This is a genomic window from Achromobacter sp. NPDC058515, from assembly GCF_042721735.1.
GTDB lineage: Bacteria > Pseudomonadota > Gammaproteobacteria > Burkholderiales > Burkholderiaceae_B > Achromobacter.
Window position 1 is genome coordinate 5,751 of record NZ_JBHXNI010000017.1, and the last position, 55,822, is coordinate 61,572.

Here is a 55,822-nt window from a genome sequence, read left to right on the forward strand (position 1 = left end):
GTACCACCAGCCTTCGGAAGGAATCAGCTCGCCCACGACGACGTGCGTGGGCGTGGGCTCCACGGGAACCGGGCCTGGCGCCAGGCCGCGGCTCTCGGGCGTGGGCCAGTCGCTGTCGTCGTCGAAGCGGGCCAGCCAGCGCTGGGTGTCGCGGCGGTTGAAACGCTCATTCGGATCGCCGTCCCATTCGCCGAAACCGATCAGGTCCAGCTGCGGGTGGCGTATGCGCCTGAGCAAGCGGTTGAGCAGGACGGGCAGTTCAGGCAAGCCGTTTTCGACGGGATAGAGCTCGGGTTGCGGGCCGAGTTCGATCCATTGCCCGCAGCTGAGCGTATCGATGCGGATTCGCGGGTCGTTGAGGCGAGTGGCGACGTCCTCGCGGGTGATGGAGAGCTTTTCGCGCCAGGTGTCGGAGAGGAAGAATCCCCAGGTGGGCGGCCGGATGCCGGAAGGAAGGTCGGGCGTATAGGTCATGCCGAACGGATAGTCGGTGTCCAGGCCATAGAAATGCGGCGTCAGCGCGCGGTCCCAGACTGCAACTTCCGAACGCATGCCAAATGCCAAAGGGTTTGCCATGGCGAAGCCACTGTATACCTGCGCGGGCTTCAGGCGGCCGATGGTGTCGAGAACCAATCGCCGCCAGGCGTCCTTGTTGTCCAGCCACCATTGCCATCGAAAGTAGAGCTGTATGGACGAATACCCCGCCCCATCGTTGCCCCGATACGACTGTCGCCACAAATAGGCGGCAGTCGCGGGAGAACTGTTGTGGTTCTTCTCGTCGGTGAACTTTACGTAGAAGGCCTTGTCCAGGGGCGTTTTTTTTGCCCATTCGCGCAGGTCCCCCAGTCGTTTTGAGCCATAGGGATGAGGTCGCTCGGAGTCGGGATGTGTCGCAATAGTGTAAGGATTTCCGAGAAACCTTTCGAAAGCTTCATGGACGTCGACCATGGAGAGTGTGGTGTGAAGGTAATGGGCGGGATCATAGGTGAAATAGAACGTGATGAACGGCGTCACCGACATTTCAAAATCGCCATGATTGACCACGTAGTTCGGCCATTCCTTCAATTCCGAGATCATCATGGCGACCATATCTTGATCGAGCAGCGGATTGACAGTGCTCATCGGCGCCTCCCAGGCTGACCTTTGTTTTGACCGTCGGCGCCAGATTTGTAACCTGTACAGTCCTCCGGTATTCGGATAAGAGCCACTTTATTCTTGTCTCCGTTCATGAGAAAAACGTAGTCGTTCATTTGCATGTCCCTCACCCAATCATTCGGAAACTTGATCTCCACCGCCGCAAAGACATTCCCCACTTCGAACGGCTGCTGGCGATACTCCACGATCACCAGATCCGGCGCCAGGCTTCCTCGCGGGCGCGGCCAGAAGGGGAAGTATTCGCTGACCCGCCTCGGACGAGTCGGCGGATCTCCCAGCATCGCAGCGTATGTTGTTCCGCTGTAATTCGGCTCAGCCTTAAGCGGGCTTTGCCATCCCAGCAGGTCGTCCACCGCTTCAAACACCAATGATGCCGTCGTCTGCTTCAGTGCGATGTCAATCGTGGTTTCGATGACCTCGCCGGGAATCTTCTTGCGTATCCGCCGCGGCACGGTGATCGGCGACTTCAGCGCCCATTGGCACACCGTGCTGATGACGGGCCGGAACGGTATCTTGCGCTCGATGTAGTGGTGGTAAGTCATGTTTTCGTTGCGGCCTCGCGATACCGTGGAGTTGCCGCCCGTCCGCACGAACGTCGAACTCTTTTTTTCGATCTCTTCCTTCATGCCCTTGACCACTTCTTTCAGGACAATCTCAGCCTCCTTCTTGCGCTGATTGATCTGAGCCAGCGTTTCCGCCGCCTCGACCGCCGTTTGCGCGGTTTCGTAGGCGGCGTAAGCGCGATAGGCGCGATATCCCCAGATCAGGGCCGCGGCAGCAGGCGCTACCATGGCGCGTCCCCTTCCCCATGTTGATCGAGGAACTCCTCGTCCCGCAGGCCCGGTTCCGGAAAGTGGGGATTGGCGACGTCCAGCTCGCCAACCAGCGCGTCGGGATCATCGGGGATTCTCTGGTCATCGCGCATGATGGTCTTGTAGGTTTGCACGCTGCGTGCTCGCGGCGTGTCGATGAACTCCGTTTCGCCGTTCTGGTCGGTCAGGCCCTCCAGCAGCAGCGTGCCGCCCGCCATGATGCGATAGCGGTAGCGTTGAAAATCTCGTTCGTCCGTCTTGCGCAGCCGGAACCGGCCGGCGTAATCGCCGGCGGCAGCCTCGGGAGACTTGAAGGCGGGCAAGGCCGCGCTGCGGCCGGTCGGGCCCGAGAAGTTATGCGAAGCCGCCTTGACCGTGAAGGTTCCGGGCATGCCCAGTTCGATGTTGCCGCCGGCCATCCTGATGTACGCCCCCGCGCAAAGCAGCGTGATGTGCTTGTCCGCGCCGATCAGCACATGCTGTTTGCTGGCGGTGATCTCGACGCTTTGATCCGCCTGGACCCGGATGTGGTTGCGCTGCGCCTGCAGCAGCATCTCCCCTTGATGCGCAATGTGGCGCATGTCGCCGCCTTGGGTGAACAGGCCCAGATCGCCGCCGGCGTTGACGACCACCCTTTCTCCGGCGCTGATCTGCTGGTTCTGTTGGGCGATGCTGTCGATGTGTGCGCCTGCGGTCAGCGTGATGCCGGCGGGGGTTCCCGCGGCAATGCCCGCGGGCGCGCTGAGTGCAATCGCGGATTGGCCGCCATCGCCCGGACCGTCCGCCTCGTCGTTCGCCCCGCCCCCCAGGTCGCGGACAGCTTCCGCCAACGACTGCTGCGGCGCGGCGTCGTGCGCCACCCCTTCATGCTCGCCCGCGTATTCACCCAGGTTCCGCGCCAGTTCCAACGCTGCTTCCAGCACGCCGACGATCTCCGAACGGTCCAACTGGCCGCCCCGGGCCCGAATCCGCGCCTCGGTGGTCAGCAGCAGGCCTTTGGCCGCGCGCAATGCCCCGCGCTCATCCGTGCGCAGCTCAAACCCCTCTCCCCTGGGCTCGCCGCCCGAGGGGCGCGGGTGTGTCAGATACCCCAGGTGCAGCGCCGTCGCGCCGTGATCGCTCATCAGCGCCGCGCTGATCTGCTCGGAGGTGTCGTCCAGGCGAAGTTCGTTGGCGCGGTTGCCCTTGTGTTCCTTGCTTTTGATGGTGTTCAGGATGTTGTGGCGCGGCAATTCATAGGGCGGCAGGTTGGTTGCGCAATAGGTCCGGCCCACGATCAAAGGCTGGTCGCAATCGCCGTCCACGAACTGGACGATGACTTCCTGGCCGATGCGCGGGACGGCCATGTGCCCCCACAGCGCGCCGGCCCAGTTCTGCGACACGCGGATCCAGCACGAGCTGTGTTCATCGTGGCGGCCCAGGCGGTCCCAAGGGAACTGCACCTTGACTCTTCCCCAGGAGTCGCAAAACAGCTCCTCGTTCGGCGGGCCGACGACGGTGGCCATCTGCGGGCCGTCGATGCGAGGCTTGGGGCAGGGTTCGGGCTTCCAGTCGACCTTGTCGGGGACGAGTTCGGCCGTGTAGTGGTACTGCGTGCCTTGCTCGGAACCCGCGCCCTCTTCTTCCTGGCTGGCGTGCTGCACGCCGTGATGCCGCATGCGCACCGGTCGCCAGCCCTGGTTCCATTCTTCACGCGGATGGCCGGTCAGGTCGAAGGCGAGGCCCGGGGCCAGGCGCGCGTCGTCGCCTTCCGCGAACGCCACGCGCGCATCGCGGCGCCGGCCCAGCAGCCGGGTGTGCGTATAGGGTTCTCCGGCCTCGTCGCGCTTGTATCGGCCGGGATAGTCGTAGCGTTCGTAGCTCGGGGCCTGATGGTCCAGGTCGGCGGCGACAGGAGAGTGTTCCTGGTTGTACCGGGGATTCGTGTAGGTATAGTCGCGCTGGGTCTGCACCGCGGTGCGCACGCGCTCGGCGTAGGCGAACCGGCGCAGCGCGGGCTCGGGCTGGTCGCCGCCGGCGGCGGAGTTGTAGACGACCGGGCCGCCTTCGATTTCACCCTGGGAGTAGATGCTGTCTGCGTGGATCAGGCGATGGCTCTTCTCGGCGTGTTCGTAGCGGTAGAAATAGCCTTCCTCGGCGGCCAGGCGGTGAAGGAACTGCAGGTCCGTGTCGCCGGCCTGCACGCAATATTCTCGGGGCAGGTGTTCAGCGGCGGTGATTTGCTCGTAGTCGGAGATGCCCTGGCGCTTGATGACATCCGCCATGATCTCGGGCGCCGGCAGGTGCTGGTAAATGCGCCAGTCGGAACAGAGCGCCGCGCGGGCCAGGGAGGGCTCGACAACGGCCCGGTAGCGCGTGCGCTGAAAGCCGGTGTCGGCCTGCTCGAACTCGGAGACGATGCCGTGGATATGGCGTGTGGCCTGCGCGCCGCGCCAAATGGTGAACAGCGCGGGCTGGTCCAGAATCGCGCCGAAGTCCACTGCCGCGTCAAAACTGGAGAGCTGCACGCACAACCGGTAGGGCTCTGACAGGGCCTCGTCCAGCGTGAACTCGATAACGTCGAATGGCGCGCCGCACACGGGCGCGAAGGTGAAACGCAGGTCTCTTGCATGCGATGGCACGGTCCCTCCCGGAGCCTCAGACGGATGCCGGGATCTTGCTCAACGCAGACCAGGCTTGTCTATAAGACAAATCCGATAATGAGGCGAGCTGGGCGGCCAGGAAAAGCGGCGCCTGCGGCCTCAGATCTCAATCGCCACTCCAACCGCGATGATGGCCAGCACCAGGCCCGCGATAGCCGTGTAGACGTAGTCGCGCTCGCGCAGAAAAATCGCCAGCATCAGCGCCACCCGGGCGACCGGCAAGAGAATGAACATCGCCACGCCGGCTTTCACCACGTCGTATCCGCTCCATGGAAGTGCAAGCGCCGCCGCAAACGGCGCGGCGGCCGTCAACAGCACGCCCGCTGCGACCAGGGCGCAGGCGAACCACGTTCCGTGCCAGAGCAGTCCGGCAATGACCTGCTCCGTCCGGTCGACATTGTCCGATCCAGGCTTCATCCCGCCCTCCCCAGCAGATGTATTCCGAAGGCGCTCAGCAGCATTTGCGCCGCCAGCAACGCCAGGACGATAACAAAGAAGATGCGCAACTTGTCGGCCGGCAGCCCCATCAGCAGACGCGCGCCGACGAGGGCGCCGACGACCGAGCCCAGTGCGATCGGGCCGGCGATGCCGATGTCGATGTCGCCGCGCACGAAGTAGGCGCCGGCGCTGGCGGCGGCGGTCACGCCGATCATGAAGTTCGAGGTGGCGGACGAAACCTTGATGGGGAGCCGCAGCGCGGTGTCCATCGCGGGAATCTTCAGCACGCCCGAGCCGATTCCCAGCAGAGCGGAGATCAGGCCCGCCCCGTACATCAGCGCCATGCCGAGCGGAACGCGGCCGACCTGGTAGCGCACCTCCCGTCCCGACGCGTGGTCGGGAAAGCTGGAATGCAGGCGGAGCATCGTGGCCCAGGCTTTGGCGTCCGGGGCGCTTGCGTCGATCGCCTCGCGCCGCCGTGCAAGCATCTGCCTGGCCGACAGCGCCAGAATCGCGGCGAACAGGCCATACAGGAGCGATGTTGACGCGATGCCGACCAGGAACACGCCCGTCAGCGCGCCGAGCGTCGTGGCGGTCTCCAGCACGATGGCCAGCCGGATATTGGTCAAGCGGCCCTTCAGAAAGGGCGCTGCGCTGCCGCAGGAACAAGCGATCACCGACACGAGACTCGCGCCGATCGCGACATGGATGTCCACGCCGAACAGCAGCGTGAGGATGGGCACGATAAAGATGCCGCTGGCCATGCCCAGCACGCCGCCCAGGGCGCTTGCCCCGAAAGCGGCCGCGAATAACCACAGGATTTCCATTGCGTGGCCCTTCGTCAGGTACGTTCGCGGGGACGCCGCGCCAGGCGCGTGACGAAGCTGATAAGGTCGCCGCGATAGTGCAGCTTTTCGTAGTCGATGGGCCGCTGGCCGGTCGTGTAAGACGTGCGCTCGATCAGGAAGACCGCGCTGCCTGGCCCGACGGCGAGCGCGCGCGCGACCTCGGGCGCAGCCGTAATGGCTTCAAGCCGGTACTCCGCCTCGGTAAGCGGCAGATCGTATTTGTCTTCAAGCAGCGAGAAGATCGGCTCGGCGTCCAGGTCGTGGGTGACGACCTGCTCGCCAATGTCGCGCGGCAGATAGGTTTCGTCGAAGGAGATGGCGACGCCGTCGGCCAGCCGGACACGCTGAATCCGCATCACCAGAGTCCCGGCAGGCACGGCCAGCTGCCGGGCAACGTCCGCGTCCGCCGGCACAATCTGCTTGTCCAGCAGCCTGGCGGTCGGGGTGCGTCCGAGCGCGAGCATGTCCTCGACGAAGCCGGTCAGCTCGGTCAGCTCCTGGGTGATCCTCGGTTGCGCGACGAAGGTGCCCTTGCCGCGCCGGATCTCCACCAGGCCGCGGGCCACCAGGTTCTCGATCGCTTTGCGCACCGTCGTGCGGCTGACATTGAAGCGCGCTATCAAGCGGGCTTCCGTCGGAAGCTGGCTGCCCGGGGCGAGGATGCCGCCGGAAATTTCAGCGGCCAGGGCTGCTTCCACCATGGCGTATTGAGGGCCGTATTCTGGGTTCGGATTCATGCCGTGATCATGACATCATGATGTCATGATGTCAAAGCCAAAAGCATGCCCGCCATTACCGCCCCGCTTGATCCTGCGCAAGGCGGGGGCTTCCCCCTTGCCCTAGCCTCTGTTCTCTTGACCAGAGGAAAGACTCATATCATGACGTGGTTCAAATCACTCACCCTCGCCGGACGCGAGTTGCTGCCCATCGTCCAGGGCGGCATGGGCGTCGGCGTATCCGCTCATCGCCTGGCCGGCGCGGTTGCCAGCCAGAACGCCGTGGGCACCATTGCCAGCGTCGATTTGCGCCATCACCACGCCGACCTCGTGGAACAAACCGAAAAATGCAATGACCGCGACATGATCGACAGCGCCAACCGCGAGGCGCTGCACCGCGAAGTGCGCGCCGCGCTGCAAACGGCGCAAGGCCGCGGCCTGGTGGCGGTCAATGTCATGAAGGCCGTGCGCGACCATCCTGCCCTGGTGCGCCAGGCCTGCGAAAGCGGCGCGGAAGCGATCGTGATGGGCGCGGGCCTGCCGCTGGACCTGCCGGAGATGACGGCCGACTTCCCCAAGGTGGCGCTGGTGCCGATCCTGTCCGAAGCGCGCGGCGTGGCCGCGGTGCTGAAGAAGTGGATGAAAAAAGGCCGTCTGGCGGACGCCGTGGTCATCGAACACCCGGGCTATGCCGGCGGCCATCTGGGCGCGGCGCGGCTGACCGACCTGCACGACGAGCGCTTCGACTTCAAGCGCGTGCTGGCGGATTGCCATGCCCTCTTCGGCGAGCTGCAGCTGGGCCGCGACGCCCCGCGCCTGATCGTCGCGGGCGGCGTCGGCAGCCATGAGCAGGTGCGCCACTGGCTGGCCAACGGCGCCGACGGCGTGCAAGTGGGCACCGCCTTCGCCGTGACCCACGAGGGCGACGCGCACGAGAACTTCAAGCGCGTGCTGATCGATGCGGACCCGGACCAGTTGGCGGAATTCACCAGCGTGGCGGGCCTGCCGGCGCGCGCCGTGCCCACGCCGTGGCTGACGCGCTACCTGCGCCAGGAAGGCGCCCTGCAGGCCAACACCCGCTCGGACCCGCGCCGCTGCAGCCAGCGCATGGACTGCCTGAGCCAGTGCGGCCTGCGCGACGGCATCGCGAAGTTCGGGCAGTTCTGCATCGACCTGAAGCTGGCGGCCGCCATGCGCGGCGAAGTCGGCCGCGGCCTGTTCTTCCGCGGCGCGTCCAAGCTGCCCTTCGGCAGCGCCATGCGCTCGGTGCGCGAACTGATGGACTACCTGCTGCACGGACAGATGCCCACCGCCGCATAAGCAAGTCGCCGAGGAGGCGGATTTCCCTAAAATAATTGAACGACGTACAATATTATTCGTCGTTCAATTATTTTATCCGCCATGTCCTCTATCGACCCCTTTCTGTCCGACGCCAACGAGCCGGACACCGGCCGCCGCGAACGCAAGCGCCAGCAGACGCTGGACCATCTGGCCCAGACCGCCTACCGCCTGTTCGAGACGCTGGGCTACGACGCGGTCACCATGGAACAGATCGCCGCCCAGGCGGATGTCTCCAAGGGCACGCTGTACAACCACTTTCCCGTCAAAGAGGCTTTGCTGGCCCATCGCTTCCACGGCGAACTGGCCGCCACGCTCGCCGAGCTGTGGCCGGCGCTGCAAGCCTTGCCCACCCTCGCCTTGCGGCTGACACGGATGCTGCATGCCTCGGCGCATTGGTCCGAATCGCATCGCGCCTATCTCGGCCCCTACCTGCGCTATCGGCTGGCTACCCTGCAGCCCGGCGGACGCGACAGCGAGCGCTACCCGCGCAGCGGCCTGCAAACCGTCTTCGCCACGCTGATCCAGGACGCGCAGGCGGCGGGCCAGGTGCGCGCCGACCTGGCCGCCGACCTGCTGGCCCATCACATGCAGTTTCTCTACCTGGGCGCCATGCTCCGCTGGCTGGACCTGCCCGGCGCCAGCCTCAAGTCGGAATTCGACGCCGCGGTCAGCCTTTTCGTGCAGGGCGCCGCCTCGGGGAGCTCGGCATGACTGCCCTGGTGCTGGACTGGGCGGCCGCGGCCCAGGCCGGTCCCCTGGCGGCCGGCGGCAAGGGCTGGCAACTGGGACGCATGGCGCAATTCGGCGTGCCCGTGCCCGACGGCTTTGTGCTTGCGGCGCAGGCCAGTTGGGAATACCGGCCCGGCCAGGATGTGCCGCCGGCCGTGGCCCAAGCCTTGCATGAGGCGCTGCGCGCGCGCGGGTGGCTGGAGCGTCCGCTGGCGCTGCGCTCATCGGCGCCGTTGGAAGACTCCGCCGGCGCCTCGTTCGCCGGCATCCACCTGTCCTGCCTGAACCTGCGCGGTTCAGCCGAAGCCCTGCAGGCCTTGCGGCGCATCTGGGATTCCCTGTGGACGCCCCACGCCCATGCCTACCGGCAGCGGCTGGGCCTGGCGCAGGACCCGTCGGCGTCCGGCATGGCCGTGGTGGTGATGCCCATGGTCGACGCGGCGGCCTCCGGCATCGCCTTCACCCTGGACCCCGCCACCGGACGCCACGACGAGATGCTCATCCACGCCAACTGGGGCCTGGGCGAATCGCTGGTGAACGGGCAGGCAGAGGGCGACGAATACCGCCTGCGCGAAGACTATCTGCGCCAGGCCTGGCCGCTTGCGGCGCGCCGCATCGGCGCCAAGCGCCATGCGACCTGGCCCGCGGCCGGCGGTCCGGGCACGACGCTCGCCGACACTGCCGCCGCGCGCGCCGCGCAGGCCGTGCTGACCGATGCGCAGGCGGAGGCGCTGGGCGATACCGTGCGCGACGCCGCCCGCGCCCTGGACTATGCCGGCGGCGGCTACGACATCGAATGGGTCTGGGACGGACAACGGTTCTGGATCGTGCAGGCCCGCCCCATCACGGCGGCCGCGCGCCACACCTATCCCGCGCTGCGGGAGCAGCCCGCGTACTGGTCGCGCGGCAACACCCGCGAGGTCTTGCCGCAGCCCATGTCGGCGCTGGAATGGGACGCGGGCCGCGTGATGGCCCAGCGCATGCTGACCTGCGGCTTTGAACTCAGCGGCTACGTCGCCCTGCCCGGCGTGAGGCTGGCGGCGCTGTTCCAGGGCCGCGCCTATCTGGACGCCTCGGTCATCCAGTGGGTGGGCTACGACGCGCTGGGCGTCAAGCCTCGCGACATGAATGCCCTGCTGGGCGGCCCCCAGCCCGAGATCGAGGTGCCGCCGCTGACGGTCGCGCAGCGCCTGCGGCATGGCGCGCGCATCCTGCGCTATCTGCGCCGGGCCGCGCCCTTGCGGCGGCAGACCGCCGCCGATCTGCCCGTGCTGCACGCCCGCGCGCAGGACTGGCTGGACGCGCCCCTGCCCGATTCCAAGGCGGGGCTGGGCGCCCGGCTGCGCGAGCAATTCCAGACTGTGCTGGCCGCGGACGAACTGTTCTTTCTGCAGGGATCAGGCGGCGGCGCGCTCTCCAAGCTGCTGGAACTGGTGGAAAAGGCCGTCCCCGGCGAGGGCCACGCGCTGACCGCCGCGCTGATGGCGGGCGGCGAACCCAGCGTGACCGCCGCGCAAGGCTATGCGCTGATGGAGCTGGCGGGGCTGGCCGCGCAGGATGCGCAGGCCCTGGCCTGGCTGCGCGCGCCGGACCGCGACAGCGCCGCCTGGGCCGCCGCGCTGCCCGACGGCAGCGCCTTCAAACAGGCCTTCGCCGCCTTCCTGCATCGCTACGGCCACCGCGCCGTCTACGAAACCTATCTGCGCAACCCGCGCTGGCGCGAAGCGCCCGGCTACCTGCTGGACAGCGTGCTGAACCTGATCGGCGCCGATCCCGCCGCGCTGCGCGCCCGCCAGGACGCGGCGGCCCGCCAGGCATGGCAGCGCGTGCGCAAGGCTTTGCCCTTCTGGCAGCGGACGCTTGCCGCCAAGCTGCTGGCCGCGTCCCGTATCGAAGGCAATCAGCGCGAAGCCGCCCGCAGCGTGCTGGTGGCCTACCTGGCCGTCGCGCGCAAGAGCGCGCTGGAACTGGGCAGGCGCATGGCCGGCCCGGACGGACTGGCGGCCGCCGGCGACATCTTCCATCTGAACGCCGCCGAGATCTTCGCGCTTGCCGAAGGCCGGACGGCGGCGGCGGCCCTGGGCCGCCGCGCCGCCGCAAGACGGGCGCAGCTGGAGGCCTGGGCCGCCTTGCCGGACCTGGACGTCATCACCGAGTACGCGAAGGAAGGCGCCACGGTCCCCGAATCTGGCGCGCGGGCAGCCAGCGATTCCCCCGACACATGGCGCGGCACGCCGGTGGCGGGCGGCCATGCGCGGGGACGCGCGTTTGTCGCCCGCACGCCGGACGAGGGCCTGGCCATGCCGGCCGGCGGCATCCTCGTCGCTGCCTCCTCCGACCCCGCCTGGACGCCGCTGTTCCTGCGCGCGCAAGCCCTGGTGATGGAGGCCGGCGGCTACCTGTCGCATGCCGCCATCGTGGCGCGGGAATTCGGCATACCCGCCGTGGTCAACGTGCAAGGCATCCTGCAAGGCGTCGCCACCGGCGACATGCTGGATGTGGACGCCACGCGGGGCACGGTGCGCCGCGTGCCGGACGCCGGCTAGGGCCCCGTCGCCAGGTCGAACTGGAACACCGCGCCGGGGCCGGCGCGCTCCACCAGCCGGATCTCGCTCTGGTGCAGCTGCAAGATGCGCTGCACGATCACCAGCCCCAGGCCCCCGCCGTCGCCGGGGCCGCGATTCAGCGCGGAAGCCCGCGTAAACAGCCCCGCGCGCAGCTCCAGAGGAATGCCCGCGCCGGAATCGCTGACCTGCACCCGCACCCGGTTGCGGTCCAAACCCAGCTGAAGCTCGATCCGACCGCCCGGCGGGCTGTGACGAATGGCATTGTCCAGCAGGTTCGTCAGCACCCGTTCGATCAGCCCCAGGTCCGCGCGCACCGGCGGCAGCGCCTGCGGAATGTCCGTGGTCAGCCGCTGCTGGCGCGCCTCGGCGGCCAGCTCGAATTTCTGGATCACGTCCTGCACCAGTTCGGGCAGGGAGAAGGTCTCGGGCTCCAGCCGCACCAGGCCGGACTCCAGCCGCGCCAGCTCGAAGAGCTCCTGCGCCAGCCGGCCCACCTTGCGGCTTTGCGCCAGGGCGATGTCCAGGTAGCGGCGGCGCTCGCCTGCGTCCAGGGTCTCGTCCTTGAGCCGCAGCGTTTCCAGGTAGCCGTGCAGCGAGGTCAGCGGAGTGCGCAGGTCGTGCGAGATATTGGCGACCAGGTCGCGCCGCTGCTGGTCCTGCCGCGTCAGCTCGCGCCACTGGTCCGAAATCCGCCGGCCCATCTGCGCGAACGTGCGCCGCAGCACCACGATTTCATCGCCGCTGCGGTCCGGCACGTCGCCCGGCTGCTCCAGCGCGGCCAGCGCCCGGCCGTCGTCGCCGTCGAAGGCGCGCACCGCCCGCGTCAGCCCGCGCAGCGGACGGGTGATCAGGGCGAAGGCGGCCAGGCCCGCCGCCAGCCCCAGCAGCGCCACCAGCGCGATCGACCACAGTGTGGTCCGCAGCACCGAACTGCGCGACACGGACATGGCCAGCGCATCGTGCGCCTGGCCCTGCAGCACCACGTAGACATAGCCCTTGTCCTGCCCGTCCACGCGCACGGGCGCGGCGCTGAACACTTTCTTCGCCCCCAGGCTGCGCGGATCGTCGCCCGCGATAGGCAGCATCCCGCCCGCCAGCAGGCGCTGCACGGGCGCCAGATCCACGCGGTCGCGCTTGATCTGGCCCGGCGGCGCGGCGTCGCCCACGATGCGGCCATCGTTGGACAACAGGTAGACCTCGACCGCCGGGTTCACCGTCATCAGCATGTCGAACATCGAACGCACCGCGCCGGGCTTCCAGCCGTCGGCGTCCATCAGTTCCGTGGCGCCGGCGATGTGTTGCGCCAGCCCGCTGGACAGGCGCTGCACCACCTCCTGTTCGTAGCGCGAGTTGGCGGCGACCTGCAGCCAGGCCGAGGCCCCGCAGCAGGCCAGCAGCAGCAGCGCGAACACGCCGGACAGTCGCTGGGTCAGGGTAAAGCGTTTCATGTCGGGCCTCCCGCGCCGCCCGGTCCCGCCGCGAACTTGTAGCCCCGGCCCCAGACAGTCAGGATGCGCTGCGGGTTGGACGGGTCGGCCTCGATCTTGGTGCGCAGCCGGTTGATGTGCGTATTGACGGTGTGCTCGTAGCCTTCGTGCTGGTAGCCCCACACGTGGTTCAGCAAGTCCATGCGCGAAAAGACCTTGTCCGGGTGGCGCGCAAAGAAATGCAGCAGGTCGAATTCCCGCGGGGTCAGGTCCAGGCGGCGCGCATCGACATCGACCGTGCGCGCGATCGGGTCGATGGACACGCCGTGCAGGGCCAGGCTGCCGGCGTCGATGCGCGCATTGCGCTCGATGGCGTCGCTGCGGCGCAGGAGCGCGCGCACCCGCGCCACCAGCTCCAGCATGGAAAACGGCTTGGCCAGGTAATCGTCCGCGCCCAGCTCCAGGCCCAGGATGCGATGCACCTCGCTGGAACGGGCGCTGGTGATGATGATGGGGGTGTAGCGCGCCATGGCGCGGGCCCGCTTGCAGATTTCCAGGCCGTCGATGCCGGGCAGCATCAGATCCAGCACCAGGGCGTCCCAGCCGCCCTCTTCCAGGCGGCGCATGCCCTCGTTGCCGTCGGCCGCGTGCTCGACCGCATAGCCCTCGTCCCGCAGATGCAGGCGCAGCAGCTCGGCGATGTGGGCGTCGTCTTCAACTATCAGTACGCGTCGGGGCGTATCCATGGGGCGCTCTGGAGGAATCGATGGGGCTATTGTCGCCAATCCGGGCAGGCGAAAGATCACATTTAATTTAACTTTGCGTGAGGACTTCGGTATCGGCCCCGGGGAAGAATGGCTCCAACGACAGCAAGCCCCGGAGACGCCCATGTTGGCCCGCCCCCTCATGCACGATACGCCATCCGCCCTGCCCGAAGGCGCCATCCACCCCGGCTGGCTGCGGGCGACGCACTGGATCAACGCGCTGGCCGTCGTCGTCATGACGATGAGCGGCTGGCGCATCTACAACGCCTCGCCCTTGTTCGACTTCGCCTTTCCCAACGGCATCACGCTGGGCGGATGGCTGGGCGGCGCCCTGCAATGGCACTTTGCCGGCATGTGGCTGCTGTTTGCGAACGGCATTCTGTACCTGGCGCTGAACATAGCCACCGGCCGCCTCTGGCGCAAGTTCCTGCCCGTCACCCCGCGCGGCGTCGCCCGCGACCTGGCCGCGGCGCTGCGCGGCAAGCTGTCCCATGCCGATCCGCGCCGCTACAACCAGGTGCAGCGGCTGGCCTATCTGTTTGTCATGGCCGACGTCGCCGTGCTGATCCTGTCCGGGCTGGTGCTGTGGAAGCCGGTGCAATTCGACCTGCTGCGTGAGCTGATGGGCGGGTATGAACTGGCGCGCCGGGTCCACTTCTTTGCCATGGCGCTGCTCACGGCCTTCGTGGCCGTGCACCTGGCGATGGTGGCGTTGGCGCCCCGCAGCCTGATCGCCATGATCCGCGGCAAATAAGGAGCATTCCGTGAGCGAAAAACGACGCCTCTCGCTGCTGGGCCTGGACGGGCCGGCCATCCTAAACGAAGCCAGGAAGCTGCTGGACAAGCGCGTGGAGCAACCCTCGCGCCGCGCCTTCCTGCGCCGCACGCTGACCCTGGGCGGCGTGGCCATGCTGTCGGGGTGTTCGCTGTCGGACGACGAGCACGTGGAAAAGGCGCTGTCCGCCGTATCGCGCTTCAACGACCGCGTGCAGGGCTGGATCTTCGACCCCAACCAGCTCGCGCCCACCTACCCGGAATCCATGATCACGCGGCCCTTTCCGTTCAACGCCTATTACGGCATCGACGAAGTTCGCCACGTGGACGAGGAATCCTTCCGGCTGGAGGTGACCGGCCTGGTGGCCGACAAGCGCCGCTGGCGGCTTGAGGAACTGCGCGCCATGGCGCAGACCGACCAGGTGACGCGGCACATCTGCGTCGAAGGCTGGAGCGCCATCGGCAAATGGGGCGGCGTGCCGTTCTCAAGCTTTCTCAAGCGCGTGGGCGCGGACCTGGGCGCCAAGTACGTGGGCTTCAAGTGCGCGGACGACTACTACACCAGCATCGACATGCCCACGGCGCTGCACCCGCAGACCATCCTGGCGCTGACCTACGACGGCCAGACCCTGCCCCCCGAATACGGCTTTCCCATGAAGCTGCGCATGCCCACCAAGCTTGGCTACAAGAACCCCAAGCACATCCAGGCGATTTTCGTCACCAACACCTACCCGGGCGGTTACTGGGAGGACCAGGGCTACAACTGGTTCGGCGGAAGCTAGGTGAAACCCCTCTTGCCCCTCTCCATCCAAGGAAATCATCATGAAAGCACTCACCACCGCCGCATTGTCCCTGTGCCTGGCCTTTGGCGCCACGGCCGTCCACGCCGCCGACAACATGGGCAAGGACGGCATGTCCAAGAGCGGCATGTCGAAGGACGCCCCGGCCCAGGGCGGGATGAAGAAAGACTCCATGTCCAAGGAAGGCATGTCGCATGACGGAATGAAGAAGGACTCGATGTCCAGAGAAGGCATGTCCAAGGGTTCGATGTCGAAGGATTCGATGTCGAAGGATTCGATGTCGAAGGACTCCATGTCCAAGGATTCCATGGGCAAGGACGCCATGGGCAAGGACGCGATGAAAAAGTAGGCCCGGGCGCCAGCCGGCTCCCCGCCGGCCCTCCCCGCCGTCCTTGCTTTCAACGGAGCACGCCATGACACTCAATCGCAGACACTTCCTGGGCCTGGGCGGCGCCGCAGCCATGGCGGCCGGCCTGGTCCCGCTGCTGGCCGCCCGCAGCGGCCCCGCCGCCGCGGCCGCGTCCTTTCCCTTTGCCTTGACCGACGCGCAATGGCGCGCACGGCTGACGCGCGAGCAGTACCAGGTGCTGCGCCGCGAAGGCACGGAACGGCCCTACACCAGCCCGCTCAACGACGAACACCGCAAAGGCGTCTTCGCCTGCGCGGGCTGCGCCCACCCCCTCTTTTCCTCATCCACCAAGTTCGACAGCGGCACCGGCTGGCCCAGCTTCTGGCAACCCCTGCCCGGCGCCGTGGGCGAAACCCGCGACCGCAGCTTCGGCATGACCCGCACGGCAGTGCATTGCGCCAACTGCGGCGGCCATCTGGGCCATGTCTTCGACGACGGCCCCCGCCCCACCGGACTGCGCTATTGCATGAACGGCGTGGCCATGACATTCGCGCCGCAGGCCTGAGCCGCGGACGCCTCACCCAGGATCCGACACCATGTCCAAGCCTCTACCTATCCGCAGGCTCTGCGCCGCGCTTGCCGCTGCCGGCGGCCTGCTGGGCGCGGCCGCGGCGCCCGCCGCCGAGCGCGCCTTCATCATCCCGCCTCCCGCCGCCGACCAGGCCAAGAATGCCGCCGCGCAGGAAAAAGCCGTCATCGCCGGCGGCTGCTTCTGGGGCGTCCAGGCCGTGTTCCAGCACGTCAAGGGCGTGAGCGGCGCGGTTTCCGGCTATGCCGGCGGCCAAGCCGCCACCGCCAACTACGACGCCGTGAGCGGCGGACGCAGCGGCCACGCCGAAGCCGTGGAGATCACCTACGACCCCAGGCAGGTCAGCTATGGCCAGCTGCTGCAGATCTACTTCTCGGTGGCCCATGACCCCACCCAGCTCAATCGCCAGGGCCCCGACCACGGTACGCAATACCGCTCCGCCGTGTTCCCCGCCAACGACAGCCAGCGCAAGGTGGCCGAAGCCTACATCGCCCAGCTGAACCAGGCCGGCGTCTACCCGAAGGCGCTGGCCACCCGGATAGAGCCGCTGCAGGCCTTCTATCCCGCCGAGGACTACCACCAGGACTACCTCGTGCGCCACCCGAACAGCATGTACATCGTGATCAACGACATCCCCAAGATCGAGAATCTGGCGAAGACCTTTCCGGAGCGGTATCGGGACAAGCCGGTGCTGGTCAATGCGTCACGGCCGTGACACCCTGTTTTCCGTTGACGTAAACTCAACCCTGCTTTACGGGGCAAGGTCCATGACCTCGCCCCGCCCTCCGACCGACCTGCTCGGCAAACTCCCCGACCCACATGTTCCAAACGGAATAATCGCCTGGAACTCACCGCGACCGCAGAGAGATTGGCCACGTGTGCTTGTTCCGCAACGGCTGCGCTTTGCAGGCGTGCGTCCCGAAACGCAGCCGGTCACGGCGCTTGCATAACGAGGGAGGCTTGCAATAATCCCCAGGTCGCCGCAGCGCGGCATAAACCAATAAGAATCCAGGCAGTCACCAGGGGAGACACCCACATGCGCTTTAGCCTGCGCCAAATGGAAGTATTCAGGGCAGTCATGCTGACGGGCTCGATCAAGGGGGCATCCCAGCTATTGTTCACGTCGCAGCCCGCGCTCAGCCGCATCGTTGCGCACACCGAGCTGACGCTGGGATTGACGCTGTTTAACCGGGTAAAGGGAAAGCTCATTCCCTCCGTCGAGGCCGAGGCCCTGTTCAGGGAGGTTGACCAGTGCTATCAGCAGGCGCTGCGCGTGGATGACTTTGCGCGCGGCCTGATAAGCGGTCCGTCCGGGGTGCTGAACCTGGCCTGCAGCCCGGCGCTAAGCCGCGGCATGGTGGCCATGGCGATCACCCGTTTTGCCCAGCAGTATCCAAATATCCAGGTCAACTTCCACCTGACACTCCTGAATCACATGGCGCAGGATCTGCTGAGCAACAAGGTCGACCTGGCCATTTCCGTGCTGCCTGTCGAACATGCCAACCTGCGCGCGACGCCGTTCATGGAGGGGCGCATGGTTTGCGTCGTGCCGCAAGGACATGTGCTGGCGCAGCACGAACGCGTGAGCATCGCCGACCTGGCGCGCTATCCGCTGATAGCGCATCACCCCAGCATTCCGTTCGGCCAACTGGTCTCGGCGGCCTTCCACAACGCCGGCATTTCCTTGCAGGCCAGCATCTATATCCACCAGACCGACATGGCCTGCAGCCTGGTCCGGGCTGGGGCCGGCGTGGCCATGGTCGACCAGTTCACGGCGGAGGGCATGGCGTGGCCCGACATTCAGGTCCTGCCGCTTGCCGAGGACATTCCGCTGTACCCCAGCATCGTGCGTTCGGCCTTCGATACCGGAAAGAGTCACGCCGAGAAGTTCGCCGAGATCTTGCTCCGGCGCGATTAACCTGAAGCTATACCCCATTATCGAATCAGCACTCGCCCAGTCCGGCCCGAATCTCTAGGATTTCGCTCATGACGCCGGCTTCAGGCCGGCGCGATAGGTAAATCCTGTGGAGACGGCAACAATGAAGTTGGGACTGATAGGCTTGGGCAACATCGGCCAGCATTTTGCAAATCGCCTCTTGGCCGCGGGCCATGAATTGATCGTGCACGATCGTTCTGCCGCTGCGCAAGCGCGCATCGTCGCGCGCGGTGCTCAAGGCGCGGATAGCGTAGAGGCGCTGGCCGAGCAATCGCCGATCGTGTTGCTGTGCCTGCCCATGCCGGCGGTGGTGGCCGACGTCGGCGCGCAACTGGCCCGGACGAAAGGCGTGCGCATCCTGGTAGACCTGTCCACCACAGGCCCGTCGGTGACCAAGGCGGTCGACGCCTTGATGGCCGCACAGGGCATCGCCATGATCGGCGCGCCGGTCAGCGGCGGCACCGTGGCGGCCGAAAAAGGCACGTTGGCCGTCATGGCAGCCGGCCCCAAAGACGCCTTCGACGAAATCGAGCCCGCCCTGCGCGTGATCGGCAAAAACGTGTTCTACCTGGGCGCCGACCCCAGCCTGGGCCAAACCACGAAGATCATCAACAACACGCTCTACGCCACCAGCATGGTGGCCAGTTGCGAAGCCCTGGTCTATGGCGTGAAAGCCGGCCTGGATCCCAAGACGCTGCTGGACGTAATCAACGTTTCCAGCGGACGCTCGTTCGCCACGCTGGAACGCATTCCGCAATGCGTGCTGGATCGCAGCTTCCCGGTGCGGTTCACTACGGAACTGCTGCATAAGGACGTCAAGATGTGCATCGACGAGGCAGAGAAGCTTGGCGTGCCTATGTCGGTGAACCCGGCCGCGCGCCAGTTCCTGGCCTTTGCCATTTCACAGGGCGACGGCCAGCGCGACAACGTCTACCCGATCCGGCACATCGAGCAATGGGCTGGCGTGGAATTCGGCTCCAAGCCCGAATGAAGCGGAGCCGAACCATGAAGCGACGCCTGCTCTGCGCCTTGCTGGCCGCCTTGCCCGTGCTTGCCTGCGGCGCCTATCCGAACAAGCCGGTGCGATTGATCGTGCCCTTTACGCCCGGCAGCATCACCGACGTGGTGGCGCGCTCTGTGGCCAAGGGACTGGAGAGCGAACTGTCGCAACCGGTGGTCGTGGAGAACCGGGCAGGCGCCAACGGCATCGTCGGCACCGCTTCGGCCATCCGGTCCGAACCGGACGGCTACACCCTGTTCATGGTTGGGGTCAGCACCGGCGCCAGCAACGTCAGCGCATTCAAATCGCTGCCCTATGATCCGAAAAAGGACTTTGCGCCTATCGGGCTGGTCGCCGAGGCGCCTTTCATGCTGGTGTCACGCAGCGACCTGCCCGTCAGGAACGTCAAGGACCTGATCCGCCACGCCCGCGACAATCCCGGCAAGCTGACCTATGGCTATGGCTCCGGCAGCGCGCAGCTGTGCGGGGCGCAGGTCGTTTCGATGGGCGGGTTCTCCGCGACCGCCGTGGCCTATCGCGGCGTTCCCCAAGCCATGACGGACCTGATGGGCGGCGTGATCGACTTCACCATTGCCGACATGGTCAACGGCCTGCAACAGTCGCGGGCCGGACGCGTCACCGCGCTGGGCGTGACCAGCAAGCAGCGCTCGACGTTGGCGCCCGAACTGCCGACCTTGGCCGAGGCCGGGCTGCCGGACTATGACCTGAGCGTATGGTTTGGCATGGCAACGCCCGCTGGCACGCCCGCCGACGTCATCGCGCGCGTCAATACCGCCTTGGGCAAGGCATTGGCGTCGCCGGCGCTGCAGCAGCAATTTGCCACCAACGGCCTGACAGTGCGGACCTCGACACCCGATGAGTTCCGGCAACTGATCGCGTCGGACATCGAAAAGTGGGGCGCCATTTTCGTGGCCGCCGGCCTGGCCCCGCAATAGCGCCTCGCGCCGTCGTCCGTTTTCATTCCGAACACAAGGAGCAAACCAGCATGGCCATTCAAATCCGCAAGAAGTTGTTGAACGTAGAGTCGATCTATCACGAGGGCGGCCCGGTGCGGGACAAGCCGATCAAAATGGCGTCGATAGCGGTGATCATCAAGAATCCCTATGCCGGCCGCTACGTTGAAGACCTGTCCCAACTGGTCGAGGAATCCAAGCTGCTGGCCCGGGACATCGTGCCCGAACTCATGGACGCTGTCGGAGGCCCGCAGAACGTTGAGGCCTATGGCAAGGGCGCAATCGTCGGGCTGAACGGCGAGCTTGAGCATGGCGCCATCTGGCACGAGGCGGGCGGCTGGACGATGCGCGCCGTATTGCCCAAGGCCAAGTCGATCGTGCCCGCCGCCAAGGTCGTCGCCTCGGCGGGCACCCGCCTGCAAATCCCGCTGCATCACATCGAAGCCTGCTACGTCCGCAGCCACTTCAGCACGATGGACGTCGGCGCCATCGACAGCCCGCGCCCCGATGAACTCCTGTATGCGCTGGTTGTGTCCACAGGCACTCGCGTGCATGAACGCCTGGGCGGCCTGCGCGCCGACAATCTGACCGTGGGCGACGGACAACGCTGAGCCATCCCGCGTCCGTCCCATGGCGGGCTCGGGACTTCATGCGCGGCAGTACCCTGGCGGCGCGCCGCCGGGCCATTCATAACGATTAGGCGCTGCGCGGATCCTTGTTGTGCCGGACCGACGCGCGCCAGCAAGGAGACAAATCATGGTGAAGACCATTGCCGCCGCGTTGGCCGGCCTGCTGTGCATGTCGGCCACGGCGTTGGCCCGGGCCGAGAACTGGCCGTCGCGTCCGATCACCCTGGTGGTGCCACTGGCGCCCGGCGGCAGTACCGACGCCACTGCCCGGTTGATCGCCCAGAAACTGCCCAAGGAGCTGGGCCAGCCCGTCGTGGTTGAGAACCGTGCCGGAGCAGGCGGCAACATCGGAGCGGCCTTCGTCGCCAAGGCCGCCCCCGACGGCTATACCTTTCTGATGCACACCACCACCTTGGTCACCAACGTGACGCTGTACAAGAACATGCCGCTGGATGTGCAGAAGGACCTGACGCCGGTGTCGCGGGTGTCGTTGATCCCGAACGTCCTGATGGTGAATACGGACTTTCCCGCCAAGACGCTTGCCGAATTCATCGCTTACGTGAAGGCGCGCAAGGGTGTCGTCAACTACGGCTCCGCCGGCAACGGCACGTCGCAACACCTGTCGGGGTCGCTGCTCGGCCAAATGGCCGGCGCCAACATGACGCACGTGCCGTACAAGGGCGGAGCGCCCGCCAATACGGATCTGCTTGCCGGGCAGATCCAGGCCGTCTTCTCTCCCATGGTGGAGATCCTGCCGTTCATCGACAGCGGCAAGCTGCGCCCGCTGGCGGTGACCACGGCCCAACGCTCGCCGCGCCTGCCCGATGTGCCCGCGGTGGCCGAGGCCTTGCCCGGCTACGAGGTTGTGCTGTGGAATGGCGTGTGGGCGCCCGCCGGCACCCCGCCCGCGATCGTCCAGCGGATGAACCACGCCATCAACGCTGTGCTGAACGACCCCGACGTGCGGAAAATCCTGAACGATCAAGGTTCGGCGCCGGCCGGCGATACGCCCGAAGACTTCCGCAAGCTGGTCAATACGGAAATCAAGAAATGGGGCGACCTGGTGAAATCATCGGGCGCGCGAATCGAATGAATCGACAAACAGAAAAGAGGATGGGAGACATGAAGCCTGTACTGCTGGTCCTGGTGTTCTTGTCCGAGGAACACCGCGCCTTGGTGAGCGAACGATTCGACATGATCTATGCGCCGAACGAACAGCTGGGCAAGGACCGCGCCAATGGCGAAGCGCAGATTGCCGCGCGGGGACGAGACATCAAGGTGGTCCTGACCAACGGCACCAATGGCCTGACCTCCAGCGAAATCGATCGCCTGCCCGCATTGGAGCTGATCTGTACCGTGGGCGTGGGCTACGAGAACGTCGCCGTCGAACACGCCAAGGCCCGCGGAATCGCCGTCGCCAACGCGGCGGGCACGAACGACGACTGCGTGGCCGACCATACGATGATGCTGCTGCTGGCGGCCATCCGGCGCCTGCCCTTCCTGAACGACGGCGTCCGGCATGGCATGTGGCGCGACGACATCCCCCGCCCACCGCACGTATCCTCACGCCGGCTGGGCATTCTTGGCATGGGCGCGATCGGCAAGAAAGTTGCGCGCCGCGCGGCCGGATTCAACATGGAAATCGGCTACCACAACCGTCGCCGGCGCGATGATGTCGACTTTCAATACTTCGACGATCTGAAGCGCCTAGCCCAGTGGTGCGATTTTCTCGTGGTCGCCGCGCCCGGCGGCAAGGAGACTTATCACATTGTGAACGAGACGATCATCGACGCCATCGGCCCGTCGGGCGTGCTGGTCAACATCGCGCGAGGAACCTTGGTGGATACCGATGCGCTTGGCCGCGCACTGCGCGAAGGACGGCTGATGGCTGCCGCCTTGGACGTCTACGAGAACGAACCGACCCCGCCAGCGCCGCTGCTGGATCTATCCAACGCCATCCTGACCCCGCACATCGCTGGCATATCCCCGCACGCAATCGATATGTCGGTGCGGAAATTTCTGGAGAATGCCGAACTGTTCTACGCTGGCCGGCCCTTGGCTACACCAGTGAGTTGAGGGGTTCATCGCTTGAAGGATGGAGACACGCCCCCCTCCGATGGGCAAGTCCGCATCGATCCAGCGCCGGCCCTTCCGGCCGCGCTCCCGGCAACCCACGCCGCCTTGGTCAAGCGATTATCCTGTTGAAGCCCTTAAATGCCCCGCAGGAAATCGATAAGCGCCTTGTTGACCTCCCCGGGCGCCTCCTGCTGCAGCCAATGCCCCGCTCCAGGAATTACCGCGGCGGCGCGCAATCGGGGAACGATGTCCGGCATGGCGTTGATGATTTGGTCCATGCCGGGGATCGCCAGGCCGGTATCCCGCTCTCCGACCAGGTAGAGGGCGGGAACGTCCACATTCTTGCTATCCAAGGCCGCCTGTAGCGCCCAGTTGCGGTCCAGGTTCCTGTAATAGTTAAGCCCGCCGCGAAAGCCGCTGGATCGATAGCTTTGGACGAAAATATCCAGATCCGAAGGGGTGAGCCAGGCCGGCAATGTCTCGGGGATAGGCAGCGAGTCGAGCAGGCCCCGCCCGTTGGCCACCATGCCAAAGGGATTGGGCGTGCTCGGGTCGTTGCGCGGTCCGGCCTCACCCGATGCGGCGAAGTAGATCGCGCGCAGCGTCGCGTTGACGTCGCGCTCGAACTCCCGTTCAGCAACCCCCGGCTCATTGAAGTAGTGCGTGTAAAAGGCCGCGGATTCGGTCTTCGGGAACAAGCGGCTAGGCATGACCGGCGCTCTGCGCATCATTGGAACGCCCAGTGCCGCCACGGCGCGAAAGCGGTCGGGCCGCAACTGCGCCGCCTGCCATGCGATGTTGGCCCCCCAATCCCCTCCCACGATCACCGCGTCGTCAGCCCCCTCGCTCTCGACCAAGGCCACAAGGTCGCCGATCACGTCCATCGTCGTGAAGGCCGCGGCATCCGCCGGACTGTCGCTGGCGCCGTATCCCCGCAAGTCCGGCGCCACGGCGCGGAACCCCGCCTGGGCAAGGGCTGGGAGCTGGTGGCGCCAGGCATGGGAGGTCTCGGGGAAACCGTGGCACAGCAAGACCAAAGGACCTTCGCCCAGTGCGGCGACATGCAGCCTAATGCCGTTGACGTTCACATCGCGTGCTTCGGGACGAATCATGATGGTTGCTCACAGCAAATATCCGGAGCCTTTATAATACCGTAACAGACACAGTTACGATATAAAGTTTCCATGAGCCATGACACTCGCCTTGCCCGGTTGCTGCACGTGCTGGTGCACATGCATTTGCGTGGCGGCACGACCTCCTCTGGAACGCTCGCCCAGATGCTGCATACCAATGAGGTCGTAGTGCGCCGAACCATGGCGGCGCTACGCACCGCCGGCATGGTCACATCCACAGGCGGGCGCAATGGTGGCTGGGCGTTGGCCAGAGGGCTGGACACCATCACCGCGCGGGATGTTTATGAAGCAATCGCCCCGGGAGCAGTGTTCGCTATCGGGCCGGCTCACGACAATCCTGCTTGCCCGGTCGAACGCGCCGCGAATCAAATCGTCGCTGATTCCCTGCGCGAAGGCGAGAAAGCGCTGCTGCAGCGCCTGGGCGCGACACTGCTTTCCGATTTTGCCGCGCAGATTGTTGCGCGCTAGCGGCGCGGCTTGCTGATGACCTTGCGCGCGGGGCCGGCAGCAAACACCGTCTGCTTCCGAGCCGGGCCGGGGTCAGTTGCTGTTGATCCAGTCCTTCGTATCCTGGATGAACCAGGGAAGATTCAACCTTTCCCCTTCGCCGGACTGTATGGTCAAACGCTGACCCGAGGAACCCGTGGCGCTGTTCCCCCCCTGCGCCGCGGGAGATGGCCGGCTCCGGTAGTCCAGATCGGTTTGCCGGGGCGGATTGTCCGCGCAGGCGGCAATCGACGCGCACGCGACCGCGGCAAGGACTGGCCGCAGTGCTAAATAAAGGGTCTTCATGATGTTCTGGTTCCCGCTGGCGGCACAGGCCGAAGTGCCGGGCAATCAAGGCCTCTACGCCGTACCTTACTCGCAATACGAAGCGTCCGCAGCCGCCGCCCGCGGGAAACCGGCGCCTGGTGCGGCGCCCTGCGGGCACGGGCATACTTGCGGGCGTTAAGCTACAGTGCCGATGGTCTAGCGAAGTTTTGTCTGCGCGCAAACGAATCCAGGAGAAGCACAGCAGTGAATGACACCACCCTACCTGATACCGGTATATCCGAAGACCGCAAGGAACAGGAGCCCAGGCTTTGGCGCGATGACGGCTGGACCGCCCGGATCATCAAGAACGAGGACGACGACGGCTGGGCCGTCGAGATGACCATGGACGGCCAAGCCGAGCCGGCCCTGGTGGGCCCCTGGACCATGGGCCGCGACAAGAAGAACCCCAAGCCGCTCGACTCCCCCGCTTTCTTCACCCTGGTCAAGACCGCCAACGAAGTCCTGCGCCGTCACGAACAGCAATTGCATGCGACGCTGCACAAGAGCGTCAAGATCGATGCCGACGCCGGCCGCCTGACCATCAAGTTGGACATCGTTCCCGATGAAGACGAGCCGTATGCCGTGCTGAGCGCCTACGATGAATTTGGCGAGCAACTGGCCCAAGTCCACGTTGCACCGACGTACAAGCTGAGCGTACAGCGTGCATCGGAGTGGGCCTCCCGCGGCTTCGGAAAGCACGGCTGACACGCCCGAAGCGGGCCCAAGGCCCGCGCCGGGGAGCTAGAGGAGATCAAGCTTCAGCCGTGTCGCCAGATAATCGACGAAAGCGCGCACCTTGGCGGGCGGGAGCCTGTTCTCCTGCCAGAGTGCGTGAATAGGCACCGGCCTGGACTCGAAATCCTCAAGTATGGTTTCCACCTGCCCCGTATCCAACAGGTGCCTGATCTGCCATAGCGGCGAGTAGCCGATACCCAGGCCGGCGCTTACGGCGCTATAGATCGCCGCCATCGTATTGGTCCGGAACGCGCCGCGAACCCCGACCGTGCGCCGCTTGCCGGCAATCTGAAAGGCCCATAGCCCCGGACGCTGGTCGACGGTCCTGACGATGCAGGCGTGCTGGCGCAATTCCGAAGGATGCGCGGGCCGGCCATGCTGTTCGAAATAGGAGCGCGCGCCAAATACGACCCTGCGCAACTCCCCCAGCCGTCTGCCTTGCAAGCCGGAATCGGGCAGGTCGGCGATACGCACGACCAGGTCGAGGCCTTCGCCGGAAAGGTCGACAAACGAATCCGTCAGTTGCAGATCGACCTCGACCTGTGGATACGCCCTCATGTATTCCGCGATGATCGGAACCAGGAAGTCGGGGCCGAACAGAATCGGGGCGCCCACGCGCAATGTGCCTGACGGCTCCGTCCGGCGATCGGCGACCTCCAGCCGGGCCTCGCCTATTTCCGCCATCGCCGGCTTGACCCGTCGAAAGAAGGTCTCGCCGGCTTCGCTGAGCGCGGAATGCCGCGTGCTGCGGTGGACAAGCTGAACGCCGACATCCTCTTCAAGCGTTGCGAGGGAACGGCTGACGGCCTGCAGCGAGCGATTGAGGCGACGAGCCGCCTTCGTCAGGCTTCCCGCTTCAGCAATATGAATGAATGCTTCAAGGTCTTCGAGGCGACTCATGCTTATCTCGCAAATCGTGATTTAGATTCAAACTTTACAAGCATTGTTTCACTAAACGCGAGAATTTACACTGCTCTCATTCGTTCACCCATAGCAAGGAGTCGCCAGTGGGACGCACTCAACCCATCGTTTTGGTCGTAGGAGCCACGGGCAAGTTCGCAGGCCTGGTGGTTCCTGAATTGCAGCGGCGCAAGGTTGCGGTCCGGGCGCTTGTGCGCGACGAGGCACGCGCTGCCGTCGCTCGCTCCCTGGGCGCTACAGAGGTCGCCATCGGGGACCTGCGCAACATCGACAGTCTTGCCGAGGCAACGCGGGGCGCGGACGGCGTCTTTCATATCGGCCCCGCGTTCGCTTCCGACGAAGCGGCAATGGGTGTCGCCCTGGTCGAAGCGGCGAAGCAAAGCGGTGTGAGGAAATTTGTCTTTTCATCGGTCATCCAGCCGACAAATACCCGTCTGGCGAATCACGCCAGCAAGATACCGGTAGAGGACGCCCTTTACTCGTCACGACTGGAATATACGATCCTGCACCCTGCAAACTTCATGCAGAACATCGGTTTGGCCTGGCCGTCAATCCGTGACCATTCCTGCTTCGGCGAACCCTTTCCCAAGGATACAAGAGTCGCTCGTGTGGACTATCGGGATGTTGCGCAGGTTGCTGCAATCGCGTTGACGCAAGACAGGCTGGCCTTCGCTACGTTGGAGCTGTGTGCCGGCATGTACAGCCGCATGGACATCGTGGCGGCCTTGTCGGAAGAGCTGGGATCTCCGATCGCGGCCCTGCAGCCTGGTTTCAGCGAATGGGCAGCGAACGCGCGCCTCCCTTATAGCGACCACCAGCTGCTTCTGCTGTCAAAAGTCCTCGACCACTATCGGGCCTATGGGCTGGGGGGAAATAGCCTGGCGCTGAGGGCTGCGCTCGGACGGGAACCGCGCTCGCTGCGCGAATACATCAAAGATCTGATAGCCGAAAAAAAACCGGCTCACATCCGCAAGGAATACCAAGATGCCTAAAAACCCGCCAGGATCGATCTTGAGAAAGCTCCCGCAGGGCTATACCCGCTTCTTGATGCCGCTGGTTCTTTCAATTTTCATGTCGGCCATCGTTTCGGCGGTAGCGACCGCCACGAGTGTCGGCTTGGGTCCCGACTTTGTCGCCAGTTGGCCGAACGCCTGGGGGGCCTCCTGGATCGTGGCGTTTCCAAGTCTCCTACTCTTGCTGCCCGTCGTGCGCCGGATTGTCGCTTGGATGGTTGTCCAGCCGTAGCCCTGCCCTTCCTGTGTGGCGGCGTGGGCTGAACAGCACGTGCCCGCGTCCGCTGCGCCGCCAGGCGTTAAGCGGCCGGCCAGGCGAGCATGGCCGCATCGATGATCATGTTGAGCTTCTCCGTGGACGCGCCGTCGCGGGCCTGGATGGAGAGCCCTTCGAGAACGGTGGTGTAGAACGCGGCAAGCTGACCGACGTCCGCGGAAGACGGAAGGTCGCCGTCCGCCATGCCTTGCGCAAGGCGATCCCTCAGCATCGTTTCTCCGTCCAATCGGTTGTCGGCAAGGAATGCACGCACGCTCTCGTTCTCGGGAGCGCCAAGCAACGATGACAACACGATCATGCAACCGCGCGGCCCCTCCTCGACGGCATAGGCTCGCGCGTTCGATCGCAGCATGGTTTCGACAGCCTCGCGGGACGTGCTGGCTTCGCTGAGGCTCTGCGACGTGGCCCGCCCCTCGACGCGGTCGTAGAGATCGACGGCCTCCCGAAAAATCTCCTCCTTGCAGCCAAAGGTCGCATAGAGGCTAGGCTTGTTGACTCCCGTGGCGTCGACGAGATCCTGGACGGATGTCCCCTCATAGCCTTGCGCCCAGAAGGTTCGCATGGCTGCAAGCAAGGCCGTGTCTCTATCAAATGCTCTCGGCCGCCCGATAGCGGGGGCAGGAGCTGTTCTTGATTTTCTGCCGGCGCTCACGATTCAATCATCCGCAGACCCACTACACCAATCCCGATCAGCCCCAAGAACAACAGCTTGGCCGATGACATGTGCTCGCCGAGCACCAAGGTTCCGAAAACCGCCACGCCGAAGGCTCCGATACCCACCCAAATCGCATAGGCAGTGCCCACCGGCAGATGCTTCAGGGCCAAACCGAGCAGAACGAGGCTTAGCATGGCAACACTTACCCCGATCAGGCTCGGCCAAAACCTCGTCAATCCGTCTGCCTGCTTAAGCGCCAATGCCCAGACGATTTCAAGCGCGCCGGCCAGAACCAATAGTCCCCAAGCCATCCGAATCCTCACTCATTTTCGACTACGGTTGCGTCAATTTCGACCAACGGCTCCAGCTGGGCCACGCTACGCCGCGAAGCCCCCATCGATGGCGAGCGATGCGCCGGTGATGAATCGGCTCTCCGGCCCCGCGAGATATCCGACAGCGGCTGCGATCTCTTCTGGCTGGGCATAGCGTTTGATCGCCATGAGCTCCAATTCCGCGGAGACCATCGGACCGTCGGCGGGATTCATATCGGTGTCGGTCGATCCCGGATCGACGATGTTGACCGTGATGCCGCGCTGGCCAACCTCGCGCGCGAGCCCCTTGGTGAACCCGATCAGCGCGGATTTGCTCATCGCATAGAGCGTCACCCCCCCATAAGGCACCCGCTGAGCAAAGCAGGAGCCGATGGAGATGATGCGCCCGCCGGAACCCATGTGGGCAAGCGCGGCTTGCGAGGCCACGAAGACCGCCCCTGCGTGGATCGCCAACGTATCGTTGATCTCTTCGAGCGTGGCGTCCTCAATGGGACCTGCAGGGAATACACCGGCGCTGTTGACGAGTATATCCAGGCCGCCCAGTTCCCTGGCGGTCTGCTCCACCGCCGCTCGGACGGCCGCCAGATCGCGGCTATCCGCCTTGATGGCCAGGACCTTGATCCCCGTTGCGCCAAGTTCGTGGGCGAGGTCTTTTGCTGCCTGCTCCGACTTGGCGTAGGTGAAGGCAACATCAGCCCCCTGTTGTGCGAGCCGCCGGACGATGGCGGCGCCGATGCCACGCGTACCCCCTGTGACGAGGGCGGCCTTGCCTTGGAATTCCATGTGGATAGCTCCTTTTATACCGATCGGTTAAAAAAGCGTACGCGAACTGGAATTCCACGTCAAGGACTGTCAAACGAACATAATGGAACAGTTGCCACATCAATCAGGAGCCGCCAGGAAGTCACCAGGGGCTCCTTCGCTCAAGACCGTCTCAACAATCGGAGGCAGACCCATGCCAAAGTTCGTAGCGATAGGATATGGAACCCGAGAGGATTACGATCGAACCGCAGCAGCGGTTCGAGACGCAGCTCATGCGCATGACGCAACATTGCGGAAAGACGGCGTGCTGATGGGCATTGCAGGCGCCCCGGTGCAGGTGCGCAATCCCGATGCGGTTCGGGTTGAAACGAAGAACGAGCCCTTCATGAGATCACCCTTGCCCGTGGCTGGATTTTCCGTCATCGAGGCTGCCGATCTGGCCGAGGCGATAGACATGGTGTCACGAACCCCCTGCGCTGTTGCGCACGGTGTCGTTGAGGTGTGGCCGCTGGAACAGCCGTAGTGGGCCAGGCAAGGCAAGTCCGCTCACCCCTCGGTGGGCGGCCGCAGCGCTAGAACTGTCCGATGCGCCGGCGAGCGGCCCACAGCAGCGCCAACATTACGCCGACCGTCAGCAGCAGCTTGCCCAGCAGCGCCGGCACCGCGCTGGCTGAAAAAGGCGCGACCAACCGGAACCGCGGGATTATTGCGTAATCCCGCGCCGCCAGCCCACGGTAGCTCATCACTCGCGGAACAAAGAAATCGCGCCATGCCTGCTCGTACTGGTCCACGGCGTCCAGGAAGGCCGTATGGTGCGCCGCGCTCACACCGGCCAGATCGTCCGAGACCTGCAAGAGCGCCATGGGCGGCGACAGCCAGGTCCAGCGTTCCAGGAAATTCGCCTGCGCCAGCCGCTGCTGGTCGAAGCGGCGCATCAAGGGACGCAGCCGTGCATCCTGGTAGGCAAACCGCGGCAGGAAAGTCACCGGCCAGGTGTGCCCGCTGGCGACCCGCGGCGCCGATTCGGGGTGGCCGGCATACCAGGCCTTCAGCAGTTCAGGCATGCGCACCTCGGCATCCTGCTGGGCCTGCCGCAACTCCACGATGGATGCCAACCTCGAAGGCAGCGGATGCCGGGCGGCGGCGAACATTTCCAGGCTGGCCGGCACGGCAAAGGTCAGCAGCAACCAGACGGTCAGACCGGCCAACAGCGCCGCGGCGGACGAAATCGGCAACTGCGCAAGCACGCCGCATAACGCCACCCAGAATGCCGCGTAGCCGGCCAGGCACAGCGTCCACCACAGCACGCCCGGCCAGGCAGCCACGCCCGCGTCGATGGCCATGGCCAATCCGCAAGCCAGGGCGGCCGGCAGCCACAACGCCGCCGCGCGCAGGGCCAGCGCGGCATGGAAGGCCTGCCATGGGCGCGCCGCTTGGGCACACAGCACGCGCCAGATGCCGCGCTCGCGATCTTCCTGGAGGACGCCGGCGCACCAGCCGACCGCCACCAGCGGCATCAGCAGCGCCGCCACCGCCGCCGGGTCCAGTGCGCCGTACTGCGTCAGCACAGGGTTGGACAGCGCGTCGCTGCGGCGTCCGTCCGCATGGCGGCTTTCCACGGAGACGGCGATGCGGGTATTCAGCATATGGAACGGCGACAGGCTGAGCGCCAGGCCCGGGCCGGCAGGCAGCTGGGCCCCCCCTGCCATGGAACGCCCCAGCGTGAACGCCTGCATGGCGGCGCGCTTGGGATCGGCGGCGGCATCGCCGCTCGCCGCGTCGCCCTGTGCCTGCTGGATCAGCACGTCGCGCGTCGCGGCTTCGTGGGCGTTGACCTGCCGTTGCTGCCAAGCGCCATGTGCGGCCCATAGCGCGCACAGCGCCAGGGCGGCGCAGTAGGCGATCAATATGGCCATGTTGGCGCGGCTACGGCGAAAGCGCAGCCACTCGGCCCAGATGATCAGCGTCAAGGTTGCCACCGTCGCGCTGCCGCACCCAGCAGGCCGATGGCCGCCACGGCCCAGCCCGCCAGCAGCATCAGGTCGGGCCCGGCGGTCCGCAAGGAGAACCCGAGCGATGGCGGGCTGTACTGGAACGGGCGCACACTTTGCCAGACCGAATCGGCCGCGTACTCGGTTTCATACGAGACTTGTCCGTGCGTATGGGCCATGTCCCATTCGTCGATCGACGCATTGAAGGCCTGCCGGTATTGCTCGGCCGCCTCTTCAAAATGGCGTTGATGGGCCAGCGATGTGCCGGACAGCGCGGCCGACGTTGCCGCCAGGGGGATGGTCGGGCTGAACACGCCGGCCCAGCGCAGCAGGCGCTGTTGCCGCATGTAGCGCGCCCACAATGCATCGAAATGGTGGGCGTGCACCTTGTCCGCATAAGCATCGCGCAGCAGACGCCGCGCGGCGTTCACGCCGATCGGCACCTGGCTCAGGGATGCAACGCCATACCGGCGCAACAGCCCGGCTTCGAAATCGCGCACCTGGGTGGCCAGGTCGGGATCGCCCGGCAGGCCATGCTTATAGTCGTGGGCAATGGCCGCCCAGAACTGGCTGCCGGAAGGCAGCGGAACGCTCCCTTGCGCGATGGCGCTGGCCGCGCGCGGCGCCGCCAGCACGAACACCGCCCACACCACGGCCAGCACGAACAGCGCGCCGCGGCTGCCCGCGCTGAACGCGCCGACCGCCAGGCCGAGTGCAGCGGTGATGAGGTAGTAGAGCAGGTAGACGGCCGCCAATCCGGCGATGCGAGGCAGCAGGCCGGCCGGCGCCAGCTCCCCGATGGCGCCGAGGGCCAGCAAGGCGAACACCGGCAGGAACACCGCCGTCAGGCAGCCCGTAATGGCGAGCAGCTTGCCCGCAAGAAGTGCGCGATTCGAAACGCCCATGCTTTGCAGCATGCGCAGGGTGCCCAGTTCGCGTTCCTGCGTGGCCTGACTGAATGCCAGCGCCATGATCAGCAAGGGAAACAGGCCGGCCAGCAGAAAGGCCGGAGCAATATGGCCGAAGCGGGCGCCAGGCCCGCCGTCGGCCGCCGGATTGAAGCGGGCCATGTTGCGGCGATGCGGTTCCAGCCAGAGGGCCTGCCCCACATACGGTTCAATGCCCGGGTCGAAAGCCGACAAGGGCGCGTGGGGCCGGAACGCGTACATGCCGAAATGCGCGCCGCGGTGGGGATGCTTGATGCCCTGCTTGTCCCACTGCGCGCGGGTCGTTTCCCCGATCTCCGCGCGCTCGGCCTGCTGGCGCTGCTGCTGTCCCAGCGCGGCCGCATACAGCATGGCCCAGACGGCCAGCAGGCCCAGCCCCAATATCAGCACGCGCCGGTCGCGGTAGAGGGCGAGCAGTTCTTTGCGGGCAATGATGGCGATCATGCCGCCTCCCGCGCGTGGGCCAGGTAAGCCGCTTCCAGTTCGGCATGGCTTACCCGATGCGCGTCGAACTCTTCCAGCAAGCGGCCGGCCCGCATGATGCCGATGCGGTCGGCCACCTGGACCGCGTGGAACAAATCGTGCGTGGCCATGAGGATTCCCAGGCCACCGGCCGCCGCGCGCCGCAGTTGCATCGAGAAATCGCCGGTGGCGGCGGGATCCAGGCCCGAAGTGGGCTCGTCCAGCAGCATGGCGACGGCGCCTTTCGCGTAGGCAATGGCCAGGCCGACCTTTTGCCGCATGCCCTTGGAATAGCGCTGCACCCGCACGCCATGCGCGTCGGCCTGCAGGCCGGCTTGCGCCAGCCTCGCCGCCGCATCGTTGGCGGACAGGCGCAGCCCCGCCAGCGCGCAGAAGTAGCGTAGGTTTTCCTCCCCGGTCAGGTACGGATACAGGGCGACATTCTCGGGCAGATAGGACACCCGGCCACGGGCGGCTTCCGGTTGCCGGTCGATGCGCCGGCCGCCAACATAGACCTCGCCGGCGGCGGGGCGCACGAAGCCCAGGAAGACGCTCAGTGTCGTGGTCTTGCCCGCGCCATTGCCGCCGAGCAGCGCATAGATGCAGCCGGCGGGCACCGTCAGGCACAGGCGGTCAATCGCCTGTTTTGCACCGAAGTTCACGGTCAGTTCGTGCGCTTGCAGCGCAGGCGTTGTCGTCATGTCGTCCTCCGCCGCGTCAGAAGAAATAGCGCATGTTCACGCCGACCAGATGCTTGGGTTGCGGCGCGATCCACAGGCCGGCGCTGGTGGCGTAGGCGGCTTCGCTCGCGTAGCGGTGTGGCTGCAGGACCCAGTAGGCCGACATCTGATAGTCCTGGTAGTCGTAGGTAGCGCGGAAGTCGTAGCGGGTAAACGTGGGCATGGTCTTTTCCGCCAGTGGCGACCCGCTGTAGTACGGGATTTCGCGCGTCAGGTAGGCGTCGGCGTTCAGGGTGACGCGGCCGCCGGCCAGCGGCGTGCCGTATTCCACGCCGGCCTTGATGATGTCTTTGGGCACGGACAGCCGCGCCCCGGTGCCCGGCAACGGGTTCTTGATCTCGGCCTCGATGATGCGGCCGTAGTTGGCATACACGCTGAAGCCCGGGCTGAAACGGTAGCGCGCTTCCAGCTCGAAGCCTTTGCGGGTGGTCTCGCCCACCGATGAATACGTGTCGGGCGCCGTCAGCACGATCTCGTCATCGTTTTGGGTGTAGTACACGGCGCCGGCGACGGCCCAGTTCTCGCCCGGCGACGCGGTAAAGCCCAAATCGTATGATCGGACCTTGGACGGCGCGATCGAGGTATTGGCCGCCCCGCCCGGCGCGCCCAGCGGCCCCCGCGTGCCGCTCGGGCTGATCTGCTGCGCCGCTGGCGAACGAAAGCCCTCCGCCACGTTCGCATAGACATCCAGAATGGGCAACGCGCTCCAGACAAAGCCGAGCTTCGGCGTCACGACGGAGTCGCGATACTGGGTCGATGCGGCGGGCAGCTTGCGGTTTTCGATGTCGTAATCGAACGCGTCGTAGCGCAGACCCGCCAGCAGCTTCAGGTTCCGTACCGGTTTGTACTGCCCCTGGGCAAACAGGCCGTACGTGACCAGATCCATGTTCAAGTTGACCAGGTAGTTGTCGGTGGGGCTGCCGTTCACATAGGCCTGACGGATGCCGTCGCCCTTGTCGCGGCGGAAGTCGGCGCCCACGAACAGCGCGGCCTTGTCGCCAAAGACGAAATTGTTGGCGATGCGCCCGCCCGCGAAATAGCGGTCGTCGCTGCCCACGTTGTGCTGGTCCACCGCGGATGCGATGCCGCGCTCGCGGTCCAGTTTCTGGGCGTACAAGGTGGTGTAGAAGCCGGCCTCGCTATTGAGCGGGCTTCGATTGAACACAAGGCCGGTCTGCGTATTCTCGCCAAACCCCGGCGTGCCGTACTGCACGTCGCGGAAATCGGCCGCCCCGGACTTCAGGTCCGAATACAGCAAATACCCCGCGGCGTGATAACGCGCATGGTAGTGGTTGACGCTCAGGCTATAGCGCCCGCCTTCAAAAGGCATGGACAGCTTCCAGAAAAAATTCTGCCGCTCGGTGTCGGCGGCCTTGCGGTAGCTGTCGGTGCGATAGACATCGGCAACGAAGAGGGACTGGATCTCCTTGTACTGGCCCGATTGGACCAGCGTGGCGCGTCGCCCGCCGTAGCTTTCGAAAGTCACGCCGATGCTGGACGGGACCTCGCCCCAGGGGGAACTGATGTCGACCGCGCCGGCGCGATTCTGGTCGCCATACAGGGCCGATATGGGGCCCTTGATCACGGCGATATTGCCGATCATGTCGGGGGTCAGCCATTCCAGATAGGCCGGCCCGTGCCCTGCCCCGGCTTCGCTGGAAGGCAGGTTCTGCGGCACGCCGTCGACGTACACGGCCGTATCCGCGCCATGCGTGCCCTGGGTAGCGAAGCCGCGCATCCTGAAGCCGTTGCCGGTGTCGCCCTGATCGATATTGTTGGCCACCACCCCGGGCACGCGCCGGAACACGTTCGAGATATCACGGCCCACGTTGATGGTTTGCAGCTCGGAGGGCGTGATGACGGTCATGGCCGCGGGCAGCCCGGTGCTGTCCAGTGTCACCCGATCTCTGGCGCCCAGCAATTCGCGCGACACATCGCGGCCGCTGACTTCGATCGGAGCGAGCGTCGTCGCGGGCGACGGCTCATTGGACGAGCCGCCTGAGATCCCGTCGGCGGCGCTTGCTTCGCCGGATGTCAGGCCAGCGGCCATGGCGAAGGCGGCAAAGGCTGGGCGCCAGGAGGAGCTGCAAACAGGAGTGATGCTGGAAGGACGCGTAGGCATGTCTTTCGATTCGTGTGAGCCAGTGAGGCACGCATCGTCCAGGCGCGCAGGGCATGGACGAGCCAAGGGATGTCATAAAAAATGCAATGTTATATCATGACATTTTAGATGGGAAATAAATCCCTTTGCTCGCCCCATGGCCCAAGCCGCCCTCCCCTAACGCCTGCCCTCCCAGCCAGCCCGTAGCCGCGCTGGCTGGAGGATTGTCTACAGCGCCGGCTTGAGCACCATCAGGAAGTACACCGCCACCATGGCCAGGAAGGCCGGATAGCCCAGGCCTGTCCACCACCGCGCAAAGCGCCAGTAGCGCGCCGGCAGCGCGGTCTCGCCCGCGGCGTGGGCGGTGGTCGCCATCCTGGCCATTTCGTATTGCAGCCACACCACCGGCAGCCAGCACGCGCCCGCCAGCAGATACAGCCCGATCGACACGCTGACCCACGGGGTGGTCCATTGCCACCCGGCGGCATGCGCCAGCCACAGCCCCGACAGCGGCTGGAACACGACGGCCGGCGTGGTGAACCACAGGTCGGCCCGGACCACCAGTTTCGAGACGGCGGCAATCGCCGGAATGGAGCCGGTCCGGTTGGCGAAGAACAGGTAGAACGCCGTGCCGAAGCCGGTGCCCACCAGCAGCACCGATGACAGGATGTGCAGGGTCTTGACCGTCAGATACAGGTTCATGGCTTGGGTTCCTCGGTAAGCAGGATGAGTAAAAGCGCGACGACGGCGACGTTTTTCAGGACCGGGCCGAACGGATGCAACAGGAACTCGGGCAAGGCCACGGCGATCACGGCCGTATACCCCAGCACCAGCGCGAGCTGCGCGGCCCACAGGCGTCGGCCGGGCCGCCAGAGCGTGGCGATGCCCAGCGCGAAATCCAGCCCGGCGGCCAGGTACAAAGCCGCCCAGGCTGAGGCCCCCTTCAGGCCGACCGGTTCAAGCAGCGCCAGGCTGCCGGCCGCGGGATAGAGAAAAGCGCTGCACACGGCCGTCCACAGCCAGATCAGCGCCAGCGCGCCGCGCGCCAGGCCCGGCCGCCAGGCCGCCAGCGCCTGGTGGCGCAGCGCCAGCGCGTCGGCGGGCCCGATGAAGGATTCGATGCCGGCGGGCGGACGCCCCAGCGCCCGGGTCGTCGTCGCCGCATCGGCCGTATTGCCGGCGCGCAGCATGCGCCAGGTGTCGCGCGTCAACAGAGACCCCGGCAACCGGTTCAGCAACGCCGCGCCGGCCGACACCAGCCATGCCGGCACCGGCGCCCGCCACGCCGGCGCAAATCCCATCGACTCCCGGTAGACCGCCAGCATCTGGCGAAACTCGACCTCCGTGCCGCCGGCCAGGTCCAGCATGGCCGGGGCGTCAGAATCGCCGCGCAGCAGCCGCACGACGATCTCGGCCAACTCGTCCACCAGCATCGGACGCAGCAACTGACGCCCGCCGCCCGGCAGCAGATGTATCGGCGCCGTCGCCAGGGCGCGAAAGAACCGGGCCGACGCGCCCTGCGCGCCATAGACCAGCGCCGGCCGCAGGATATGGTGTGCAACGGGCAGCGACCGCAGGTGATCGTCGGCCGCGCGCTTGCTCTGGAAATAGGACGTATCGCCGTCCTCGGCGCCCAGCGCCGACAATTGCACGATGCGCCGAACCCCCGCGCGGTGGGCGGCGTCGAACAAGGCGATCGGCGCGCGCCGGTGGATCTGGTCGAAGGCCGCGCCGGCCCCTTCGGCCAGGATGCCAACGGCGTTGATCACCACATGGATGCCGCGCAGCCGGTCCGTCCACGCTGCCGGATCGGTGTCCGTCATGTAATCAATGGCGATCTCGTCAGGCCTGGCAGCCGCCCGCACGCCTTTCAACACCCGATGGCCATCGCGCGCCAGGGCCTCGCACAGGGCCCGGCCGACAAAACCGTGGGCGCCGCAGACCAGGATGTTCATGCCGTTGCCTCGATAGGTAAGCCGCTCATGAGGGTTCTCCGGTTCTTTTATTTCTGCAATTTCTGTACAGACAGAAACTAATGATCAAAAAAAAGGCGCGGCTTTCGGCCCGCCCTCGGGAATCAAGGCTTGGTGCGCCGCATGGTCTTGCTGAGCTTCGCGCCCATGCCCAGCGTCTTCATCAGCGTCTCGGGCTTCATGCGCAGCATCTCGTCGGACCAGGTGGTCAGGATTTCCAGGAATTCCAACGTCTCGCGCACCCGCTGTTCGGTGGCGCGGCTTTCGTTTTCGATTTCCGGACTGGCCAGGCTGTCGCGCAGCATGGTCAGCGTGGGGTCGATCTCGCGTTGCCGGCGGCCTTCGACGATCAGCTTGAACAGCTCCCAGATATCGGTCGAGGTTTCGAAGTGATCGCGCCGGTCTTCCATGACGTGCACCACCCGGGCCAGGCGCCAGGCCTGCAATTCCTTGAGGCTGTTGCTGACATTCGAGCGCGCGACACCCAGGGTATCGGCGATTTCTTCAGCGGGAACGGGGCGGCCAAGCAGGTAAAGCAGCGCGTGGATCTGGGCGACCGTGCGGTTCACGCCCCAGCGCGAGCCCATTTCGCCCCAGTGCAGGATGAATCGTTCGGCGATCGGAGTCAGTTTCATGGGGCCACTGTAGGAGGTTTCTGTTATTTCTGTCAAGACAGAAATAACAGAAACCTGGACTACCCGCAAAAGATGGAAGGCGATTCCGCTGCGGGGATACCGGTACGCAATGACCGGCATCGTCCATATGCCTAGTGGCCGGTCGAATCGCCCTGGCGGCTGGCCTCGAACAGGAACCAGGTGCGGCGTTCGGTCTCGTCGATCCAGTTCTCGATCAGGCTGGAGCTGGCGATATCGCGGTGTTCGTCCGTCACGTTGTGGGCTTCGCGCAGCGACGCGGCCAGCACCTTGTTGTCCTCGCGCAGCTCGGCCAGCATATCCAGCGGCTGCACGTAGTCGGCGTCGTTGTCGGAAATGCGCTGCGACCGCGAGATATGCCCGATCGACCGCAGCGTCATGCCGCCGATCTTGCGGATGCGTTCCGCGATGGGGTCCGTCATGGCGAACAGCTGGTCGCCCTGCTCGTCGAGCAGCAGGTGGTAATCGCGAAAGTGCGGGCCGCTCACGTGCCAATGGAAATTCTTGGTCTTCAGATACAGCGCGAACACGTCGGCCAGTATCTGGTTCAGCGCCGCGGAGATGTCCCGCGTGGCGGCGGCCGCCAGGTCGGTAGGCGTTGCCAGCGGCGCCTTGCGCCGTTCCTTCAACGTCTTGGTGGTCTTCTCATTCAGTTTCTTGGCCATGAATCGCAGCTCCTGGGAATGAATCGGAAAACGCATGCGCGGCGCGAACGCAATCGGGCCGCGACACCTAGGGTAAATCCGGGCGCGCGCTTTGCCAATGGGCCGCGCCTGCCAAAGGAGTATGCTACGCCGCGTCAAATCAGCCAGGTCCACAATCACCATGCGCGGCAATCCCGACGCCAGGCAAGGCGCCATCGCGTTGCACGGGTTTTACTTCCTGTATTACGGCTTGCAAGGCGTCAGCATCCCCTTCCTGCCTCTGTGGTTCGCCAGCCGCGGCCTGGACCCCGCCTTGATCGGGCTGATCGTCGCCACCTCTTTCCTGCCCAAGATCCTGTCCACCCCGGTCGTCGCCCACGTCGCCGACCAGACCGGCCGCGCCCACGCCCTGATCGCCTGCGCGCTGGCCGCCTCCCTGCTGCTGTTCATCTGCTACCCGTTCAGCCGGACGCCAGCCTGGCTGCTCGCCATCACCCTGCTCCTGAACGCCGTCTTCCCCGCCGTGCTGCCGCTCATGGACCGCATGGCCATCGCCAGCGGCCGCGGCCAGGGCAATTCCTACACCATCATGCGCGCCTGCGGCTCGCTGGGCTTCGCCGCCGTCACCGTCGCGGGCGGCTACCTCATCAAGACCTTCGACACCGACTGGGTCATGTGGCTGTCGATCCTGCTGATCATCGCCTGCCTGGCCTGCGTGCGCCTGCTGCCCCAGGCCGCCCGCCCCGCCGCCGGCGAAGCGCCCGCCGAACGCGTGCGCCTGCCCATGCGCGAAGTCCTGCGCGACCGCCCGCTGCTCATGTGCATCGCCGCCGCTTCGCTGCTCCAGGCCAGCAACGGCTTCCTGTACTCCTACTCCACGCTCTACTGGACCGCCAGCGGCCTGTCCACCGCGCTGATCTCCCTGCTCTGGGTCGTCGGCGTCGGCAGCGAGGTCCTGTTCTTTTTCCTGGCCCCCCGCATCCTCGCCCGCACCGGCGCCCAATGGCTGATCCTGACCTCCGCCATCATGACCGCCATCCGCTGGGCCGGCCTGTCCGCCACCACCGACCCCGCCCTGATCGCCACCCTGCAGCTGCTGCAGTGCTTCACCCTGGCCGGCAACAACGCCGCCATCATGTGGTACATCGCCCGCCACGTCCCGGCCGCCTGCAAAACCTCCGCCATCGCCCTCTACGCCCTGCTCTCCGGCGGCGTCTTCATGTTCGCCAGCATCCAGGCAGGCGGCGCGCTCTACCGCAGCTTCGCCCCCGGCGGCTTCCTGGCGATGGCGCTGTGCGCCGTGGGCGCGATTCCGCTGGTGCTGTATTCGGAAAAGCTGCGAAAGAAAATCGCACAACCAAACCAGCAAATCACGTAAGAAGAAAGCAACATCACAAACGTGATTTATCGGCAACCCAACACCCTCCGCCCCCCACCCAAATGCCATGGACCCGCCGCTGAGGGCGGCAGGTCCATGGCGCCCCCGCAAACTCTTCCTCCCCATCCCGGACCGCCGCCAAAACGCCAAGCACCCCACTCGCCCCAGCGGCGCCCGTACGCCTAAAGCACCCGCTCCGCCCCAAGAAAAACAACCAAAAAAAAGGCCCTGCGACATGCAAGGCCTCTCAAAAAAACTCAGCAGCAACCGATCCGCTTCTTCCCCCCGTAGCGCGCCTCCTGCCGCTCCCGAAAGAAATCCTCATAGCTCATCGGCTCCTGATCAGGATGCGTACGCCGCATGTGCTCCACATACGTCTCGTAATCCGGCACCCCGACCATCAACCGGAGCGTCTGCCCCAGATAACGGCCAGCCGCGCCGGCCACCGAACTCACGTTACTGAACAACATGCAGCGTCTCCCGGAAAACGATCAATCCGCACCCGCCGCCGCCGGCAGCATCTCGTAAGGCGTCTCGCGCGCCGTCGGCTTGTTCTCATCCCGCGCGCGCTGCACCGAACGGAACCCGAACACCACGATGCTCACCACCACGAACATGAAGATCGCGCACAGCCCGGCATTGATGTAGTCGTTCAGCACCACCCGCGACATCTCGCCCAGCGACTTCGCCGGCGCCAGCACCTTGCCCTCGGCGATCGCCGCGTTGTACTTGTCCGCATGCGCCAGGAAGCTCACCCGCGGATCCGCATGGAACAGCTTCTGCCAACCCGCCGTCAGCGTGCACGCCAGCAGCCACACCGTCGGCAGGATCGTCACCCACGCATAGCGGTCGCGCTTCATCTTGAACAGCACCACCGTGCCCAGCGTCAGCGCAATCGCGGCCAGCATCTGGTTGGCGATCCCGAACAGCGGCCACAGGGTATTGATGCCGCCCAGCGGATCCACCACGCCCTGATACAGGAAGTAGCCCCACGCCGCCACGCACAGCCCGGTCGCGATCAGGTTGGCCGGAAGCGAGTCCGTGCGCTTGAGCGACGGCGCGAACGTGCCCAGCAGATCCTGCAGCATGAAGCGGCCCGCGCGCGTGCCCGCGTCCACCGCCGTCAGGATGAACAGCGCCTCGAACAGAATCGCAAAGTGATACCAGAAGGCCATCATGCCCGGCCCGCCCATCACCTGGTGCAGGATGTGCGCCATGCCGACGGCCAGCGTCGGCGCGCCGCCCGCGCGCGAAATGATGGTGCTCTCGCCCACGTCCTTGGCCGTCTGGACCAGGTCAGCCGGGCTGATCACGAAGCCCCAGCTCGACACCACCTGCGCCACCTGCTCCGGCGTCGTGCCGATCACGGCCGCCGGGCTGTTCATGGCGTAATAGATGCCCGGCTCGATCACGCAAGCCGCCACCAGCGCCATGATGGCCACGAACGATTCCATCAGCATGCCGCCGTAGCCGATATAGCGGGCCTGGGTTTCGTTTTCGATCAGCTTGGGCGTCGTGCCCGACGAAATGAGGGCGTGGAAGCCCGACACCGCGCCGCAGGCGATCGTGATGAACAGGAACGGGAACAGATTGCCCGACCACACCGGACCGGTGCCGTCGACGAACTGCGTCAGCGCGGGCATCTTCAGCTCGGGCGCCACCACCACGATGCCGATCGCCAGGCCGACGATCGTGCCGATCTTCAGGAAGGTCGACAGGTAGTCGCGCGGGGCCAGCAGCAGCCACACGGGCAGCACCGACGCAATGAAGCCGTAGATGATCAGGATCCAGGTCAGGCCCTTGCCGTCGAAGTCGAACATCGGGCCGATGACCGGATGCGCGGCCACGTCCTGGCCAAACGTGATGGCGGCCATCAGGCCCACGAAGCCGATGATGGAGACCTCGCCGATCTTGCCCGGGCGGATGTAGCGCAGGTACACGCCCATGAACAGCGCGATGGGAATGGTCGCGGCCACCGTGAAGGTGCCCCACGGCGAATGCGTCAGCGCCTTGACCACGATCAGCGCCAGCACGGCCAGGATGATCACCATGATCATGAAGGCGCCGAACAGCGCGATCACGCCCGGGATCTTGCCCAGCTCGGACTTGACCAGGTCGCCCAGCGAACGGCCGTCGCGGCGCGTCGAGATGAAGAGGATCGTGAAGTCCTGCACCGCGCCGGCGAACACCACGCCGGCCAGGATCCACAGCATGCCCGGCAGATAGCCCATCTGCGCGGCCAGCACCGGACCCACCAGGGGGCCCGCGCCGGCAATCGCGGCGAAGTGGTGGCCGAACAGCACGTGCTTGTTGGTGGGCACGTAGTCCAGGCCGTCGTTGTACTTCCAGGCCGGCGTCATGCGCGTCGGGTCCAGCTGGAAGACCTTGCGCGCGATGAAGCGGCTGTAATAGCGGTATGCGATCAAGTACACGCAGACGGCGGCAATCACCACCCATAGCGCATTGATGGTCTCCCCTCTGGCCAGCGCCACGGTGCCCAGCGCAAACGCGCCCAGTACCGCAACCGCCAGCCAGACCAGGTGCTGACCCAGTCCCTTACTGCTGGTATGCATAAGTGCTCCTCTTGCCTCCCGCCATGCTCTTGGCGTGAAACGCTTTTTTCGTCCCGCGGAAGGCAGACTCATTGTTGTGGGGTGGCGGACGCACGCGTCCGCGCTGCGTCCTGTCGACGCGGGCGTAGTATTTCGGTTTGCCCCAGAGGCAACAAGCGCGGAACTACGCAAGCCGGCTACGTGTTACTACGTTATGCAGCGCAGCAAAATTCCATGGAAATCGTAAAATCCAGCGGAAATTCCGCTATTTCCTTCCGGCGCCTCACCTCTAATGCGCCGCAGCAATTCCGGCCCGCGCCGATACAAATCGTTTATGAAGCTTCGCCTCAAAATCCTGCTGCTCGCGGCGGTCCCCCTGCTGGTGGCCGTCGCCGCCATCACGGTCGCCGTCTACGTGCAGGGCCTGCAGCTCGCCCAGCGCGAAAAGCAGGTCGTGGAAAGCGCCTGGCTGGCCAGCAAGGAAGGCGAGCTGCGCCACTACGTGAACCTGGCCTACAGCGCCATCGCCCCGCTGCAGGCCGCGGGCGACGACGAGGCCACCCGCCAGCGCGCGCTGGACCTGCTGGCGCAGATGGAGTTCGGCCACGACGGCTACTTCTTCGTCTATGACCTGCACGGCAAGAACCTGATGCATCCCCGGCAGCCGGAACTGGTCGGCCAGGACCTCTGGAACCTGCGCGACACCCAGGGCCAGGCCGTCATCCAGAACCTGCTGACGGCCGCCCGGCGCGGCGGCCAGCAGGGCGAGGTGGTGCATTACCTGTGGGAAAAACCGTCCACGCACCAGACCGTCGAGAAGCTCGGCTATGTGGTGGTGCTGGAACGCTGGGGCTGGATGCTGGGCACCGGCATCTACCTGGACGACGTGGAGCAGGCGCTGGTGCGCATCGACGCCGCCGCGCAAGCCAATATCCGCGACATGTTCGCGTGGGTGGCGGGCATTGCCGCGGTCTCCATACTGGGCGTGGCCGCCTGCGGCCTGGCCCTCAATATCAGCGACCACCGCCAGTCCGACGCCAAGCTGCGCCTGATGGCCCAGCAACTGGTGCGCTCGCAGGAAGACGAGCGCGCCCGGCTGTCGCGCGAGCTGCACGACGGCATCAGCCAGGTGCTGGTGTCCATCAAGCTGTCGCTGGAGGCTGCGCGCGAGCGGCTGCGCCAGTCGCAGCCGGCCGACCCGCGCGCGCTGGCGCACATCGACACGCCGCTGGGCGGCGCGCTGGACCGCCTGAACACGGCCGTGGGCGAAGTGCGGCGAATCTCGCACAACCTGCGCCCCACGCTGCTGGACGACCTGGGCTTGCCCGCCGCGCTGGAGCACCTGGGGCGGGAGTTCGCCATCCCCAGCGAAGACGGCGCGCCGCCGCTGGCCGTGCGCCTGCGCACCAGCGGACGGCCGGTGAAGCTGCCCGAGGCCTACGCCACCGCGCTGTTCCGCGTCACCCAGGAAGCCCTGACCAACGTCCTGCGCCACGCCGGCGCCACGCGCGCCGACCTGACGCTGGCCTATTCCGGGCGCGACCTGCGCCTGACCATCGCCGACGACGGCCGCGGCTTCGACTATGTCGAGGTGCAGCAGGACCCGCGCCGCGGCATCGGCCTGCGCAACATGCGCGAACGCATGAGCGCGCTGGCCGGCAGCCTGACCTTCCATTCCACCGCCCAAGGCACGACCTTGCAGGCCTGGCTGCCCCTGCCGGCCGCCGGCGCTCCACCCGCGACTTCCCAAGCATGACCGACAAGCCCGACGCCATCCGACTCCTGCTGATCGACGATCACCCGCTGGTGCGCGACGGGCTGCGCCTGCGCCTGGAAACCGTGCCGCAGCTGCGCGTGGTGGGCGAAGCCGGCAACGCCGCCGCCGCCCTCTCCTTCCTGGCCGCCTGCCTGGCCGAGGACCCGCAGGGCGGCACCCTGCCCCACCTGGCGCTGACCGACCTGAACATGCCCGGAGTGGGCGGGCTGGAGCTGACCGCCCAGCTGCACGAGCGCTATCCCCAGATCGCCGTGCTGGTGCTGTCCATGCACGACAATCCCGAATACATGGTGCAGGCCGTCAAGGCGGGCGCGCGCGGCTATCTGCTGAAGGACGAGCCCGCCCAGGAAATCATCACCGCCATCGACGCCGTCATGGCGGGCCGCAGCTATTTCAGCGCGGCGGCGGCGGTCCGGCTGTCGCAGGCCAGCGCGCTGTCCACGCTGCTTACCCAGCGCGAACGCGACGTGCTGCGCCACATCGCCGGCGGCCACGCCAACAAGCAGATCGCCCAGGCGCTGGGGCTGTCCGTGCGCACGGTCGAAACCCATCGACTGAACATCAAGCGCAAGCTGGGCATCGACGGCCAGGCGGAACTCATCAAGTACGCCGTCGAAAACCGCGGGGTCTGAGGCCGGCGTCCGTCCCCCTCTTGCGCGCTGCGGTAGACTTGCGTCACTAATGCACCACGACACGCCACACGCGCGCGCAGCCCCAGGAGTCCCCCCATGTCATTGGAAAAGCACTACACCGCCATTCTCGAAGCACTAGGGGAAGACCCGTCCCGCGAAGGCCTGGCCGACACGCCGGCGCGCGCGGCCAAGGCCATGCGCCACCTGTGCCGCGGCTACGGGCAGAACCTGGAAGAAATCGTCAACGGCGCGCTCTTCACGTCCGACACGCGCGAGATCGTCCTGGTCAAGAACATCGAGCTGTACTCGCTGTGCGAGCATCACATGCTGCCCTTCATCGGCAAGGCGCACGTGGCCTACCTGCCGGCCGGGCGCGTCCTGGGCCTGTCCAAGGTGGCCCGGATCGTGGAAATGTACGCCCGCCGCCTGCAGATCCAGGAGAACCTCAGCCGCCAGGTGGCCGAAGCCGTCCAGAGCGTCACCGGCGCGGCCGGCGTGGCCGTCGTCATCGAGGCGCAGCACATGTGCATGATGATGCGCGGTGTCGAAAAGCAGAATTCGTCCATGGTCACGTCCGTCATGCTGGGCGAGTTCCACGACAACCCGTCCACCCGGGCAGAATTCCTGAGCCTCATCCGCTAGCGGGATACGCCGCCCTCCTTTTGGCGCATATCGCGGGCCCGCCCGCTGCGACGACGATGCCTGATGGGGCATCGCCGGCGCGGCCGGCGGGCCCGGCCGCTTTTGGCTCCTACTGATCCCGGCATCTGGCCCTAGCGTTCTGGTCCCATCCGGGCAAACTGGACCCAGCAAGCCGGTCGCGCCGGGGCGCGGCCGTCCCCTCTCGGAGATCACCATGAACGCGATATACCGCCTGATCCGCCGCTGCACCCTGGCCGGCCTGGCCGCCGCGCTGTTGGCGGCGCCCGCCTACGCGCAGACCAAACTCGTGGTGGGCTACCAGCTCATCGTCGGGCCGTTCCTGTCCGCCATCGCGGACGGCAGTTTCGACGCCGCCCTGAAAGAGGCCGGATACCAGGTGGACTGGCGCCAGTTCACCTCGGGCGGCGACATCTCCACCGCGCTGGCCTCGGGCAGCGTGCCGGTCGGCGTCCTGGGGTCCACGGGCATCACCTCGGCCGCCACCCGCGGCGTCAACATGCAGCTGTTCTGGATCCTGGACAACATCGGCAAATCCGAGGCGCTGGTGGCGCGCAACGGCTCGGGCATCAACAGCACCGCCGACCTGAAGGGCAAGCGCATCGCCACGCCGTTCGTGTCCACCGCCCACTTCCACCTGCTGGTCGGGCTGGAACAGGTCTGGAAGGTGAATCGCGACGTGCGCATCCTGAACATGCAGCCTCCGCAGATCGTGGCCGCCTGGCAGCGCGGCGACATCGACGCCGCCTATGTCTGGCCGCCCGCGCTGACCGAGATCGCCAAGACGGGCAAGATCATCGCCGACTCCGAACAGATCGGCGCCGCCAGCGTGCCCACCTTCGACGGACTCGTCGTGGACCGCGCCTGGGCAGAAAAGAACCCCAAGTTCATGGCCGCCTTCACCGGCGTGCTGGCCAAGTCCTACGCCGACTACCGCGCCAACAGCGCCAAATGGACGGCGGACTCGCCGCAGGTCAAGGGCATCGTCAAGCTCATCGGCGGCAAGCCCGACGACATTGTCGAGGCGCTCGGCCTGCTGGTGTTCCCGACGGCCCAGGAACAGGCATCGAACGTGTGGCTGGGCGGCGGCAAGGATTCGGGCGCGGCGCGCGCCTTCGCGGCCAGCGCCAAATTCCTGAAGGACCAGAAGCAGATCGACCGGGCGCTGGACGACTACAGCCCCAACGTCACGGACCAGTACGCGAAGGCGGCGGCCAAGTAGCGCCGCCGCAGGGAGCCGGCATGAGCACATCGTCCACGCCCGCCGCGCAGCGTCTGTGCGCGGAGAACGTCAGCGTCACCTACCCCGGCCTGCACGACAGCGGCCCCGTGATTGCGCTGCACGACGTCAACCTGACCATCCAGCCCGGCGAATTCGTCGTCGCGCTGGGCGCCTCGGGCTGCGGCAAGACCACCTTGCTCAGCCTGCTGGCCGGGTTCCTGTCGCCCACCGAGGGCGAGATCACGCTGGGCGGCAAGCCCATCGTGGGGCCCGGCGCCGACCGCGGCGTCGTGTTCCAGAAGCACGCGCTGCTGCCCTGGCTGAACGTGCTGGAGAACACGGAGTTCGGCCTGAAGCTGCAGGGCGTGGACCGGGAAACCCGCCGCGCCCGGGCCCGCCGCAACCTGGAGCTGGTGGGCCTGCAGGACTTCCACCGCCACATGATCTACCAGCTGTCCGGCGGCATGCAGCAGCGCGTGGGCATCGCGCGCGCGCTGACCTGCGACCCCGCCATGCTGCTGATGGACGAGCCCATGGCCGCGCTGGACGCGCTGACCCGGGAGACCATCCAGGAACTGCTGCTGGACATCTGGCGGCAGACCAACAAGATGTTCTTCTTCATTACCCACAGCGTGGAAGAAGCGCTCTTCCTGGGCTCGCGGCTGATCGTCATGTCGCCGCGCCCGGGCCGGATCACGCACACCTTCGAGCCGGCGTTCAACCGGCGCTACCTGGAGACCCGCGATGGCCGTGGCATCAAATCCAGTCCCGACTTCATCGCCATGCGCGAGCAAGTCCTTGGCATCATCTACGGCGACGAACTTGCCGCCTCCCCGCAGGCCGTCCATGCCTAGGAGCCGTTCGGGCCACAAGCCGGCCGTGCCCGGCACGGTTTACGGCGCGCCGGGCGCGGGCTACAGCGGCCACATCAGCCTGCTCACCAGCGTGGCGCTGATCGCGCTGTGGTTCCTGGTCACCAGCGCCGGCTGGGTGCGGCCGCTGTTCCTGCCCTCGCCCATCGCCGTGTACGAGAAGTTCGTCTTCGCCATGACCGAGGGCGTGGCCAACTCGACGCTCACCGAGCATGCGCTGGCCAGCCTGTCGCGCGTGTTCGGCGCCTTCTTCCTGGCCTGCGCCACGGCCATTCCGGTGGGCATCCTGATGGGCGTGAACCGCTACGCCCGCGGCATCTTCGACCCGCCCATCGAGTTCTATCGCCCGCTGCCGCCGCTGGCCTACCTGCCGCTCATCATCATCTGGTTCGGCATCGGCGAATTCCCGAAGATCCTGCTGATCTACCTGGCCATCTTCGCGCCCATGGCGATCGCCGCGCGCGCCGGCGTGCGCTCGGTGTCCATCGAACAGATCCACGCCGCCTACGCCATGGGCGGCACGCCCAGGCAGGTCGTCTGGCACGTCATCCTGAAGGCGGCCATGCCGGAGATCTTCACCGGCATGCGCATCGGCATCGGCGTGGGCTGGACCACGCTGGTGGCCGCCGAAATGGTGGCGGCCGACCGGGGCCTGGGCTTCATGGTGCTGAACGCCGCCCAGTTCCTGGCCAGCGACACGGTCATCATGGGCATCATCGTGATCGGCGTGTTCGCCTTCGCCTTCGACCTGCTCGTGCGCTACCTGGAGCGGTTCGCTATCCCGTGGAAAGGCCGCGTCTGACACCGGACAGGGCAATCCCTCATTTCGTCCCCCATCCGGCTCCTCTATTCTGAGTGACGGAACCCGGAACGGGCGCCGCCGGCGCGCTGCGCGCCGCGTCCGCCCGCTCCGCCGTCACAAGGAGCCGTCATGTCCAGCCAGGCCTCGATGCTCAAGCCTGTGTTGTGGGAGCGCCTGTTCGAAAGGGAGAGCGCGCCCAACCTCAGCCTCCAGGGACGCGTGCGCCAGATGCTGGTGTCCGCCATCCTCAGCGGCCACCTGCCGCCCGGCATGCCGGTGCCCTCCAGCCGCTATCTGGCCGACCAGCTCCAGATCGCCCGCAACACCGTCGTGTTCGCCTACCAGCAGCTGGTCAGCGAAGGGTATCTGGTGTCGCGCGAACGCAGCGGCCACTTCGTCAGCGATACGGTCATGCAAGGCCATTCGGGCCCGGCGGCCGACGCCGCCGCCCACTGCGAGACCGGCGCGCCCGGGGTGCGCTGGGACGAACGGCTGCGCTTTCGCCCTTCGCGGCAACGCAACATCATCAAGCCGCAAGATTGGCAGAAGCAGCCCTACCCCTTTGTCTACGGACAGTTCGACCAGGACCTGTTTCCCACGGCCGAATGGCGCGAATGCTGCATCAAGGCGCTGTCGGTGCTGGACATCCGCAGCTGGGCGCCCGACCTCATCACCCATGACGACCCGGCCCTGATCGAGCAGATCCGCACCCAGGTCCTGCCGCGCCGCGGCGTCTGGGCGGACGCCGAGGAAATCGTCATCACCGTCGGCGCGCAGCACGCGCTCTACCTGCTGGCCGACCTGCTGGTCAACGACGACACCGTGGTCGGCATGGAAGACCCCGGCTACCCCGACGCCCGCAACATCTTCGCCAGCCATACCCGCCACCTGCTGCCGCTGCCGGTGGACGAGCAAGGGCTGCGCACCGGCACTCACCTGCTGGGCTGCGACTACGTGTTCGTCACGCCGGGCCACCAGTGCCCCACCACCGTCACCCTGTCGATGGAGCGCCGCGTCGGCCTGCTGGCGCTGGCCCGCCAGGCCGACGCCCTGATCATCGAGGACGACTTCGAAAGCGAAAGCCGCTGGGGCGAAGGCGCGATTCCCGCGCTGAAAAGCCTGGACCGGGACGGCCGCGTGATCTACGTGGGCAGCCTGGCCAAGTCCTTCGCGCCCGGCTTGCGCATCGGCTACATCGTCGCGCCGCGCGAGCTCACGGGCGAACTGCGCGCGCTGCGCCGGCTGATGCTGCGCCATCCTTCGGCCTACATACAGCGCGCCTTCTCGCTGTTCATCTCGCTGGGGCATCATCATTCGCTGCTGCGCCGCCAGTCGCAGGCCTACCAAAAGCGCGGCAATGAGCTCGCGCAGGCGCTGGCGCGGCACCTGCCCGACTTCAGGGCCATCCCCATCACCGGCTCGTCCTCGTGCTGGCTGCAGGGGCCGCCCTGGCTGAACGCCGTCGCGTTGTCCCAGGCCGCGCTGGCCGAAGGCGTGGTCGTCGAACCGGGCGACGTCTTCTTCATGAACGGCGCGGACGCGCCCCGCAATTTCCTGCGCGTGGGCTTCACGTCGATCCGGCCGGAGCACATCGAGCCCGGCATCGCGAAGCTGGCGAAGGTCGTCGACCGCCAGCGCCGCGCCGCCGAAGAGGTCCAGGGCGCCTGACTCCGCCCGCAAGCGCTAGAGCAGTTCGTCCCGCAGGTAGTACCAGCGGTACAGCAGGCCCTGGCCGAGCCTGCGGAACGGCGCGAACATGTGCCCCGGCAAGGGCGAGTCGTAAATCGGCAAATCCCAGGCGATGCCGTCCTGGCCCATCATCCGCTGCGCCAGCCGCCTGCCCGCATGGGCCGAGAACGCCACGCCGTTGCCGCCATACCCGAAGGCGTAATACACCTGCTGCGCCGGGTCCGGCTGGGTCACGCGCGGCATCATGTCGTGGCTGACATCCACCCAGCCCCACCAGGAATACGCCACGTCCACGCCCTTGAGCGACGGGAACTTGCGCGCCAGCCCTTCGCGCAGCAGCGCCAGGTGGCGCGGATGTTCGGCATCCGCCCCGCGCAGCGCGCTGCGGCTGCCGATCTGCATGCGGCCGTCGGGCAGCAGGCGGTAGTAAAAGCGCAGCGTGCGCGTATCGGTGATGAACACCGTGCTCTTCAAGCCCGCCGCCTCGCGCTCGGCCGGCGTCAGCACCCGCGTCACCATCGAGTTCGACAGCACCGGCATGATCCGGTTGTCCAGGAGGCGGTTCACGCCCTGCGCGGTGTAGCCGCCCGTGGCGAACGCCACGCGCCGCGCGCGCACCACGCCGCCCGGCGTCTGCAGCAGGTACATGCCGTTTTCCACGCGCCAGCCCAGCACCGGGCTGGCCGGATGGATGCGCGCGCCCAGCGCGCGCGCCTGCCGCAGATAGCCGTAGGCCAGCTTCAGCGGCTGCACGCCCACGCCATCCGGCTCATGCATCGCGCCCACGGCTTCGTGGTCGTCCACATAGCGTTCGCGCAGCTCCGCCTTGCTGAGCATCTTCGTGTCGTAGCCGAAGACCTCGCGCATCACGCGGGACTCGTTTTCCAGGAAGGCCATCTTCTTCCTGCGATGCGCCGTGTACAGGTGGCCGCCCGGCTGCGCGTCGCAGTCCACCTGGGCCACCAGGCTCTTCCAGTACTCGAAGCCCTCGCGGATCTCGGCGTCCAGCCGCTTGGCCATGTCCAGCCCCCAGCGCGCAATCCACTGCGAGCGGTACAGGCGCCCGGACGCGTTCTGCCCCTGGCCGCCATTGCGGCTGGTGCATCCCCAGACGGCGCGGTTGGCCTCCAGCACCACGGCCTTCACGCCGAAGTCCCGCGCCAGGGCAAGGGCCGCCGACAGGCCCGTGAAGCCGGAGCCGACGATCACCACGTCGGCATCGATATCGCCATTGATCGGCCCGTCGTCCTCGGGCGGCGCGCCGGCGGTCGCCACCCAATAGGTGGGCGCGTAGTCCTGGCCCTGGCCGGGCGGAGACACCAGCGGGTCATAGGCCGGGTTGTACGCGCTGATGGCGGCGCCGGGCGCTGGGGCCGGGCGATGGGAGTCGAAGGACATTTGCGTATCCATGCTGCGGTTCCGGTTGCTGGCCGCGAGGCGGCGGCCTCAGGCCCGGGCCGGCAAGGCCGGGCGCTGCTTGCGAAACGCGTTCTTCACGCGGATCTTGCCGTCCTGGAAGGTGAAGATGTCCACCATGTCCGCCTCGATGCGCGTGCCGTCCGGCGCGGTGCCGGAGAACGTGGATTCGGAGACCCCGCGGTCCCCGGCGACCCAGTGCCGGCCGTTGGCCCACTGCGCATCGGGGAAGCTCTTCCAGGCCGCGGCAAATGCCGCGCGCACCGCTTCCGGACCCGCATGGCGGCTGCCGTACTGCTCGGGCCCGCCCACGGTCTCGAACACGCAGTCCTCGCTCATGAAAGACATCAGGGCGTCGATATCGTGCCGGTTCCACGCGGCCGCGAACTCGGCCAGCATCTCCACGGTGACGGTCTTGTGCATTGCCTACCCTCCTCTGCTGGCGGGGCGCGAGATGCGTCCACGCTGAACCACCAAGGTACGTGCGGGCAATGCCAGGGTCTAGAACCAGACACGGGGAATCGCTTGCACCAGACCCGGGCGTCCGTCCACGCGTAAAGCGCTACGCAGGGGCCCGCGCCGCGGCCGGCGCGAGCAGTGCCGAGATCTCTTCGATGCGGATGGCGCCGCGCAGGCCGATCAGCACCAGCGACGGTCCGTCCAGATCCGCCGGCGGGCGCGCCTGCGTGTCATAGCGCACGCGGCGTCCGGCCCATTGCACGAGCACCCAGCCATGCCGGCCGGTGCGCACCCAGCCCTTGGCGCGCAGCAACTGGCGCGGCAATTGCCTGAGCCTGCGGGCAAACTCGTCGGCGTCCAGCAAGGCGGGCGCGCGCCACAGCCAGCTCTGGAACGGATGCCGCGGATCCGAGGCAGGATCCACCCGCGCATGCTCCGCGCAATGCGGCCCGCAGACGTGATCGTCGGCGGCGCCTTCGGCCTCTCCGATCAGCCAGCGCAGATCCACCCGCGCCTCGCGCGCGGCCACGATGGCCGCGCCGCCGGTCGCGTCGTGCAGCCAGGACCGCAGCGCCGCCAGTTCCGTGTCCGAGGCCAGGTCGGTCTTGTTCAGCACCAGCAGGTCCGCCGCCCGGAGCTGGCGCTCCACGGTGTCCGCCAGCAGGGGATCGGCGGCCGCTTCGCGCAGGTTGCCCGCGTCCGCCAGCACGATGACGCCTTCCAGCTGCAGCATGGGATCGGACATGCCCACCTGCGCGATGCGCCCGGGGTCCGACACGCCGCTGGCCTCGATGACGATCCACTCCGGAAGCGGGTCCAGCGCCAGCACGCGCGCCAGCGCGTCGTCCAGGCCGCCCGCCATCGAGCAGCAGACGCAGCCGTTGGCCAGCCGGATGACGTTCTCGGCGCGCCCGGCGATCAGCCCCGCGTCGATGTCGACGGGCCCGAAATCGTTGACCAGCACCGCGGCGCGGCGGGGGCTGGCCGCCAGCACGTGGTTCAGCAAGGTGGTCTTGCCCGAGCCCAGGAAGCCGCCCACCACGGTCAGGGGAATCCGCGCCATCTCACGCATCCTGAAGCGCCAGCGGACGGCCGCCGATGACGGTTCCCAGCACCTTGATGTCCTTCAGCCTTTCCGGCGGCGTGGCGGTCGGGTCGTCTTCCAGCACGCAGAAATCCGCATGCTTGCCGACTTCGATGGACCCCACCAGGTGATCCAGGCACAGCGTATAGGCGGCGCCCAGGGTGATGGCGTGCAGCGCCGCGTCCACCCCGATGCGCTCGGACTCGCCCAGCACGCGGCCCGACGAGGTCTGCCGGTTCACCGCGCACCAGGCCGTGAACAAGGGCCCCAGCGGCGTGATCGGCGCATCGGAATGGATCGCGAACGGCACGCCGGCGCGCGCGGCGGATGCGCAGGCGTCCATGCGGTTGGCGCGGTCCGGGCCCATGGTCAGGGCGTAATGGGCGTCGCCCCAGTAGAAGATGTGGTTGGCGAACAGGTTCACGCACATGCCCAGGCTGGCCATGCGCCGGAACTGCGCGGCGTCCGCCATCTGGCAATGCTGCAGCGTATGGCGGTGATCCCGGCGCGGCGTTCGCTGCAGCGCGCGGTCCACGGCGTCGATGGCAAGCTGCGTGGCCTCGTCGCCGTTGGTATGGATATGCAGCTGCGCGCCCGCGTCGTGATAGGCCTGCACCATTGCGTCGAGTTCGGCCGGCGCGATGACCCAGATGCCGTTGGGCGCGCCGTTGTAGTAGCCCGGCCAGCGCACCCTCGCGGTGAATCCCTGTATGGACCCGTCGACCACCAGCTTGACCATGCCCAGGCGCAGCTTGTCGTGGTTGAGCCGCCTGGCCGCCTCCAGCTTCTCCAGGCAGCGCGCCGGGTCGCCGGCGTATGTCAGGGCGGACGCGGCCGGCACGATCCTGACCGGGTAGTCCGGCTCGGCGGTCACGCGCGCCAGCGTCGCCAGGCCCTCGTCGCCCAGTTCATTGACGAGGTCCGTGGCGGTGGTGACCCCGGCCCACTGCGCCACCTTGCCGAACATCCGCAAGCCCTCTTCCGTCATGCCCACCGTGCGGAACGGGCTGCCGATCAGCCGCAAGACCGGAAACATCGCGGCGAATTCGCAGAGCTCGCCGCTAGGTTGCCCGTCCGCAAGCCGGCTCACGCCTTCGATATCGGTATCGCGGTCTATGCCCGCCTGCGCCAGCATGGGCGTATTCACATTCATCAGGTGCATGCTGGCGTGCATCACCACCACGGCCCTGTCGGCGGACACCGCGTCCAGGTCCCGGATGCTCATCCGCTCGCCGCCGAAGAAGATGGGATCGAAACCCCAGCCGATCAGCGTCTCGCCCTGCGCCAGCGCGCGCTCGAAATCGCGCAGCCTGCCCGCGACCTCATCGAAGCTCTTCAAGCCCTGCCACAGCCGGCCGTCGGGCCCGCGCCGGTCGTAATAGCCCACATAGACGAACTTCCACATGCCGCCTTCGGGCAGGTGGCAGTGCCCTTCGACCAGCCCCGGCATCAGCACCCGGTCCGCATAGCGTTCGTCGACCTGCGCCGGCCCCCAGCCGGCCAGGTCCTCCCTGCTGCCCACGCCCAGGATGCGACCGTCGCGCACGGCGACGTGGGTCGCGCGCGGCTGGGCGGGGTTCATGGTGAGGATGGTTCGCGCGGCGTAGATGGTCGTGCGGGCTGCGGGCTGGCTCATCAGGATTTCCTTGGGATACAAGTGGATTACCCCTGCAGCGGCGATACCGCCATGCCGTCGCGGGACTCGACAAAATGGCAGGCCACGTGATGCGCCGGCGCCACTTCCCGCAGCGCGGGCTCCTGCGTGGCGCAGACCGGCTGCGCGACCGGACAGCGCCCGGCAAAGCGGCAGCCCGGCGGCGGATTCACCGGACTGGGCGGATCGCCCGCCAGCCTGACCCGGCGCGCCGCCGTTTCGCGGCCGCCCTTCACCGTGGGCACGGCGGACATCAACGCCACGCTGTACGGGTGCAGCGGACGCGAAAAGAAGGCGCGCCGCGAGGCCCGCTCGATGATCTTGCCCAGGTACATGACGGCGATGTCGTCGCAGACGTGCTCCACCACCGCCATGTCGTGCGAAATGAAAAGAAAGGACTGGCCCTGGTCGCGCTGGATCCGCCGCAGGAGGTTGAGGATCTGGGCGCGGATGGCGATGTCCAGCGCCGACACCGGCTCGTCGCACACGATCAGGTCCGGCGCGCTGGCCAGCGCCCGCGCAATGTTCAGACGCTGCCGCTGGCCGCCCGAGAACTGGTGCGGAAAAAGCTGGCGCTGCTCGGGCCGCAGGCCCACCAGCTCGAACATCAGCGCCACGCGCGCCTCGCGCCCGCCGGGCGGGTCGATGCCCATCAGGTCCAGCGGCGTGCGCACGATTTCCTCGGCCCGCTGACGCGGGTTCAGCGACGAATACGGGTCCTGGAAGACGAGCTGCAGGCGCCGCCGCATCCGCCGCAATGGCGCGCCGCGCATGGCGGTCAGGTCCTTGCCGTCGAAATGGATGCTGCCGCCGGTCGGGTCCGCCAGCCGCAGCACGGACAAGGCCGTGGTGGTCTTGCCCGACCCCGACTCGCCCACGATGGCCAGCGTGCGCCCGCGCGCGAGGT

General features: G+C 66.5%; 56 protein-coding genes (1 of these 56 running past the window's edge). 27 read left to right on the top strand and 29 right to left on the bottom strand.

Annotated elements, in window-relative coordinates; translation table 11 throughout:
- The 6 genes from ACFWP0_RS24365 to ACFWP0_RS24390 all read right to left on the bottom strand — a co-directional run.
- A partial coding sequence (locus ACFWP0_RS24365) for a type VI immunity family protein (protein ID WP_377846480.1) occupies positions 1–1,122 on the bottom strand: 1,122 nt, incomplete at its 3' end.
- Positions 1,119–1,946 carry a VRR-NUC domain-containing protein gene (locus ACFWP0_RS24370; RefSeq protein WP_377846482.1) on the bottom strand — a complete coding sequence of 276 codons (828 nt, stop codon included), beginning with the start codon at positions 1,944–1,946 and terminating at the stop codon, positions 1,119–1,121. The genes ACFWP0_RS24365 and ACFWP0_RS24370, both read right to left, overlap by 4 nt.
- Entirely contained in the window at positions 1,940–4,588 is a 2,649-nt protein-coding gene (locus ACFWP0_RS24375) for a type VI secretion system Vgr family protein (protein WP_377846484.1), read from the bottom strand. Before ACFWP0_RS24375 ends, ACFWP0_RS24370 begins: the two co-directional genes overlap by 7 nt.
- Before the next feature lie 120 nt (positions 4,589–4,708).
- Positions 4,709–5,026: a DUF1634 domain-containing protein gene (locus ACFWP0_RS24380; protein WP_377846486.1), complete on the bottom strand. Its 318-nt coding sequence runs from the start codon at positions 5,024–5,026 to the stop codon at positions 4,709–4,711.
- The gene (locus ACFWP0_RS24385) at positions 5,023–5,874 is read right to left on the bottom strand and encodes a sulfite exporter TauE/SafE family protein (protein ID WP_377846488.1); all 852 of its coding nucleotides are present in this window, start codon (positions 5,872–5,874) and stop codon (positions 5,023–5,025) included. The genes ACFWP0_RS24380 and ACFWP0_RS24385 overlap by 4 nt, the downstream gene beginning before the upstream one ends.
- 14 nt (positions 5,875–5,888) lie before the next feature.
- A complete protein-coding gene (locus ACFWP0_RS24390; RefSeq protein WP_377846490.1) occupies positions 5,889–6,632 on the bottom strand; it encodes a GntR family transcriptional regulator in 744 nt (247 codons plus the stop codon).
- Between the two features lie 141 nt (positions 6,633–6,773).
- Between ACFWP0_RS24390 and ACFWP0_RS24395 the strand changes: the two genes are divergently transcribed.
- The 3 genes from ACFWP0_RS24395 to ACFWP0_RS24405 all read left to right on the top strand — a co-directional run bounded on the left by ACFWP0_RS24395 (position 6,774) and on the right by ACFWP0_RS24405 (position 11,227).
- Positions 6,774–7,931 (top strand): NAD(P)H-dependent flavin oxidoreductase, encoded by a 1,158-nt coding sequence (locus ACFWP0_RS24395; RefSeq protein ID WP_377846492.1) that lies wholly within the window; start codon positions 6,774–6,776, stop codon positions 7,929–7,931.
- An 81-nt stretch (positions 7,932–8,012) separates the two neighbouring features.
- Entirely contained in the window at positions 8,013–8,663 is a 651-nt protein-coding gene (locus ACFWP0_RS24400; RefSeq protein WP_377846494.1) for a TetR/AcrR family transcriptional regulator, read from the top strand.
- A complete protein-coding gene (locus ACFWP0_RS24405) occupies positions 8,660–11,227 on the top strand; it encodes a PEP/pyruvate-binding domain-containing protein (protein ID WP_377846496.1) in 2,568 nt (855 codons plus the stop codon). The genes ACFWP0_RS24400 and ACFWP0_RS24405 overlap by 4 nt, the downstream gene beginning before the upstream one ends.
- On the opposite strand, the gene ACFWP0_RS24410 is transcribed toward ACFWP0_RS24405, so the two are convergent.
- Positions 11,224–12,696: an ATP-binding protein gene (locus ACFWP0_RS24410; RefSeq protein ID WP_377846497.1), complete on the bottom strand. Its 1,473-nt coding sequence runs from the start codon at positions 12,694–12,696 to the stop codon at positions 11,224–11,226. The genes ACFWP0_RS24405 and ACFWP0_RS24410 overlap by 4 nt on opposite strands.
- On the bottom strand, positions 12,693–13,421 hold the full coding sequence (locus ACFWP0_RS24415; RefSeq protein WP_377846499.1) for a response regulator transcription factor: 729 nt from the start codon (positions 13,419–13,421) through the stop codon (positions 12,693–12,695). The genes ACFWP0_RS24410 and ACFWP0_RS24415 overlap by 4 nt, the downstream gene beginning before the upstream one ends.
- A 142-nt stretch (positions 13,422–13,563) precedes the next feature.
- Between ACFWP0_RS24415 and ACFWP0_RS24420 the strand changes: the two genes are divergently transcribed.
- The 11 genes from ACFWP0_RS24420 (at position 13,564) to ACFWP0_RS24470 (ending at position 22,566) form a co-directional block, all read left to right on the top strand.
- The gene (locus ACFWP0_RS24420) at positions 13,564–14,193 is read left to right on the top strand and encodes a cytochrome b/b6 domain-containing protein (RefSeq protein WP_377846501.1); all 630 of its coding nucleotides are present in this window, start codon (positions 13,564–13,566) and stop codon (positions 14,191–14,193) included.
- Positions 14,194–14,203: 10 nt separating this feature from the next.
- A complete protein-coding gene (locus tag ACFWP0_RS24425; protein WP_377846503.1) occupies positions 14,204–14,995 on the top strand; it encodes a molybdopterin-binding protein in 792 nt (263 codons plus the stop codon).
- Positions 14,996–15,035: 40 nt separating this feature from the next.
- A complete protein-coding gene (locus ACFWP0_RS24430; protein WP_377846505.1) occupies positions 15,036–15,362 on the top strand; it encodes a pentapeptide MXKDX repeat protein in 327 nt (108 codons plus the stop codon).
- A 64-nt stretch (positions 15,363–15,426) separates the two neighbouring features.
- A complete protein-coding gene (msrB, locus tag ACFWP0_RS24435; protein ID WP_377846507.1) occupies positions 15,427–15,927 on the top strand; it encodes a peptide-methionine (R)-S-oxide reductase MsrB in 501 nt (166 codons plus the stop codon).
- 31 nt (positions 15,928–15,958) lie between these two features.
- The gene (gene msrA, locus ACFWP0_RS24440; protein WP_377846509.1) at positions 15,959–16,666 is read left to right on the top strand and encodes a peptide-methionine (S)-S-oxide reductase MsrA; all 708 of its coding nucleotides are present in this window, start codon (positions 15,959–15,961) and stop codon (positions 16,664–16,666) included.
- Between the two features lie 321 nt (positions 16,667–16,987).
- The gene (locus ACFWP0_RS24445) at positions 16,988–17,869 is read left to right on the top strand and encodes a LysR family transcriptional regulator (protein WP_377846511.1); all 882 of its coding nucleotides are present in this window, start codon (positions 16,988–16,990) and stop codon (positions 17,867–17,869) included.
- A gap of 121 nt (positions 17,870–17,990) precedes the next feature.
- The gene (locus ACFWP0_RS24450; protein WP_377846513.1) at positions 17,991–18,878 is read left to right on the top strand and encodes an NAD(P)-dependent oxidoreductase; all 888 of its coding nucleotides are present in this window, start codon (positions 17,991–17,993) and stop codon (positions 18,876–18,878) included.
- Positions 18,879–18,892: 14 nt separating this feature from the next.
- Positions 18,893–19,843: a Bug family tripartite tricarboxylate transporter substrate binding protein gene (locus ACFWP0_RS24455; protein ID WP_377846515.1), complete on the top strand. Its 951-nt coding sequence runs from the start codon at positions 18,893–18,895 to the stop codon at positions 19,841–19,843.
- Between the two features lie 50 nt (positions 19,844–19,893).
- Complete coding sequence (locus ACFWP0_RS24460; RefSeq protein WP_377846516.1) at positions 19,894–20,472, top strand: amino acid synthesis family protein; 579 nt, start codon at positions 19,894–19,896, stop codon at positions 20,470–20,472.
- 145 nt (positions 20,473–20,617) lie between these two features.
- Positions 20,618–21,583 carry a tripartite tricarboxylate transporter substrate binding protein gene (locus ACFWP0_RS24465; RefSeq protein WP_377846518.1) on the top strand — a complete coding sequence of 322 codons (966 nt, stop codon included), beginning with the start codon at positions 20,618–20,620 and terminating at the stop codon, positions 21,581–21,583.
- Positions 21,584–21,612: 29 nt separating this feature from the next.
- Positions 21,613–22,566 carry a 2-hydroxyacid dehydrogenase gene (locus tag ACFWP0_RS24470; RefSeq protein ID WP_377846519.1) on the top strand — a complete coding sequence of 318 codons (954 nt, stop codon included), beginning with the start codon at positions 21,613–21,615 and terminating at the stop codon, positions 22,564–22,566.
- Positions 22,567–22,700: 134 nt separating this feature from the next.
- Here the strand turns inward: ACFWP0_RS24470 and ACFWP0_RS24475 are convergent, their stop codons facing one another.
- The gene (locus ACFWP0_RS24475) at positions 22,701–23,678 is read right to left on the bottom strand and encodes an alpha/beta fold hydrolase (RefSeq protein WP_377846521.1); all 978 of its coding nucleotides are present in this window, start codon (positions 23,676–23,678) and stop codon (positions 22,701–22,703) included.
- A gap of 72 nt (positions 23,679–23,750) precedes the next feature.
- On the opposite strand from ACFWP0_RS24475, the gene ACFWP0_RS24480 reads away from it, so the two are divergent.
- Positions 23,751–24,167 (top strand): RrF2 family transcriptional regulator, encoded by a 417-nt coding sequence (locus tag ACFWP0_RS24480; protein WP_377846523.1) that lies wholly within the window; start codon positions 23,751–23,753, stop codon positions 24,165–24,167.
- Positions 24,168–24,239: 72 nt separating this feature from the next.
- Here ACFWP0_RS24480 and ACFWP0_RS24485 read toward each other — a convergent pair whose 3' ends face one another.
- On the bottom strand, positions 24,240–24,491 hold the full coding sequence (locus ACFWP0_RS24485) for a hypothetical protein (RefSeq protein ID WP_377846525.1): 252 nt from the start codon (positions 24,489–24,491) through the stop codon (positions 24,240–24,242).
- A 225-nt stretch (positions 24,492–24,716) separates the two neighbouring features.
- Between ACFWP0_RS24485 and ACFWP0_RS24490 the strand changes: the two genes are divergently transcribed.
- Entirely contained in the window at positions 24,717–25,217 is a 501-nt protein-coding gene (locus tag ACFWP0_RS24490; protein ID WP_377846527.1) for a hypothetical protein, read from the top strand.
- A 36-nt stretch (positions 25,218–25,253) separates the two neighbouring features.
- On the opposite strand, the gene ACFWP0_RS24495 is transcribed toward ACFWP0_RS24490, so the two are convergent.
- Positions 25,254–26,147 carry a LysR substrate-binding domain-containing protein gene (locus ACFWP0_RS24495; RefSeq protein WP_377846529.1) on the bottom strand — a complete coding sequence of 298 codons (894 nt, stop codon included), beginning with the start codon at positions 26,145–26,147 and terminating at the stop codon, positions 25,254–25,256.
- Positions 26,148–26,254: 107 nt separating this feature from the next.
- Between ACFWP0_RS24495 and ACFWP0_RS24500 the strand changes: the two genes are divergently transcribed.
- Together ACFWP0_RS24500 and ACFWP0_RS24505 are read left to right on the top strand one after the other, a co-directional pair.
- Positions 26,255–27,160: an NmrA/HSCARG family protein gene (locus ACFWP0_RS24500; protein WP_377846531.1), complete on the top strand. Its 906-nt coding sequence runs from the start codon at positions 26,255–26,257 to the stop codon at positions 27,158–27,160.
- On the top strand, positions 27,153–27,413 hold the full coding sequence (locus ACFWP0_RS24505; protein ID WP_377846533.1) for a DUF2798 domain-containing protein: 261 nt from the start codon (positions 27,153–27,155) through the stop codon (positions 27,411–27,413). The genes ACFWP0_RS24500 and ACFWP0_RS24505 overlap by 8 nt, the downstream gene beginning before the upstream one ends.
- Positions 27,414–27,480: 67 nt before the next feature.
- Here the strand turns inward: ACFWP0_RS24505 and ACFWP0_RS24510 are convergent, their stop codons facing one another.
- From ACFWP0_RS24510 to ACFWP0_RS24520, 3 genes are all read right to left on the bottom strand, one after another.
- Entirely contained in the window at positions 27,481–28,032 is a 552-nt protein-coding gene (locus ACFWP0_RS24510; protein WP_377846535.1) for a TetR/AcrR family transcriptional regulator, read from the bottom strand.
- Between the two features lie 74 nt (positions 28,033–28,106).
- A complete protein-coding gene (locus ACFWP0_RS24515) occupies positions 28,107–28,424 on the bottom strand; it encodes a DMT family transporter (RefSeq protein WP_377846537.1) in 318 nt (105 codons plus the stop codon).
- 66 nt (positions 28,425–28,490) lie between these two features.
- Entirely contained in the window at positions 28,491–29,228 is a 738-nt protein-coding gene (locus ACFWP0_RS24520) for a 3-oxoacyl-ACP reductase family protein (RefSeq protein ID WP_377846539.1), read from the bottom strand.
- 172 nt (positions 29,229–29,400) lie between these two features.
- Between ACFWP0_RS24520 and ACFWP0_RS24525 the strand changes: the two genes are divergently transcribed.
- On the top strand, positions 29,401–29,730 hold the full coding sequence (locus tag ACFWP0_RS24525) for a transcription initiation protein (RefSeq protein WP_377846541.1): 330 nt from the start codon (positions 29,401–29,403) through the stop codon (positions 29,728–29,730).
- A gap of 49 nt (positions 29,731–29,779) precedes the next feature.
- On the opposite strand, the gene ACFWP0_RS24530 is transcribed toward ACFWP0_RS24525, so the two are convergent.
- From ACFWP0_RS24530 to ACFWP0_RS24565, 8 genes are all read right to left on the bottom strand, one after another.
- Entirely contained in the window at positions 29,780–31,177 is a 1,398-nt protein-coding gene (locus tag ACFWP0_RS24530; protein ID WP_377846543.1) for a DUF3526 domain-containing protein, read from the bottom strand.
- Positions 31,174–32,589 (bottom strand): DUF3526 domain-containing protein, encoded by a 1,416-nt coding sequence (locus ACFWP0_RS24535; RefSeq protein WP_377846544.1) that lies wholly within the window; start codon positions 32,587–32,589, stop codon positions 31,174–31,176. The genes ACFWP0_RS24530 and ACFWP0_RS24535 overlap by 4 nt, the downstream gene beginning before the upstream one ends.
- Positions 32,586–33,308, bottom strand: coding sequence for an ABC transporter ATP-binding protein (locus tag ACFWP0_RS24540; RefSeq protein WP_377846546.1), 723 nt, complete (start codon positions 33,306–33,308; stop codon positions 32,586–32,588). The genes ACFWP0_RS24535 and ACFWP0_RS24540 overlap by 4 nt, the downstream gene beginning before the upstream one ends.
- 16 nt (positions 33,309–33,324) lie before the next feature.
- Complete coding sequence (locus ACFWP0_RS24545; RefSeq protein ID WP_377846548.1) at positions 33,325–35,469, bottom strand: TonB-dependent receptor; 2,145 nt, start codon at positions 35,467–35,469, stop codon at positions 33,325–33,327.
- A 207-nt stretch (positions 35,470–35,676) separates the two neighbouring features.
- Entirely contained in the window at positions 35,677–36,150 is a 474-nt protein-coding gene (locus ACFWP0_RS24550) for a DUF2269 family protein (RefSeq protein ID WP_377846550.1), read from the bottom strand.
- Positions 36,147–37,403 (bottom strand): SDR family oxidoreductase, encoded by a 1,257-nt coding sequence (locus ACFWP0_RS24555; protein WP_377846552.1) that lies wholly within the window; start codon positions 37,401–37,403, stop codon positions 36,147–36,149. The genes ACFWP0_RS24550 and ACFWP0_RS24555 overlap by 4 nt, the downstream gene beginning before the upstream one ends.
- Positions 37,404–37,525: 122 nt before the next feature.
- Entirely contained in the window at positions 37,526–38,056 is a 531-nt protein-coding gene (locus ACFWP0_RS24560; protein WP_377846553.1) for a GbsR/MarR family transcriptional regulator, read from the bottom strand.
- 131 nt (positions 38,057–38,187) lie between these two features.
- Complete coding sequence (locus tag ACFWP0_RS24565) at positions 38,188–38,739, bottom strand: Dps family protein (RefSeq protein ID WP_377846555.1); 552 nt, start codon at positions 38,737–38,739, stop codon at positions 38,188–38,190.
- 160 nt (positions 38,740–38,899) lie between these two features.
- Here ACFWP0_RS24565 and ACFWP0_RS24570 point away from each other — a divergent pair, with 160 nt between their 5' ends.
- Entirely contained in the window at positions 38,900–40,096 is a 1,197-nt protein-coding gene (locus ACFWP0_RS24570; RefSeq protein ID WP_377846557.1) for an MFS transporter, read from the top strand.
- Between the two features lie 257 nt (positions 40,097–40,353).
- Here ACFWP0_RS24570 and ACFWP0_RS24575 read toward each other — a convergent pair whose 3' ends face one another.
- On the bottom strand, positions 40,354–40,566 hold the full coding sequence (locus tag ACFWP0_RS24575) for a YbdD/YjiX family protein (protein WP_377846559.1): 213 nt from the start codon (positions 40,564–40,566) through the stop codon (positions 40,354–40,356).
- A 21-nt stretch (positions 40,567–40,587) separates the two neighbouring features.
- Complete coding sequence (locus ACFWP0_RS24580; RefSeq protein ID WP_377846560.1) at positions 40,588–42,669, bottom strand: carbon starvation CstA family protein; 2,082 nt, start codon at positions 42,667–42,669, stop codon at positions 40,588–40,590.
- 313 nt (positions 42,670–42,982) lie between these two features.
- Between ACFWP0_RS24580 and ACFWP0_RS24585 the strand changes: the two genes are divergently transcribed.
- From ACFWP0_RS24585 to ACFWP0_RS24615, 7 genes are all read left to right on the top strand, one after another.
- Positions 42,983–44,404, top strand: coding sequence for a cache domain-containing protein (locus tag ACFWP0_RS24585; RefSeq protein ID WP_377846562.1), 1,422 nt, complete (start codon positions 42,983–42,985; stop codon positions 44,402–44,404).
- The gene (locus tag ACFWP0_RS24590; protein WP_377846564.1) at positions 44,401–45,057 is read left to right on the top strand and encodes a response regulator; all 657 of its coding nucleotides are present in this window, start codon (positions 44,401–44,403) and stop codon (positions 45,055–45,057) included. The genes ACFWP0_RS24585 and ACFWP0_RS24590 overlap by 4 nt, the downstream gene beginning before the upstream one ends.
- Before the next feature lie 96 nt (positions 45,058–45,153).
- Positions 45,154–45,699, top strand: coding sequence for a GTP cyclohydrolase I FolE (folE, locus tag ACFWP0_RS24595; protein ID WP_377846566.1), 546 nt, complete (start codon positions 45,154–45,156; stop codon positions 45,697–45,699).
- Positions 45,700–45,913: 214 nt separating this feature from the next.
- Complete coding sequence (tauA, locus tag ACFWP0_RS24600; protein ID WP_377846568.1) at positions 45,914–46,939, top strand: taurine ABC transporter substrate-binding protein; 1,026 nt, start codon at positions 45,914–45,916, stop codon at positions 46,937–46,939.
- Between the two features lie 20 nt (positions 46,940–46,959).
- Positions 46,960–47,793 (top strand): taurine ABC transporter ATP-binding protein, encoded by an 834-nt coding sequence (locus ACFWP0_RS24605; protein WP_377846570.1) that lies wholly within the window; start codon positions 46,960–46,962, stop codon positions 47,791–47,793.
- Entirely contained in the window at positions 47,786–48,613 is an 828-nt protein-coding gene (locus tag ACFWP0_RS24610; protein WP_377846571.1) for an ABC transporter permease subunit, read from the top strand. The genes ACFWP0_RS24605 and ACFWP0_RS24610 overlap by 8 nt, the downstream gene beginning before the upstream one ends.
- A 129-nt stretch (positions 48,614–48,742) precedes the next feature.
- Entirely contained in the window at positions 48,743–50,281 is a 1,539-nt protein-coding gene (locus ACFWP0_RS24615; RefSeq protein ID WP_377846573.1) for a PLP-dependent aminotransferase family protein, read from the top strand.
- A 15-nt stretch (positions 50,282–50,296) separates the two neighbouring features.
- Here the strand turns inward: ACFWP0_RS24615 and ACFWP0_RS24620 are convergent, their stop codons facing one another.
- From ACFWP0_RS24620 to ACFWP0_RS24640, 5 genes are all read right to left on the bottom strand, one after another.
- Positions 50,297–51,712, bottom strand: a complete 1,416-nt coding sequence (locus ACFWP0_RS24620; protein WP_377846575.1) for an NAD(P)/FAD-dependent oxidoreductase — start codon at positions 51,710–51,712, stop codon at positions 50,297–50,299.
- Between the two features lie 36 nt (positions 51,713–51,748).
- The gene (locus ACFWP0_RS24625; RefSeq protein WP_377846577.1) at positions 51,749–52,141 is read right to left on the bottom strand and encodes a nuclear transport factor 2 family protein; all 393 of its coding nucleotides are present in this window, start codon (positions 52,139–52,141) and stop codon (positions 51,749–51,751) included.
- A gap of 139 nt (positions 52,142–52,280) precedes the next feature.
- Positions 52,281–53,240, bottom strand: coding sequence for a CobW family GTP-binding protein (locus tag ACFWP0_RS24630; RefSeq protein WP_377846579.1), 960 nt, complete (start codon positions 53,238–53,240; stop codon positions 52,281–52,283).
- A gap of 1 nt (position 53,241) precedes the next feature.
- A complete protein-coding gene (locus ACFWP0_RS24635) occupies positions 53,242–54,897 on the bottom strand; it encodes an amidohydrolase (RefSeq protein ID WP_377846581.1) in 1,656 nt (551 codons plus the stop codon).
- Positions 54,898–54,923: 26 nt separating this feature from the next.
- A protein-coding gene (locus ACFWP0_RS24640) for an ABC transporter ATP-binding protein (RefSeq protein ID WP_377846582.1) crosses the window boundary here: on the bottom strand, positions 54,924–55,822 show its 3' portion. 124 nt of this gene lie beyond the right edge of the window; 899 of the gene's 1,023 nt are visible here — the last part of the coding sequence; its start codon lies beyond the right edge, outside the window; its stop codon occupies positions 54,924–54,926.

Bases quoted from the DNA above. Each gene is read 5' to 3' on its own strand.
- ACFWP0_RS24450 (WP_377846513.1), top strand. From the start codon at position 17,991: ATGAAGTTGGGACTGATAGGCTTGGGCAACATCGGCCAGCATTTTGCA.
- ACFWP0_RS24415 (WP_377846499.1), bottom strand. From the start codon at position 13,421: ATGGATACGCCCCGACGCGTACTGATAGTTGAAGACGACGCCCACATC.
- ACFWP0_RS24615 (WP_377846573.1), top strand. From the start codon at position 48,743: ATGTCCAGCCAGGCCTCGATGCTCAAGCCTGTGTTGTGGGAGCGCCTG.
- ACFWP0_RS24485 (WP_377846525.1), bottom strand. From the start codon at position 24,491: ATGAAGACCCTTTATTTAGCACTGCGGCCAGTCCTTGCCGCGGTCGCG.
- tauA (WP_377846568.1), top strand. From the start codon at position 45,914: ATGAACGCGATATACCGCCTGATCCGCCGCTGCACCCTGGCCGGCCTG.
- ACFWP0_RS24525 (WP_377846541.1), top strand. From the start codon at position 29,401: ATGCCAAAGTTCGTAGCGATAGGATATGGAACCCGAGAGGATTACGAT.
- ACFWP0_RS24580 (WP_377846560.1), bottom strand. From the start codon at position 42,669: ATGCATACCAGCAGTAAGGGACTGGGTCAGCACCTGGTCTGGCTGGCG.
- ACFWP0_RS24475 (WP_377846521.1), bottom strand. From the start codon at position 23,678: ATGATTCGTCCCGAAGCACGCGATGTGAACGTCAACGGCATTAGGCTG.
- ACFWP0_RS24545 (WP_377846548.1), bottom strand. From the start codon at position 35,469: ATGCCTACGCGTCCTTCCAGCATCACTCCTGTTTGCAGCTCCTCCTGG.
- ACFWP0_RS24555 (WP_377846552.1), bottom strand. From the start codon at position 37,403: ATGAACATCCTGGTCTGCGGCGCCCACGGTTTTGTCGGCCGGGCCCTG.
- ACFWP0_RS24610 (WP_377846571.1), top strand. From the start codon at position 47,786: ATGCCTAGGAGCCGTTCGGGCCACAAGCCGGCCGTGCCCGGCACGGTT.
- ACFWP0_RS24420 (WP_377846501.1), top strand. From the start codon at position 13,564: ATGTTGGCCCGCCCCCTCATGCACGATACGCCATCCGCCCTGCCCGAA.
- ACFWP0_RS24390 (WP_377846490.1), bottom strand. From the start codon at position 6,632: ATGAATCCGAACCCAGAATACGGCCCTCAATACGCCATGGTGGAAGCA.
- folE (WP_377846566.1), top strand. From the start codon at position 45,154: ATGTCATTGGAAAAGCACTACACCGCCATTCTCGAAGCACTAGGGGAA.
- ACFWP0_RS24630 (WP_377846579.1), bottom strand. From the start codon at position 53,240: ATGGCGCGGATTCCCCTGACCGTGGTGGGCGGCTTCCTGGGCTCGGGC.
- ACFWP0_RS24585 (WP_377846562.1), top strand. From the start codon at position 42,983: ATGAAGCTTCGCCTCAAAATCCTGCTGCTCGCGGCGGTCCCCCTGCTG.
- ACFWP0_RS24445 (WP_377846511.1), top strand. From the start codon at position 16,988: ATGCGCTTTAGCCTGCGCCAAATGGAAGTATTCAGGGCAGTCATGCTG.
- ACFWP0_RS24405 (WP_377846496.1), top strand. From the start codon at position 8,660: ATGACTGCCCTGGTGCTGGACTGGGCGGCCGCGGCCCAGGCCGGTCCC.
- ACFWP0_RS24455 (WP_377846515.1), top strand. From the start codon at position 18,893: ATGAAGCGACGCCTGCTCTGCGCCTTGCTGGCCGCCTTGCCCGTGCTT.
- ACFWP0_RS24380 (WP_377846486.1), bottom strand. From the start codon at position 5,026: ATGAAGCCTGGATCGGACAATGTCGACCGGACGGAGCAGGTCATTGCC.
- ACFWP0_RS24625 (WP_377846577.1), bottom strand. From the start codon at position 52,141: ATGCACAAGACCGTCACCGTGGAGATGCTGGCCGAGTTCGCGGCCGCG.
- ACFWP0_RS24410 (WP_377846497.1), bottom strand. From the start codon at position 12,696: ATGAAACGCTTTACCCTGACCCAGCGACTGTCCGGCGTGTTCGCGCTG.
- ACFWP0_RS24520 (WP_377846539.1), bottom strand. From the start codon at position 29,228: ATGGAATTCCAAGGCAAGGCCGCCCTCGTCACAGGGGGTACGCGTGGC.
- ACFWP0_RS24385 (WP_377846488.1), bottom strand. From the start codon at position 5,874: ATGGAAATCCTGTGGTTATTCGCGGCCGCTTTCGGGGCAAGCGCCCTG.
- ACFWP0_RS24535 (WP_377846544.1), bottom strand. From the start codon at position 32,589: ATGATCGCCATCATTGCCCGCAAAGAACTGCTCGCCCTCTACCGCGAC.
- ACFWP0_RS24620 (WP_377846575.1), bottom strand. From the start codon at position 51,712: ATGGATACGCAAATGTCCTTCGACTCCCATCGCCCGGCCCCAGCGCCC.
- ACFWP0_RS24470 (WP_377846519.1), top strand. From the start codon at position 21,613: ATGAAGCCTGTACTGCTGGTCCTGGTGTTCTTGTCCGAGGAACACCGC.
- ACFWP0_RS24565 (WP_377846555.1), bottom strand. From the start codon at position 38,739: ATGGCCAAGAAACTGAATGAGAAGACCACCAAGACGTTGAAGGAACGG.
- ACFWP0_RS24505 (WP_377846533.1), top strand. From the start codon at position 27,153: ATGCCTAAAAACCCGCCAGGATCGATCTTGAGAAAGCTCCCGCAGGGC.
- ACFWP0_RS24635 (WP_377846581.1), bottom strand. From the start codon at position 54,897: ATGAGCCAGCCCGCAGCCCGCACGACCATCTACGCCGCGCGAACCATC.
- ACFWP0_RS24550 (WP_377846550.1), bottom strand. From the start codon at position 36,150: ATGAACCTGTATCTGACGGTCAAGACCCTGCACATCCTGTCATCGGTG.
- ACFWP0_RS24540 (WP_377846546.1), bottom strand. From the start codon at position 33,308: ATGACGACAACGCCTGCGCTGCAAGCGCACGAACTGACCGTGAACTTC.
- ACFWP0_RS24515 (WP_377846537.1), bottom strand. From the start codon at position 28,424: ATGGCTTGGGGACTATTGGTTCTGGCCGGCGCGCTTGAAATCGTCTGG.
- msrB (WP_377846507.1), top strand. From the start codon at position 15,427: ATGACACTCAATCGCAGACACTTCCTGGGCCTGGGCGGCGCCGCAGCC.
- ACFWP0_RS24395 (WP_377846492.1), top strand. From the start codon at position 6,774: ATGACGTGGTTCAAATCACTCACCCTCGCCGGACGCGAGTTGCTGCCC.
- ACFWP0_RS24605 (WP_377846570.1), top strand. From the start codon at position 46,960: ATGAGCACATCGTCCACGCCCGCCGCGCAGCGTCTGTGCGCGGAGAAC.
- msrA (WP_377846509.1), top strand. From the start codon at position 15,959: ATGTCCAAGCCTCTACCTATCCGCAGGCTCTGCGCCGCGCTTGCCGCT.
- ACFWP0_RS24495 (WP_377846529.1), bottom strand. From the start codon at position 26,147: ATGAGTCGCCTCGAAGACCTTGAAGCATTCATTCATATTGCTGAAGCG.
- ACFWP0_RS24430 (WP_377846505.1), top strand. From the start codon at position 15,036: ATGAAAGCACTCACCACCGCCGCATTGTCCCTGTGCCTGGCCTTTGGC.
- ACFWP0_RS24370 (WP_377846482.1), bottom strand. From the start codon at position 1,946: ATGGTAGCGCCTGCTGCCGCGGCCCTGATCTGGGGATATCGCGCCTAT.
- ACFWP0_RS24480 (WP_377846523.1), top strand. From the start codon at position 23,751: ATGAGCCATGACACTCGCCTTGCCCGGTTGCTGCACGTGCTGGTGCAC.
- ACFWP0_RS24465 (WP_377846518.1), top strand. From the start codon at position 20,618: ATGGTGAAGACCATTGCCGCCGCGTTGGCCGGCCTGCTGTGCATGTCG.
- ACFWP0_RS24575 (WP_377846559.1), bottom strand. From the start codon at position 40,566: ATGTTGTTCAGTAACGTGAGTTCGGTGGCCGGCGCGGCTGGCCGTTAT.
- ACFWP0_RS24460 (WP_377846516.1), top strand. From the start codon at position 19,894: ATGGCCATTCAAATCCGCAAGAAGTTGTTGAACGTAGAGTCGATCTAT.
- ACFWP0_RS24590 (WP_377846564.1), top strand. From the start codon at position 44,401: ATGACCGACAAGCCCGACGCCATCCGACTCCTGCTGATCGACGATCAC.
- ACFWP0_RS24400 (WP_377846494.1), top strand. From the start codon at position 8,013: ATGTCCTCTATCGACCCCTTTCTGTCCGACGCCAACGAGCCGGACACC.
- ACFWP0_RS24570 (WP_377846557.1), top strand. From the start codon at position 38,900: ATGCGCGGCAATCCCGACGCCAGGCAAGGCGCCATCGCGTTGCACGGG.
- ACFWP0_RS24560 (WP_377846553.1), bottom strand. From the start codon at position 38,056: ATGAAACTGACTCCGATCGCCGAACGATTCATCCTGCACTGGGGCGAA.